Annotated in this window: 51 protein-coding genes and 1 tRNA gene (1 of these 52 cut by a window edge); 26 read left to right on the top strand and 26 right to left on the bottom strand. The window is 64.6% G+C overall.

Features of this window, described 5'->3' with window-relative positions; translation table 11 throughout:
- Window positions 1-631: porin family protein (locus tag AQZ49_RS15450; RefSeq protein WP_197411079.1), on the top strand; the 631-nt coding region annotated here is incomplete at its 5' end.
- Window positions 632-897: 266 nt separating this feature from the next.
- Window positions 898-2,103, top strand: coding sequence for a surface lipoprotein assembly modifier (locus tag AQZ49_RS15455; RefSeq protein WP_067617435.1), 1,206 nt, complete (start codon window positions 898-900; stop codon window positions 2,101-2,103).
- Here the strand turns inward: AQZ49_RS15455 and AQZ49_RS15460 are convergent.
- Window positions 2,100-3,674, bottom strand: a complete 1,575-nt coding sequence (locus tag AQZ49_RS15460; RefSeq protein ID WP_067617439.1) for an oleate hydratase — start codon at window positions 3,672-3,674, stop codon at window positions 2,100-2,102. The two genes, AQZ49_RS15455 and AQZ49_RS15460, sit on opposite strands and share 4 nt — an antisense overlap.
- 180 nt (window positions 3,675-3,854) lie before the next feature.
- On the opposite strand from AQZ49_RS15460, the gene AQZ49_RS15465 reads away from it, so the two are divergent.
- The 3 genes from AQZ49_RS15465 (at window position 3,855) to AQZ49_RS15475 (ending at window position 8,022) form a co-directional block, all read left to right on the top strand.
- Window positions 3,855-4,805 carry an aldo/keto reductase gene (locus AQZ49_RS15465; RefSeq protein WP_067617441.1) on the top strand — a complete coding sequence of 317 codons (951 nt, stop codon included), beginning with the start codon at window positions 3,855-3,857 and terminating at the stop codon, window positions 4,803-4,805.
- A 6-nt stretch (window positions 4,806-4,811) separates the two neighbouring features.
- Entirely contained in the window at window positions 4,812-6,251 is a 1,440-nt protein-coding gene (locus AQZ49_RS15470) for a hypothetical protein (RefSeq protein WP_067617444.1), read from the top strand.
- Window positions 6,252-6,330: 79 nt separating this feature from the next.
- Complete coding sequence (locus AQZ49_RS15475; protein ID WP_067617447.1) at window positions 6,331-8,022, top strand: hypothetical protein; 1,692 nt, start codon at window positions 6,331-6,333, stop codon at window positions 8,020-8,022.
- Between the two features lie 3 nt (window positions 8,023-8,025).
- Here AQZ49_RS15475 and AQZ49_RS15480 read toward each other — a convergent pair whose 3' ends face one another.
- The 5 genes from AQZ49_RS15480 to AQZ49_RS15500 form a co-directional block, all read right to left on the bottom strand.
- The gene (locus AQZ49_RS15480; RefSeq protein ID WP_067617450.1) at window positions 8,026-8,577 is read right to left on the bottom strand and encodes an SOS response-associated peptidase family protein; all 552 of its coding nucleotides are present in this window, start codon (window positions 8,575-8,577) and stop codon (window positions 8,026-8,028) included.
- A gap of 5 nt (window positions 8,578-8,582) precedes the next feature.
- The gene (locus tag AQZ49_RS15485; RefSeq protein WP_067617455.1) at window positions 8,583-9,266 is read right to left on the bottom strand and encodes a pentapeptide repeat-containing protein; all 684 of its coding nucleotides are present in this window, start codon (window positions 9,264-9,266) and stop codon (window positions 8,583-8,585) included.
- Window positions 9,263-10,711 (bottom strand): hypothetical protein, encoded by a 1,449-nt coding sequence (locus tag AQZ49_RS15490; RefSeq protein WP_067617458.1) that lies wholly within the window; start codon window positions 10,709-10,711, stop codon window positions 9,263-9,265. Before AQZ49_RS15490 ends, AQZ49_RS15485 begins: the two co-directional genes overlap by 4 nt.
- The gene (locus AQZ49_RS15495; RefSeq protein ID WP_067617461.1) at window positions 10,708-11,442 is read right to left on the bottom strand and encodes an ABC transporter ATP-binding protein; all 735 of its coding nucleotides are present in this window, start codon (window positions 11,440-11,442) and stop codon (window positions 10,708-10,710) included. The genes AQZ49_RS15490 and AQZ49_RS15495 overlap by 4 nt, the downstream gene beginning before the upstream one ends.
- 84 nt (window positions 11,443-11,526) lie before the next feature.
- The gene (locus AQZ49_RS15500; protein WP_197411080.1) at window positions 11,527-12,165 is read right to left on the bottom strand and encodes an energy transducer TonB; all 639 of its coding nucleotides are present in this window, start codon (window positions 12,163-12,165) and stop codon (window positions 11,527-11,529) included.
- A 186-nt stretch (window positions 12,166-12,351) separates the two neighbouring features.
- Between AQZ49_RS15500 and AQZ49_RS15505 the strand changes: the two genes are divergently transcribed.
- Entirely contained in the window at window positions 12,352-13,800 is a 1,449-nt protein-coding gene (locus AQZ49_RS15505) for an AMP nucleosidase (protein ID WP_067617467.1), read from the top strand.
- Between the two features lie 114 nt (window positions 13,801-13,914).
- Window positions 13,915-15,345 carry a hypothetical protein gene (locus tag AQZ49_RS15510; protein ID WP_067617470.1) on the top strand — a complete coding sequence of 477 codons (1,431 nt, stop codon included), beginning with the start codon at window positions 13,915-13,917 and terminating at the stop codon, window positions 15,343-15,345.
- 78 nt (window positions 15,346-15,423) lie between these two features.
- On the opposite strand, the gene AQZ49_RS15515 is transcribed toward AQZ49_RS15510, so the two are convergent.
- The 3 genes from AQZ49_RS15515 to AQZ49_RS15525 form a co-directional block, all read right to left on the bottom strand.
- Complete coding sequence (locus AQZ49_RS15515; protein ID WP_067617473.1) at window positions 15,424-15,951, bottom strand: YbjN domain-containing protein; 528 nt, start codon at window positions 15,949-15,951, stop codon at window positions 15,424-15,426.
- Between the two features lie 105 nt (window positions 15,952-16,056).
- The gene (locus tag AQZ49_RS15520; RefSeq protein WP_067617476.1) at window positions 16,057-16,803 is read right to left on the bottom strand and encodes an alpha/beta fold hydrolase; all 747 of its coding nucleotides are present in this window, start codon (window positions 16,801-16,803) and stop codon (window positions 16,057-16,059) included.
- A gap of 18 nt (window positions 16,804-16,821) precedes the next feature.
- Window positions 16,822-17,601 (bottom strand): sulfite exporter TauE/SafE family protein, encoded by a 780-nt coding sequence (locus AQZ49_RS15525; RefSeq protein WP_067617479.1) that lies wholly within the window; start codon window positions 17,599-17,601, stop codon window positions 16,822-16,824.
- 226 nt (window positions 17,602-17,827) lie between these two features.
- Between AQZ49_RS15525 and AQZ49_RS15530 the strand changes: the two genes are divergently transcribed.
- The 9 genes from AQZ49_RS15530 (at window position 17,828) to AQZ49_RS15570 (ending at window position 27,032) form a co-directional block, all read left to right on the top strand.
- Window positions 17,828-18,403: a DUF4402 domain-containing protein gene (locus AQZ49_RS15530; protein WP_067617482.1), complete on the top strand. Its 576-nt coding sequence runs from the start codon at window positions 17,828-17,830 to the stop codon at window positions 18,401-18,403.
- On the top strand, window positions 18,400-18,945 hold the full coding sequence (locus tag AQZ49_RS15535; RefSeq protein WP_067617484.1) for a DUF4402 domain-containing protein: 546 nt from the start codon (window positions 18,400-18,402) through the stop codon (window positions 18,943-18,945). Before AQZ49_RS15530 ends, AQZ49_RS15535 begins: the two co-directional genes overlap by 4 nt.
- A gap of 491 nt (window positions 18,946-19,436) precedes the next feature.
- The gene (locus tag AQZ49_RS15540; RefSeq protein ID WP_082701824.1) at window positions 19,437-19,934 is read left to right on the top strand and encodes a DUF4402 domain-containing protein; all 498 of its coding nucleotides are present in this window, start codon (window positions 19,437-19,439) and stop codon (window positions 19,932-19,934) included.
- A gap of 99 nt (window positions 19,935-20,033) precedes the next feature.
- Window positions 20,034-20,552: a DUF4402 domain-containing protein gene (locus AQZ49_RS15545; protein WP_067617497.1), complete on the top strand. Its 519-nt coding sequence runs from the start codon at window positions 20,034-20,036 to the stop codon at window positions 20,550-20,552.
- A 389-nt stretch (window positions 20,553-20,941) separates the two neighbouring features.
- Window positions 20,942-21,451, top strand: a complete 510-nt coding sequence (locus AQZ49_RS15550; protein ID WP_082701825.1) for a DUF4402 domain-containing protein — start codon at window positions 20,942-20,944, stop codon at window positions 21,449-21,451.
- Between the two features lie 57 nt (window positions 21,452-21,508).
- A complete protein-coding gene (locus AQZ49_RS15555; RefSeq protein ID WP_067617500.1) occupies window positions 21,509-22,042 on the top strand; it encodes a DUF4402 domain-containing protein in 534 nt (177 codons plus the stop codon).
- 54 nt (window positions 22,043-22,096) lie between these two features.
- Window positions 22,097-23,083, top strand: a complete 987-nt coding sequence (locus tag AQZ49_RS15560; protein ID WP_231739265.1) for a fimbrial biogenesis chaperone — start codon at window positions 22,097-22,099, stop codon at window positions 23,081-23,083.
- 29 nt (window positions 23,084-23,112) lie between these two features.
- On the top strand, window positions 23,113-25,908 hold the full coding sequence (locus tag AQZ49_RS15565; RefSeq protein WP_231739266.1) for a hypothetical protein: 2,796 nt from the start codon (window positions 23,113-23,115) through the stop codon (window positions 25,906-25,908).
- Window positions 25,909-26,021: 113 nt separating this feature from the next.
- Complete coding sequence (locus tag AQZ49_RS15570; RefSeq protein ID WP_067617503.1) at window positions 26,022-27,032, top strand: LacI family DNA-binding transcriptional regulator; 1,011 nt, start codon at window positions 26,022-26,024, stop codon at window positions 27,030-27,032.
- A gap of 106 nt (window positions 27,033-27,138) precedes the next feature.
- Here AQZ49_RS15570 and AQZ49_RS15575 read toward each other — a convergent pair whose 3' ends face one another.
- Window positions 27,139-29,526 (bottom strand): TonB-dependent receptor, encoded by a 2,388-nt coding sequence (locus AQZ49_RS15575; RefSeq protein WP_067617506.1) that lies wholly within the window; start codon window positions 29,524-29,526, stop codon window positions 27,139-27,141.
- Between the two features lie 165 nt (window positions 29,527-29,691).
- Here AQZ49_RS15575 and AQZ49_RS15580 point away from each other — a divergent pair, with 165 nt between their 5' ends.
- The gene (locus AQZ49_RS15580; protein WP_067617509.1) at window positions 29,692-30,741 is read left to right on the top strand and encodes an AraC family transcriptional regulator; all 1,050 of its coding nucleotides are present in this window, start codon (window positions 29,692-29,694) and stop codon (window positions 30,739-30,741) included.
- Here AQZ49_RS15580 and AQZ49_RS15585 read toward each other — a convergent pair.
- From AQZ49_RS15585 to wrbA, 6 genes are all read right to left on the bottom strand, one after another.
- The gene (locus AQZ49_RS15585; protein WP_067617512.1) at window positions 30,726-31,190 is read right to left on the bottom strand and encodes a low molecular weight protein-tyrosine-phosphatase; all 465 of its coding nucleotides are present in this window, start codon (window positions 31,188-31,190) and stop codon (window positions 30,726-30,728) included. The genes AQZ49_RS15580 and AQZ49_RS15585 overlap by 16 nt on opposite strands.
- Before the next feature lie 127 nt (window positions 31,191-31,317).
- Window positions 31,318-32,445 carry a glycerophosphodiester phosphodiesterase gene (locus tag AQZ49_RS15590; RefSeq protein ID WP_067617515.1) on the bottom strand — a complete coding sequence of 376 codons (1,128 nt, stop codon included), beginning with the start codon at window positions 32,443-32,445 and terminating at the stop codon, window positions 31,318-31,320.
- Window positions 32,446-32,456: 11 nt separating this feature from the next.
- Complete coding sequence (locus AQZ49_RS15595) at window positions 32,457-33,377, bottom strand: carbon-nitrogen hydrolase family protein (protein WP_067617518.1); 921 nt, start codon at window positions 33,375-33,377, stop codon at window positions 32,457-32,459.
- Window positions 33,371-33,958 carry a GNAT family N-acetyltransferase gene (locus AQZ49_RS15600; RefSeq protein ID WP_197411081.1) on the bottom strand — a complete coding sequence of 196 codons (588 nt, stop codon included), beginning with the start codon at window positions 33,956-33,958 and terminating at the stop codon, window positions 33,371-33,373. Before AQZ49_RS15600 ends, AQZ49_RS15595 begins: the two co-directional genes overlap by 7 nt.
- Window positions 33,955-34,362: a ketosteroid isomerase-related protein gene (locus AQZ49_RS15605; RefSeq protein ID WP_067617521.1), complete on the bottom strand. Its 408-nt coding sequence runs from the start codon at window positions 34,360-34,362 to the stop codon at window positions 33,955-33,957. Before AQZ49_RS15605 ends, AQZ49_RS15600 begins: the two co-directional genes overlap by 4 nt.
- Window positions 34,363-34,494: 132 nt before the next feature.
- Window positions 34,495-35,094, bottom strand: a complete 600-nt coding sequence (gene wrbA / locus AQZ49_RS15610; protein ID WP_067617524.1) for an NAD(P)H:quinone oxidoreductase — start codon at window positions 35,092-35,094, stop codon at window positions 34,495-34,497.
- Between the two features lie 326 nt (window positions 35,095-35,420).
- Here wrbA and purC point away from each other — a divergent pair, with 326 nt between their 5' ends.
- Together purC and AQZ49_RS15620 are read left to right on the top strand one after the other, a co-directional pair.
- Window positions 35,421-36,206, top strand: a complete 786-nt coding sequence (purC, locus tag AQZ49_RS15615; RefSeq protein WP_067617528.1) for a phosphoribosylaminoimidazolesuccinocarboxamide synthase — start codon at window positions 35,421-35,423, stop codon at window positions 36,204-36,206.
- Between the two features lie 83 nt (window positions 36,207-36,289).
- The gene (locus tag AQZ49_RS15620) at window positions 36,290-38,104 is read left to right on the top strand and encodes a hypothetical protein (RefSeq protein ID WP_067617531.1); all 1,815 of its coding nucleotides are present in this window, start codon (window positions 36,290-36,292) and stop codon (window positions 38,102-38,104) included.
- Between the two features lie 14 nt (window positions 38,105-38,118).
- On the opposite strand, the gene AQZ49_RS15625 is transcribed toward AQZ49_RS15620, so the two are convergent.
- Window positions 38,119-40,119: a hypothetical protein gene (locus AQZ49_RS15625; protein WP_067617534.1), complete on the bottom strand. Its 2,001-nt coding sequence runs from the start codon at window positions 40,117-40,119 to the stop codon at window positions 38,119-38,121.
- 47 nt (window positions 40,120-40,166) lie between these two features.
- Here AQZ49_RS15625 and AQZ49_RS15630 point away from each other — a divergent pair, with 47 nt between their 5' ends.
- The 5 genes from AQZ49_RS15630 to purQ are packed head-to-tail and all read left to right on the top strand — an operon-like array spanning window position 40,167 to window position 45,858.
- On the top strand, window positions 40,167-40,655 hold the full coding sequence (locus AQZ49_RS15630; RefSeq protein ID WP_156428340.1) for a hypothetical protein: 489 nt from the start codon (window positions 40,167-40,169) through the stop codon (window positions 40,653-40,655).
- Between the two features lie 3 nt (window positions 40,656-40,658).
- Window positions 40,659-43,493: a M16 family metallopeptidase gene (locus AQZ49_RS15635; RefSeq protein WP_067617540.1), complete on the top strand. Its 2,835-nt coding sequence runs from the start codon at window positions 40,659-40,661 to the stop codon at window positions 43,491-43,493.
- A gap of 7 nt (window positions 43,494-43,500) precedes the next feature.
- Window positions 43,501-44,910 (top strand): amidase, encoded by a 1,410-nt coding sequence (locus AQZ49_RS15640; protein ID WP_067617543.1) that lies wholly within the window; start codon window positions 43,501-43,503, stop codon window positions 44,908-44,910.
- Window positions 44,911-44,943: 33 nt separating this feature from the next.
- Window positions 44,944-45,174 carry a phosphoribosylformylglycinamidine synthase subunit PurS gene (gene purS, locus AQZ49_RS15645; protein WP_067617546.1) on the top strand — a complete coding sequence of 77 codons (231 nt, stop codon included), beginning with the start codon at window positions 44,944-44,946 and terminating at the stop codon, window positions 45,172-45,174.
- A gap of 3 nt (window positions 45,175-45,177) precedes the next feature.
- Window positions 45,178-45,858, top strand: a complete 681-nt coding sequence (gene purQ, locus AQZ49_RS15650; RefSeq protein ID WP_067617549.1) for a phosphoribosylformylglycinamidine synthase subunit PurQ — start codon at window positions 45,178-45,180, stop codon at window positions 45,856-45,858.
- Window positions 45,859-45,874: 16 nt separating this feature from the next.
- Here purQ and AQZ49_RS15655 read toward each other — a convergent pair whose 3' ends face one another.
- The 6 genes from AQZ49_RS15655 to glmU form a co-directional block, all read right to left on the bottom strand.
- A complete protein-coding gene (locus AQZ49_RS15655) occupies window positions 45,875-48,283 on the bottom strand; it encodes a putative bifunctional diguanylate cyclase/phosphodiesterase (protein ID WP_067617552.1) in 2,409 nt (802 codons plus the stop codon).
- A gap of 104 nt (window positions 48,284-48,387) precedes the next feature.
- Window positions 48,388-50,211 carry a glutamine--fructose-6-phosphate transaminase (isomerizing) gene (gene glmS / locus AQZ49_RS15660; RefSeq protein ID WP_067617555.1) on the bottom strand — a complete coding sequence of 608 codons (1,824 nt, stop codon included), beginning with the start codon at window positions 50,209-50,211 and terminating at the stop codon, window positions 48,388-48,390.
- Between the two features lie 25 nt (window positions 50,212-50,236).
- Complete coding sequence (locus AQZ49_RS15665; protein WP_067617558.1) at window positions 50,237-50,605, bottom strand: PIN domain-containing protein; 369 nt, start codon at window positions 50,603-50,605, stop codon at window positions 50,237-50,239.
- The gene (locus AQZ49_RS15670) at window positions 50,602-50,802 is read right to left on the bottom strand and encodes a ribbon-helix-helix domain-containing protein (protein WP_067617562.1); all 201 of its coding nucleotides are present in this window, start codon (window positions 50,800-50,802) and stop codon (window positions 50,602-50,604) included. The genes AQZ49_RS15665 and AQZ49_RS15670 overlap by 4 nt, the downstream gene beginning before the upstream one ends.
- 48 nt (window positions 50,803-50,850) lie before the next feature.
- A complete protein-coding gene (locus AQZ49_RS15675; protein WP_067617565.1) occupies window positions 50,851-51,291 on the bottom strand; it encodes a DUF3291 domain-containing protein in 441 nt (146 codons plus the stop codon).
- Window positions 51,291-52,697, bottom strand: coding sequence for a bifunctional UDP-N-acetylglucosamine diphosphorylase/glucosamine-1-phosphate N-acetyltransferase GlmU (gene glmU / locus AQZ49_RS15680; RefSeq protein WP_067617568.1), 1,407 nt, complete (start codon window positions 52,695-52,697; stop codon window positions 51,291-51,293). Before glmU ends, AQZ49_RS15675 begins: the two co-directional genes overlap by 1 nt.
- 41 nt (window positions 52,698-52,738) lie before the next feature.
- Between glmU and AQZ49_RS15685 the strand changes: the two genes are divergently transcribed.
- Window positions 52,739-53,422 (top strand): HAD family hydrolase, encoded by a 684-nt coding sequence (locus AQZ49_RS15685; protein WP_067617571.1) that lies wholly within the window; start codon window positions 52,739-52,741, stop codon window positions 53,420-53,422.
- Between the two features lie 59 nt (window positions 53,423-53,481).
- Window positions 53,482-53,556: transfer RNA gene (locus tag AQZ49_RS15690), tRNA-Gln, on the top strand.
- A gap of 1,097 nt (window positions 53,557-54,653) precedes the next feature.
- Here the strand turns inward: AQZ49_RS15690 and AQZ49_RS15695 are convergent.
- From AQZ49_RS15695 to AQZ49_RS21915, 3 genes are all read right to left on the bottom strand, one after another.
- Window positions 54,654-55,592 (bottom strand): DUF4238 domain-containing protein, encoded by a 939-nt coding sequence (locus AQZ49_RS15695; RefSeq protein WP_067617574.1) that lies wholly within the window; start codon window positions 55,590-55,592, stop codon window positions 54,654-54,656.
- 158 nt (window positions 55,593-55,750) lie between these two features.
- Window positions 55,751-56,065, bottom strand: a complete 315-nt coding sequence (locus AQZ49_RS15700) for a hypothetical protein (RefSeq protein WP_067617577.1) — start codon at window positions 56,063-56,065, stop codon at window positions 55,751-55,753.
- A gap of 97 nt (window positions 56,066-56,162) precedes the next feature.
- Window positions 56,163-57,038, bottom strand: partial view of a DUF4238 domain-containing protein gene (locus tag AQZ49_RS21915; protein WP_082701826.1) — the 3' portion only. The gene runs 72 nt beyond the window's last position; the window shows 876 of its 948 coding nt (coding positions 73-948); its start codon lies beyond the right edge, outside the window — the gene reads right to left on this strand; the stop codon is at window positions 56,163-56,165.

A 57,038-nucleotide genomic window follows, 5' to 3' on the forward strand; every position in this document is an offset into this window, starting at 1 on the left:
GGTCAATCCGCTGCTCGGGCCGACCAGCCTGACGCAGCCTTATCAATCGACCACCAACAGCATCAACACCAATCCCATCTCGGGCGCAAACCTGATCGATCCGGCCAACACCGTATACGGCATCGTCACCGACAACTCGGCGATAATGGTCGCTGCGAAATATACCCTCGACAATGTCCGGTTCTATGCCGGCTTCGAACATATTCTGTACAAAAATCCGGCCCACCCGCTGGGCATCGGCGCCACCGCGCAGGGCGGCTATATCCTCAGCGGGGTGGAGGACAACAACCTTGATTCCGACAAGAACGTCGCGGTGTTCTGGACCGGCGTGAAATACACATACGCCAAAAAGACCGATTTCACCCTGTCGTACTATCACGAATACCAGTACGATTTCCGGATTCCGCAAACCTGCACCCCCAGCTCGATGCGCGCGTCATGCGCCGGCGCGCTGGATGAAGTGTCGTTCTATGCCGACCATCGTTTCAACCGGCGTTTCGACACCTTTGCCGGGATTACCTATTCGGCCGTGACCGGTGGGCTGGCCATCGCCATTCCGCATGGGCCGGGCGTTCCCTATTATCACAACAACAACACCGCCCCGGTCGTCGGCGCGCGTTACGCGTTCTGACCCATCGCACCGCCCGTCGTGCACACACCGCGACGGGCGGAACCGGACGTCACTTGGAGCCATATTCGCGATAAAATCCAATATGATCGGCTTGCCCTGTGCAAAGCCTCGTGTCAGTCAGGCGGCGGGGTGATTCTGGGGGACATGGTCTGACACGCAGAAATCTGGTCGGCGCGTGCCAGGCAATTGTTCTGACATCGGCTGTCGTTACCCCCGCCGTCGCGCAAACCGCGCCGACCCAATACAAGGCGGCAGACTTGTTCGCGATGGCGGAGCGCGCGCTGGTTGCGGGCGACAGCAAAACCGCGATCACCATTTTCAGCGCGCTGGAACACGATCCTTCGGTCGATATCCGGTGCGAGGCGCGGTTTCGCCATGCGCAAGTGCTCGAACGGTCGAAATCCTGGACGCAGGCGGCGCTGTTGCTGCGCGCGATCCTCGATGAAAAGCCCATGGCACAGCCCGCACGGCTGGAACTGGCCAAAGTGCTGGCCGCGATGGGCCACGAGGGCGAGGCCCGGCGTCAATTGCGCGCCGCGCAGGCAGGTGGCTTGCCGCCGCAAGTGGCCCGCGCGGTCAACCAGTTTGCCGCCGCGCTGCACGCCGCCAAACCGTTTGGCGGCTCGTTCGAACTGGGCCTGTCGCCCAGCAACAATATCAACCGCGCCACATCGTCGCCCACGCTCAATTCGGTGCTCGGCCCGCTCGACCTGTCGCACGACGCCCAGGCGCAATCGGGACTGGGGTTGAACATCGGCGGGCAAGGCTATGTGCAGGTTCCCGTCTCGACCAAAGTCGCCCTGACCGCGCGGCTGTCGACGCAGAACCTGCTCTACCGCGACAGCGAATTCAACGATTCCACTTTTGCGGGCGATGCCGGAACCGTGCTGATCCTGGGCAAATCGCGCATCCGGCTAAGCGTCGGCCCTTCCTACCGGCTCTACGGCGCGCATCCCTATACTATTGCCATCAACACCACCGCCGACTGGCAGCACCCGCTGGGCAAACGCGCGCAGATCGACCTGGAAAGCGATTTCAGCAAAGTCACCTACAAGACCAACGCGCTGCAAGATGGCGATGTGTTTGGCGAAACGCTGTCGATCGAACGCGCGTTCAGCGCGCGCAACGGCGCCAGGCTGTCGCTGTTCGGGCAGCGCACCACCGCCGCCGATCCTGGCTATGCGCTGATCAACGGCGGCACCGGCCTGCTCGCCTGGCAGGAACTGGGCAAGACCACGGTCTATGCCACCGCCGGCATCAGCCATCTGGAATCCGACGCGCGGCTGTTTCTCTATACCGACCGCCGTATCGAATGGCTGACCCGTGCGGGCCTGGGCGCGACATTCCGGCAGATCCAGATCAAGGGCTTTTCCCCCCTGGTGCGCATCAACTACGAACACAATGCCTCGACCGTGGGTATCTATGCCTACCACCGCTTCGGCGCGGACATCGCGATCACCCGCGCCTTCTAGGCAAAGGCCTTGAACAGGCTGCGCCCCAGCACGCGCGGGTCGTGATCGTGGCGGGTGACCGGGGGGATCGGGCGGCTGACACCCGTCAAGGCATAGACCGCAGTTTGGGCGGCGCGCACCGAATATTCGACGGTGAACACGACATCATCGGGGATTTCGACAAACTGGCTGATGAAGCCGAGGTTGGTCGATCCTTTGGGCACCGGCAGCGGGCGGTCGCCGGGTTTGCGCGGCATGAACATCGCGGTGATATAGGGCAATCGGCACGGCACGCAGGTGGCCTCTTCGAACACCGCGGAATCGAAATTCAGATGGCCGCACAGTTCGCGCAGGATCTCCGCGCCGCCGCATTCGCTCATCGGTTTGGCCACGAAATCGCCCACCCGGTCAGGATGCAGCGCATAGCCCCAGAACACCTGCACGCCTTCGGGCTGATCGGGAAAATGCGGTTGATGATACAGCACCACCGACATCAGCCAGCGCGAATCCTTGAACGTCACCAGCCCGCCGGTGCCCGCCGCGTTGCCGCTGAACGCCTGCATCGCGTCAAAAAAGCGCGGATTGCGGCATGTCACGGTAAAGCTTTCCCACAGGCTTTCGGGAATCGAGCGGTTGAACGCCGCCGGATTGCCGAATTCGGGGCGCCCTTGCGCGATCTTTTCCCACAGCGCCCAGCCCTGGCTGTCGGCCCGGGTCAGCTTTGGCGGCGGGGTCTCGTGCGTGCCCAGACTGGTGGCGTCGGTCATCGATCCGTTCTGATAGAACACCAGCGTGTCGTGCCGCGTGTCGATACACTGTTGCTGCCCGTCGCGCTCGATGGTCAGGCTGGTGACGGTGTGGCGGCGTTCGCCCGACTCGCTATCGGTTTCGATGCTGATATCGGTGACCAGGGTGTTGCCTTCAAAGCGGACACCCTGCGCAGTCAGCCAGCGTTCGAGCGGCAGCACGATCGAATCATACTGGTTGAATTCGGTCCGCTTGACCCCGCCCAGCGTTTCGATGCGCGGAAATTCGTTCATGAACCGGTGCAGATAGCGCTTCAATTCGACCGCGCTGTGCCACACCTGAAAGGCAAAGGTGGTCTGCCACATCAACCAGAACGGCGTTTCGAAAAATGGCGCCGACAACCAGTCGGTGATCGCGCTGTCACCCAGCCGGTCCTCGCTCGCTTCGAGCAGGCGCACCAGTTCCAGCCGGTCGTGCATCGACAACCCCATATGGCGCACTTCAAGCTTGTGCCGGTGGCGATCGACCAGCCGCGCGCGCGAATGGGCGACATGGTCGGTGTTGAAGGCCACCGTGCGCGCACGCACCGACTCGCCCGATGGATCGAGCGCGGGAATGCTGTCGAGCAAGTCCCAGGTGCATTCGTAATGTTCGGTGGTCAGCATCCGCCCACCGCGCAGGCTATAGGCGCCATCGGCCAGCCGCGATCCATCGAGCGCACCGCCAAACACGTGAGGGTGCTTTTCGAAAATGGTGATGTCCCGTCCGTTCATCCCGGCATCGCGAACGAGAAAGGCCGCGCCTGCCAGGGCGCCAATGCCGCTGCCGATGAAATAGGCCTTCATGGGAAATCTCCGGGTTCGAACTGTCACCTGCCGCACCCGGCGATGCGCCACCGGCGCCACGCGATCCTTGATGCAGCGCAAACACATTCGGGGCGGCGCAAAACTCATTTCAGTCAGTCCGGCTTTGCGGCTATCTGCATGGTGTTGAATCGGGACAGCATGTCCCGGCGGGAGAGACCCATGACCCAGCTTCGTGCCATCGGAAAATCCGATCTGACCACCGTGCCGCTGATCCTGGGCGGCAACGTGTTTGGCTGGACCGCCGATGAGGCCACCAGTTTTGCTGTGCTCGATGCCTTCGTGGCCGGTGGCGGCAGCGTGATCGACACCGCAGACGTCTATTCGGCATGGATACCCGGCCATCAGGGCGGCGAATCCGAAACGGTGATCGGCGCATGGTTGCGGCACCGGGGGCGGCGCGACGACGTGGTGATCACCACCAAGGTCGGCATGTTGCCGATCGGCGAGGGCAAAGGGCTGCAACCCGCGCATATCGCCACCGCCGTCGAAGCCTCGTTGCAACGCCTCGGCACCGACTACATCGATCTCTACCTCGCCCATCAGGATGACGACACGCAGGATCAGGGCGCCGTTGCCGAAGCGTTCGGTGCGCTGGTGCGCGCGGGCAAAGTGCGGGTGATCGGTGCGTCGAATTTCAGCGCCCAGCGGCTGGATAGCGCGATGGCCGCGCAGACCACGCGCGGGCTGGCGCGCTATCAGGCGTTGCAGAACGAATACAACTTGCTCGAACGCACCGGGTACGAAGGCGCGGTGCAGGATTACTGCGTGGCGCACAGCATTGGCATGACACCGTTTTTCGGGCTGGCCTGCGGATATCTGACCGGCAAGTATCGCACGCCTGCCGACGTGACCGGCGCGCGCGCCTATCGCGTGGGCAAATATGTCGAAGGCCATGGCCCGCAAGTGCTGGCCGCGCTCGACACCGTGGCCGCCGCGCATGGCGCCAGCCTGGCGCAGGTCGCGCTGGCGTGGATCGCCGCACAACCGGGTATTGCCGCGCCGATCGCCAGCGCGACCAGCGTGGCCCAAGTCGAGGATTTGCTGGGGTCGATCCATCTTGCGCTGACGGCCGAGGATCTCGCCTTGCTCGATCAGGCCAGCCGCGTCTGAGTGTCAATGCCTGACCGGCGTTTCAGCGGGCTACCCGCAGGCGGGATTGTCGCACTGCTGTTCTGGCTGGTGCCGGTGGCGATCGCCTGGGCGATATGCCGCAACACGATCTCGCTGGCCGATCTGGGCTGGCAGTTGCAGCTTGGCCGGCTGATGATGGCGCAGGGCCCGTTCCTGCGCGAACCGTTCGTCGCCACGCATCTTGGCGAGGCGCTGGTGCCCAATGCGTGGCTGGCACAGATCGGCTATGCGCACGTGCTCGACGCGATCGGCTGGAAGGGGTTGCGCGCGCTCGATGCGGTGATCTGGCTGGCGGGGCCGATCGTGGCGATCATGCCCGCGCTGCGACGGGCGACCCGCCCCTTGTCGTTGCTGGTGGCGCTGGCGATCGGCCTGGCGGTGGCCCTTCCGTCGGCGACCATCCGGCCGCAGAGCTTTGCCTCGCTCGGGTTCGGGCTGACGCTGGTAGTGTTGTACCAGGTGCGGTCATGGCGCACGGCGCTGGCTGTGGGTCTGCCGCTGTTTGTGCTGTGGCAAAACCTGCACCCTTCGGTGCCGATCGCGGCACTGACCATCGGCGCGGTTGCCGCATTGCGCTGGGTCCGCCACGGCCTTGGCCAGGGCGATCGTCCCCTGGCGCTGACGATGCTGGCGCTGGTGGCCGCCGTGGCCGTACTTGCCACGCCGGCGGGCTTTGCGATCATCGCCTTTGCGCGCACCAATGCGATGGCCAGCCATACCTTTGGCGCGACTGAATGGCTACCGCTGTGGGACCCTTATCAGCGCTATGCCCTGTGCACGGTGCTGGCGTCGGGGCTGGTCGTGCTGGCGGTCGCGATCAGGCACCGGCACACGGTCACCGATGGCGAAGTGGTGCCGGTGCTGGTCACTTTTGCCATGGCTATTAGCGCCGAACGCTTCATGCTGTTCTATGCCATCGCCATCATCCCGCTGCTGGCACGGATGACCATCGGCAGCGCGCCGCCGCGCACGCACAGCCTGCGTCGGATCGGCATCGGCCTTGCGACATGCGCCGCACTGGTCGTCGCGGTGTCGCTATGGCTGCCGGTCAGGCCCGAACGCGCCAATGGCCGGGCGGTGTTCGCCGCGCTCGCCCACACCGCGCCCCGCGGCGTGGTGTTCACCGATCCGGTGCTGGGCGGAGCGGTGATCGATGGCGGCTATCCGGGCTGGACGGTGGCGTTCGATGGCCGGTACTATCTCTATCGCAGCGACGAAGCGGCCCTGTCGAACCGCACCAATTCCGACCCCCGCACGCTCGACACCATCGAGCACAGATACCACCCCTGTGCCTATGCGCTGATACAGGCGAGCAGCCCGGCGCTGGTCCGCGCGCTCGCCGCGCAACCGGCGATCTGGCACAGGGCCTATGACAATGGCACATCGGTGCTGTTTGTGCGCACAGACCGGCCCTTTCACGGTTAAGCCCCCCTTGCGAAGGACCTGATGCGCTGTCACAACGCGCCCGCCCAACCGGCGCCGGGGCGTAACCGCAGGAGTGGCCGTGAGCTACGAATACAGCAGCAGCAGTCAGAACTTCACCTTTCCCAACCCGCTGCGCGAACACAATCTGTTTGTCGCAGGCGCTGCGATGGTGTCCGGACTGACCGGGCTGGTCCTGCTGTTCCAGGCGCGCGCGGCGCTGCACACCGGCGCGCATGTCGAGGCGCTGGTGGCGGCGGCGGTGGCGTTCCTGCTGGTTTCGATGGGCGGATACCTGCTGTTTCAGGTGTTCAGCCAGTTGCGGTTCTTTTTCGGGCGCGGCCGCCCGCAAGGGCTGGCCCCGCAATTGCAGCCCGACCAGACCGGCACCAGCAAAGCGGCCGAAACCGCGATCAAGGAAACACTGCGCCAGCAGGCGCTGGAATATCCCGAACCGTCCGATCCGCTGTCGGGACTGCTTTATTATCTGGTGCCCGATCTGATCTATGCCCCGCGCCCGGTGCGCACCTTTGCCGAACGGCAGTTTCAGGCGGGCATGCTGACCGTGGCGCTGCTGATCGGGCTGGTGGTCTCGGCCATTCTGGGCGGCGGTGATGGCGGCGGGCGCGTGTCGGGGTGGGTGGCGATCATCCTGTTCGTGATTTCGGCGCCCAGCCTGCTCAATCCCAGGGCCGGTGCGCGCGCGGAAGTGGGCATCAACGTGCTGTCGGTGCCCAAGATGACCGCGCTGATCGCGTTTTCAGTGCTGGGCCCGGTCGCCATCGCGCTGGTCGGCAATGCCCTGCCCCCATCACCGTTCGGCATCGGCGCAACGACGCTGCTGTTGCTGCTGGTGCTGGCGGGCGTGCTGCACGGCCTGTTCTTTGCCGCGGTGATGCGCCACCGCATGGCCGCGCCCTCGACCAACGTGTCGATGATCCAGGACACCTGGAACATTTCGGTCAATCCCGCGCTGGTTTCAGCCGAATTCATGCGCGCGATGCAGGATGCGTGGTGGGAAAAAATCCCCAATCGCCGCTATTGCCGCGTCGATCCGGTGGTCAATCTGGACCAGCGATCGGGCCAGTTTCAGGGCAGCATCGTCGAGGAAACCCAGCCGGTGCCGTTTGTGATCGACGGCGCCGATGGCGATCGCCCGTTTGCCTCGGGCAATCCGGCGATCATCACGCTGATCAACGGCTATGCGCTGGTGCTGACGGTGCTGGCCTGCGTTGCCAGTTACATGCTGGTCGGTGCGCTGACAGGCGGCGGCGCGGGCATCGGCTCATTGGCGGCGTGCACGCTGTTTGTGTGGGCGCTGGCCAAGGCGGCGTTCGATGTGGCGCGGTTCCTGACGCTGCGGTTCGATTTCCGGTCAAAGCTGATCTGGATGGACATGAACGGCACGTATGCCGCCGCCGAAGTCGGGCAAGGCAACCGCTATACCTCCAACCTCCATTCCAGCAGCCAGGTCGTGCAGATCGAAGGCATGACCTTCCGGCTGTGGATGGCCGAAGTCCATTCGGTGGCGTTCGGCAAGGACGGCCAGCGCCATATCCTGTCGATGCTGGGCAAACCCGACGAAGCCGCCAGTCTGGCCAAGCGGCTGAAGGATTTCATCACCAGCCAGGCGGTGATGGTCTCGGTCGGCAGCAGCGGCGATCAGGAACGCGCCGCCCGTGCGGGGATGATGAACGCGCAACTGGGGCTGGGCAACGCGCCGATGCCGTTCGACCGCATTCCGGGGCGGCCTGAGACCGATCGCGACCGCTGACCGTCACCCCGTCGCGGGCACCAGGTCGAGCGGCGAATGGCCCAACGCCACCAGCCGTTGCGCGCGTTTCCAGTCGGCTGACAGCCATTCCTGCCAATGGTCGGGCGGCAGGATCAGCGGCAGGCTGACGATCCCGCCCAGCGATCCCTCGGTGGTGACGATCGCATAGCTGGGTATTTCGCTGTCGCGCCAGATCCCGGCAAACGCGATCACCGGGCAGTCCGGCACGGCCAGCCATTGCGCGCGCCCGCCGCGCGTGGCGCAAAAAGCGGTGGCCGGGACCAGACAGCGAAATTCGGTGTGGCGCAAAGTGCCGATCCAGAACGGGCTTTCCAGATTGCGCACGTGGGTGACCGCATGCGTCCCGCGCGGCGGCGGTGGCACACCCCACAGGCGCGGGATCAGATAACGGCTGCCAGTCTTGCCGCGCACCACCACCGGGGCAAAACCGCCGGGGATCACGCTGCCGCGCTGCCACACGTCCCTGCCGGCATCGGCATCGAACGTCGCCGCAATCTGCGCCGCCGGGGCATCGAGGCGATAGGGATGAACCACCGCAGCTAGCCCAGACGCAGACCCAGTTGCGCCAGCAATTGCGCAGCCTGATCGCGCGACACCGTGGCGCCCTTGAACAGCGTGGCATCGAACAGCCGCAATCCGCCCAGATCGCACCCGCGCAAATCAGCCTTGTCAAACCGCGCGCCCGCCAGATTGGCATCGCGCAGGCTGCACGCCTCGAACACCACATCGCGGAAATCGCATTTGCGCAGATCGGCCTGTTCCAGATCGACGCGGCGCAAGGTCTGTTTGCGGAACGACTGCCCAGGCAATTTGGCGCCGATCAGCAGGCATTCCTCGAACCGCGCGTCGATCAGCGCGGCATCGGACAAGTCCGCCCCGGTCAGCTTGCACCCGGTAAAACCCGCCCCGGTCAGCCGCGCATTACGCAGCGCGGCGTTGTTGATGTCGCAGGCGTTGAACACCGCATCGGTCAGATCGGTGCCTATCATCGCCGCAAACGGCGCGCGCACCGATTGCCAGCGGCTTGCCTCCAGCCGCGCGCCCGACAGCGCGATGCGCCGCATGTCGCAGCGATCGAACTGCCACCCGGTCAGATCGAGGCCCGCCAGATCGGCCTCGGCCAGATCGCACTGGACCAGACGCCAGGGCCCGTCTTGCGCGATCAGCGCGGCGCAATCGGCGCGGGTCAACGTGCGATCGGTCAGCGTACGGCCGTGGGTCATGCGGTCAGCCAGAATGACAGCCCCGCCGCCGCCCCGCCCAGCGCCAGCGCCACCACCATCACCAGCATGTTGGCCAGGATCGACGCGCCCTGGGTACGGCGGCCAAACGCCTTGCGCGGGGTCGGGCGTTCGAGCCGCAACTGGATACCCGCCGCCGTGGCCGTGCCAAGCAGGCCAAGCGGCACCAGCGCCACCACCATGATCGGCGCACGGCTGGCCAGACCGAGCGCGATCAGCGCCAGCAGCGGCGCGGCCATCAGCATCGTCACCACCAGCTTGGCCCGCCGCAGCGTCGCGCGGGCGACCGGCGCGACGGTCAGCAGATCGGGAGTGTCTTCGCCCGAAATCACCAGCCAGGCCAGATCGCCCGACAGTTGCGTGGTGACGAACACGCCCGCAAACACCAGCGCGGGCAGCAGCACGAACTGGTGTTGCTGCAACAGCAACAGCATCATCGGCACCAGATAGACCAGCCGCAGCAGCATCGTTGCCAACACTTGCGGGTTGCGCCACACCAGCGCGATTTCCTTGGTCAGGATCGCGCGCACCAGCGAAGGGGTAAACCGCGCGCGCAGCCCAGACCGCGCCGCGCCGCGATGCAGCAACGGCACCCCGCGCTGCCCCGCCTGTTGGAACGCCCTGGCAAAATTGCGCTCGAACAGCCAGCCGGTGATCGCGAACAGCATCAGTGCCCCTGCCACCACCACCAGACCGGCCAAAGGATTGCCGAACCCCGCGCGCGCCGGCAGGCTGCCCAGCCCGGCCTGGCCAAACCGGTGCGCACGCGCCCAGCCATAGACCAGCGCAAACCCGTTGTGCCGACCGGCATGCCCGCCAAAGCGGATGGCCTGGCTGGCGATTGCCATTGCCCCGCCAAACAGCGCGATCGTCACTTGCGCCACGCTGCGCGCCGCGCGCGGGCCGGCCAGCCGCACGATCACCAGCATGACGCCCAGCCCGCAACACGTTGCCACCAGCACCAGCGCGACCAGCAGAAGCAACGCACCCGCCAGCGCCGGGTGCCCCAGCACGATCACCGGCACCAGCGGCGGCAGCACAAAGAACGCTTCGGATATCAGCACGGTGCCCGCGATACCGACCAGTTTCGACCACAGCACGACGCGCGGCGCGATCGGCGCGCTGAACAACAGATCGAGATCGTCGCTGCCATAGATCGCCGCTTCGGCACGCGACAGCGCCTGGCTGATCCCGAACGTGAACATCACCAGCGCGGCCAGCGTCATCACCGTCAACGCCGCCGGGCTGGGCCCGATCGGCACGTTGCGCAGCGTCAGCGCGATGCCGATGCCCGCCGCGACAAACACCGCTAACAGCACGCCAACCACGATCTTGCGCCGCAAGCCGCCTTTCGCATTCGACCGCCAGCCGATGCGCAGATTGTGCGCGATCAGGCCGGGCAGGCTGGCAGGCGCAAACCGCGTCATCGCGCGGTCAGGCGGATGAACGTGTCTTCCAGCGTGGCCTCGTCCGGCCCTGCCAGCGCGCGCAAATCGTCGAGCGTGCCTTCGGCCAGCAACCGGCCATCGGCGATGATGCCGATGCGATCGGCCATCCTCTCGGCCACTTCGAGAATATGCGTGGTGATGATCACCGTCGCGCCCGCATCGACTTGCGCGCGCAAGGCATCCTTCACCGCGCGCGCCATCGTGGCATCAAGCCCGGTCAGCGGTTCGTCGAGGATCAGCAGGCGCGGCTGGTGGATCAGCGCACCGGCCAGCGCGACTTTCTGCTTCATCCCGCGCGAAAACCCTTCGCAACGGGTATCGCGCTGATCCCACAAGTCGAGCCAGCGCAACAGCCGTTCGGCCTCTGTCGCGGCCAGACGCGGGTCCATGCGCCACAGCCCGGCGACAAACGCCAGATATTCCGCCGGGGTCAGCTTGTCATACAGCATCGGCTCGTCGGGCAGCCAGGCGGTCACCGCCTTGGCCGCCAGCGGTTCGCGGGCGATGTCATGGCCGAAAATGCTGACTTGCCCCGCATCGGCGTCGAGCAGGCCGGTGACAATGCGCAGCGTGGTGGTCTTGCCCGCGCCATTGGGGCCAAGCAGCGCATAGAGCTGCCCCGGCGGGATGGTCAGCGACAGATCGCGGATCACCGGTTTGTCAAAGGACTTGCGCAAATGCTCGATACGCAACGCCGCCACTTCGCCCACGCACCACCGCCTTGCCCAAATTTGCGTATGCAATCTGTGGCGCGGATCGGCGGTACGCGCAATCCCCGTGACAATCAGGATCCGTTAATCGTGCCTTGGTGGTTGCTGCAAATGCAGACTGGCGATGACATAGCGAACTGCGACAGCCGGAACCAAATCACCCACTGCCCTGGGTGCAGCCAACGCAAGCTGGCGCGTTGCATAAGCACACACCGCTTGATCAGCGCTGGCATCGCCGCTGGAATCGCTGACATCGCAAGCAATGACGCGCCCTGTTTCGCCAAACAGCACGGTTGCCTTTACCGGTCCGCGATAGCTGGCGGGAAGTTGATTGACGTTAAGGTCAAGCTTGACATTGGTGGTCGGAAAGGTCGCGCCAACGCCCCACGATGTGGCGGCGTGAAAGTCGCCGCTGACCGGCGCCCCATGGGCATCCCGGGCAGGGTCGAATCGCGCACGCCTCAACATCAGCTGGCAAGTCGTCTTGTCGAGCACCTCGTACCCGCTTGTTTCAGTGATTGCGCAAGACGTTGCATTTCCTTCGGAAGAGACCCGCAACGCCACGGAAACAACCCCGGCGGCGCCCTCACGCAGTGCCGCATCGGGATAGTCCTCGTATGACAGCACTTTGGCGGCATTTCGCAACTTCGGCGGTTGAATGATGTCGGTTTGGACAATGCCGGGGGTATCTGCGGCAGCAACCAGAAACAGCACTGCAAGCATGATCGAGCACCCCACAGTCACACAGCCGAGTCGCTTGCCCAAGTTCTGAAAAATCCGCGCAACTAAGCATCGGTTACCATTGCCAGGGTGCGCCAGCAAGCAAGCGCAGGTTTGGACGCCGACCTGTCCCGATCCGGCAACAAGGCGCCTTCCCAGCGTCATCATTCGGGGATAGGCCTGCAAGGCATGAGCCATATCGAAGAAACCGTTGCCGCCGCGCTGACCGAACTCAACCGGCTTTATGATCGCGCCGTCGCCACCTTGCGCGCCGATATCGCCGCGTTTGCCGCCGATGGCACGCTGCCCCCCGCCAGCCGCCGCGACGACGGGTCCTATGCCTATCCCGAATTGCGCATCGATCTGCCGCGCGATCCCGACAATGTGTCGACCGGACGCGCGTTCGGGCGGCTGACCCAGCGCGGTACTTATACCACCACAGTCACGCGCCCGGCGCTGTTCGCCGACTATCTGCGCGAACAGCTTGCGCTGATTCTCGAGGATTACGACGTTACGCTGACGGTGCACCCGTCGCGACAGGAAATCCCCTTTCCCTATGTGCTCGACGGGGCATTCGGTGCGGAAATCGGCGTTGTGCGGCCGGCCGATCTGGCGCGGCATTTTCCCACCACGGAACTGGCGGCGATCGGCGATGAAATTGCCGATGCCGAATATGTGGTGGGTGACGGGCCGTTGCCGCTGTCGCTGTTCGACGGGTTGCGCACCGATTTCAGCCTGGCCCGGCTGGCGCATTACACCGGCACGCGGACCGAGGATTTTCAACGCTATATCCTGTTCACCAATTACCACCGCTATGTCGATGAATTCGTCGACTGGGCCGGGCGGCAACTCGATGGCACGCGCTTTGTCGCGCTGACCGGGGCGGGCGGGCTGGCCATCGACAGCGCCACCGACGATGCGCGCGCGCGGCTGTCCGACACCGCCTGGCGGCGCCACCAGATGCCCGCCTATCACCTGGTCGCGCCCGATGGCACCGGCATCACGCTGGTCAACATCGGCGTTGGCCCGTCGAATGCCAAGACGATCTGCGACCACCTGGCCGTGCTGCGACCCGAGGCCTGGCTGATGATCGGCCATTGCGGCGGCCTGCGCCCCACCCAGCAGATCGGCGACTATGTGCTGGCCCATGCCTATCTGCGCGACGATCACGTGCTGGATCCGGTGCTGCCGCCCGAAATCCCCATCCCCGCGATTGCCGAAGTGCAAGTCGCGCTGCAGACCGCTGCCGAACACGTCAGCGGGATCGGCGGCACCGATCTGAAACGGCGGATGCGCACGGGCACCGTGGTGACCACCGACGATCGCAACTGGGAACTGCGCTTTTCGCATTCGGCACGGCGGCTGAGCCTGTCGCGCGCGGTTGGCATCGACATGGAGTCAGCCACCATCGCTGCGCAGGGCTATCGCTTTCGCGTGCCCTACGGCACCTTGTTGTGCGTGTCGGACAAGCCGCTGCATGGCGAGATCAAGCTGCCGGGTCAGGCCAACCGCTTTTACGAGGAAGCGATTGCCGCGCACCTGGCGATCGGCACCACCGCCTGCGAACTGCTGCGCCAGCAAGGCGGCCGCCTGCATTCACGCAAGCTGCGCGCGTTCAATGAACCGCCGTTTCGGTAAAATCCGTTGCGAAATCGCCGCGCGAGCTAATAGCCAAATTGAACCGATTTGTGGATAACGCCCTGCCCCTGGCGTGATAGTATGTCAGCCTTGCTATTGGCGGCGGGGGGAAGAGTGAAGGACGAACAGGCCATTGCACAGCAAGCCGACGAGATTTTGCTGCACGACCTGAAGGATCGCGTGTTCACCCGGCAACTGGCCGAAGTCTATCTGCTGATCGACAATGTTTCTTCGGTAAGCAGCAAGCAAATGCCGAAGGCCCCGTTGAGCAACGAACTGTTTACAAGTGCATTTGCCAATCCCAACGCCTGGTTGAGCGAAATCTGTGCGATCCCGTGGCCGCCGCACATCAAGCGCGCCGATCGCGACCATCAGGCCGCCAAAGTTGTCTGCGCCCGTGATCTATTGAACGAAGCGGCAGCACCGGCCAACGGTGCGACGATTGCCTTTACGCAACTGGTGCTGAACCGGGTGCCCATACTCAACGGACCGGGATGGCTATGGCGTCTGTTTCATGCAAAACCAAAACCCGCAACGGCGGAACAGGGCGAACAGCAGACGCAAACACCCTCGCCCATGCTGGCCACCGCGATCAGTTTTGATCCGGGCGAAATGGCGAGCCTGGCCTATCCCGGCATGGTCTCTGCCGCATTCACGTTCCGGATCCTGACGTTTGTGCTGATTGGCGTGCTGATTTTCTGGACCGCCATGACCTTCAGCCTGTCGTGGACGGTTGCCGCAGGTAACACCATGCTTGCCGATTTCCGGCAGGCCGCCAGCGAGGTAACCAGCGCACGCCAGCACATCCTCATCGCCCAGCAACCCGCTGGCGCCAACGGTGCGGCGCAAGCGTCGGCCATTCCCCAGCCAGCCGTACCTTCGGCCAACGAAGCGCAGCATGACGCCGCCAGCGAAACGCTCGACCGCCAGACCGGCGTGCCCGGCCTGACCCCCGACGCTTTTTGCGGTGACGCGGACAAATCCACCACCAATCCCTTGCTGCAATCACTGGCCCATCACAAATTGTGCGAGGATCTGTTGGCGGCCGATACCCATCTGAACGATGCCCAGGCTGATTTGGCGCAGTGGAGCCATCAAGAACGCCGGTGGTTCGAATTGGCATGGCTGGCGGCTGTCCGCCCCGGTCGTGATCCGCTGAACCCGGGCGAGGCTGGCCGGATCAATGCCGAATGGATTTCGGCCTGGTTGCAGGTCATGGGCAATGTCATCCTGCCCATTTTCTATGGCGTGATTGGCGCGGGCGCAGCGGTTGCGCGCAATTTGGCCGGCAAAGTGCGCGACACCTTGCTGACGCCCCGGGACGGAATTCTGGCGTGGATCAACATCGGCCTCGGCGGCATCATCGGCGGGTGCATCGGGCTGTTCATCACCCCCGATGCAACCGGCCAGACCACTGCGCTTGGCCACTTGTCCACCTCTGCCCTGTGTTTTCTGGCCGGGTTCAGCGTCGAAGGGGTCTTTCAGATGCTCGAACGCTTGGCCTCAACCGCGTTCAGCACACAAAACCCCGCCAAAAAAACCTGATGTCACGCATCGTGCGCGCTTTGCAGCGCACGCCCGATTTGCCGGCCCCGAATTTCCAGCTATCTGGGTGTTCCGGTGTTACCGTGACGCGCTGGCCAGGCGCGGACGATTGGCCGGGCTGAACACTTCGGTGCCGATGGTGTCGAGCGCCAGGCGATAGCTTTTGACCACCAGCGCAAACACCGAAGGGTCGATGCCCCGCCCGGTGATCACGTCCCAGGTCACATTGACCGAGCGGTCGGGGCCAACGGTGACCGCGCCAAACCGGTTGTCGCGCACAAAGGCGGCGGCATCGGCGGCGTCGAACGGTTTTTCGGGCTTGAAGCTGGCGCTGAATTGCAACGACTGGCACGAGGCATGGGTAATCTCGTTGCAGTCATAGAACACTACCTGGGTGGCCCAGCCGCCGATGCTGGCCTTGATCAGCGGATCGCCGCTGTCATCCCGGCCCAGCACAGCATCATGCCCGGCGGCCTTGAGCGCGGCGACCACGCTGGCCGGTTCCGCAGCCGCTACCCCGTCAGGGGCAGCGGCCATCGCGGGGACCCCTGCGCAAAGCGCCAGTGCAGTCAGACCAGAGGCAAGTGTGGCGTAGAGCCGGTTCATGGGCAGACATCCTCGGACGAATTTTTTTATATGCCCGGAACGTCTCACAAACCGCACTGGGCGGCAAGCGGTGATTTTGCGCCCTTTTCGGTACGCCTGGATCGGCTATTCGGCGGTCAGAAACGCCACCAGCGCCTGACCCAGATCGGGAAACGTGACGCTGCTCATGTGTGTGCCCGGGATCGTCACGCGCTGCGCATCGGGCAAGGCCTGCGCCAGCCGGTCGGCGGAACCGTTGTCGTTGTCCTTGTCGCCGCACAACACCAGCGTGGGCATGGTCACACCCGCCAGCGCCGCCGGGGGTGTATCCTCCATCGTGCCCAGCAACAGCCGCACGGCCTGCCGGTCGGTCGCCGATGTCTTGAGGAACTGCTGCGCCATATAGGCCGGATCGCCGGGGCGGATCGTGCCGAACCGGTCGATCACGTCGCGAAAGAAATCCTGCCGCCGCGCCCAGCCCGCCAGCCCTTCCAGCCCCATCCCCGCCAGCACCACCCGACGCGGACGCAGACCGCCGATCACCGCGCGCGCCGCCGTGCGCGAACCGAGGGAAAAGCCGACCAGATCAAAGGTGTCGAGCCCCAGATGCGCCACCAGCGCAGCCGCGTCGCGCGCCAGCACATCGGGCGGATAGGCCGCCGGGTCATGCGGCGCGGCGCTGGCCCCATGGGCGCGCAGATCGGGCATCAGGCAGGCAAAGCCCGCCTGCGCCAATTGCGCCGCAGTGCCATAGCGCACCCAGTTGACCTCTGCCGAGGAAAACAGCCCATGCAGCAGGATCACCGGGCGGCCAGTGCCCATGCGCGTCAGCGCCAGCGGCGCGCCATCGAATCCCGGAAACGTTTCGCTCATCTACGGGGCAATAGCCGGTTATCCCAGCAGCTTGTACCCCGAAATCAGCAGCACCACCGCCAGCACCGGGCGCAACACGTGATCGGGCGAGCGAGTCGAAAGCAGGCTGCCGATAGCGACGCCGGGCAACGATCCGATCAGCAGGTTGACCAGCAACACCCCATTCACATCGCCGATCACCCAATGCCCGAACCCGGCAATCATCGTCAGCGGCACGGCATGGGCAATGTCGCTGCCGACAATGCCCGCCACGCGCAGCGCGGGATAGAGCAGCAACAGCGCCGTCACCCCGATCGCACCCGCGCCCACCGACGACAGCGTGACCGCCACCCCCAGCACGACGCCCAGCGCAATCGTCGGCAGCAGTGTCTTGCGCGGCTCGCGATGGTCGGCCTGCTTGGTCAGGTTGACCAGTTGCTTCTGGAACAGCGTGGCAAACGCGGTCAGGATCAGCATCACACCCAATGCCACCAGGATCGTGTGATTGGCCCTGGCCGGGGGATGGCCCAGGCGCGCCAGGATCACCAGGGTGATCACCGCGGCAGGCACGCTGCCGCTGGCCAGGCGCCGCACAATCACCCAGTCGACGGTTGCACGCGCGCCGTGGACCAGGGTTCCGACGATCTTGGTGGTCGAGGCAAACAGCAAGTCGGTGCCGACCGCCGTAGCCGGTGCGACCCCGAACAGCAGCACCAGCAACGGGGTCATCAACGACCCGCCGCCAACCCCGGTCAGTCCGACCAGAAAGCCCACCAACAACCCGGCACAGGCGTGAAGAACATCGAGATGGGCGAGCATGTCAAATCCTGCGCGAAGCGACGGCAATCGTCACGTGATGATGCAGCGCATAAAGGGCCGACCCGTGGGTGGGCAATGGGGTCCGGCACAAATCTCTATTTGTCGGGTTGGGATTCTTTCTATCAGCGCTTGGCGATGCAGTGCGGCACGGTCCTGTCTCGCAAACGGACACCTGCCCCAATCGGTCGCTTGCGCACCGACCCGATCAAGCGTTAGAAATCAACGCGTGGAACATTTCGGCGCGCCTTGCCTGACCCGGTTGCGGCTTCTGCTGGTTGCCTGCGGTTGCACGGCCGTGCTGGCGGCAGTCCCTGGCCACGCCGCCACACTGCTGACCCCCTCGTTCTCCGCCACGGCGGTCGAACCGTTGCAGTTCGGCACGATCGTCACATCGGGCGGCGGCACGGTCACCGTCGCCCCGAACGGTTCGATCAGCGACAACGGGGTGGTCCCGGTCAGTGGCCATCCGGGCGCCCCGGCCGAATTCATGCTGTCCTATTCAAAGGCACAGCTGGACCTGTTTGCCTACCAGTTGATCTTCCAGATCACGCTGCAGGCGACCGCGGCGGAAAGCGCGGGCCAGGTTCAGGGCACGTTGTCGGGCCTGACCACCGATTTGCCGGGTTATTCGGCGATTTCGCCCGGCCAGACGCTGACTTATACGTTGCCTTATTGTGCCAACCCGACGTGCACCGTTACGTTTCACGTCGGCGGCACCCTGAATGTGACATCGGGTGGCGGCGGCGCCGTCCTGACGTTTCCGCTGGCGGTCATGGCCAGTGTCACGGCGGTGCTCGAATGATCCGGCTGGCGCTCGCCACTGTCGCAGTCGTGCTGGCGACGGCGCCATGCGCACAGGCCGCGCCGTCAACCGCCACCGGCATTGCCACCGCGACGGTGATCCGCCCGTTGAGCGTGGCCGCCACCGCCGACATGGATTTTGGCACGATCACCCACTTGCCCGGCACCAGTGGCACGGTCACCGTCACGCCCGGCGCGTCGGGCGCGACATTTTCTGGCGGTGCGGGCGCGGTCTGTGCCGGATCGGACTGCAGCGGCGCCCATGCCGCGCGCTTTGCCGTCAGCGGCGAGCCGCAGCGCAATTATGCGATCACCCTGCCCGCCAGCGTGATCGCAACCGGGGCAGCCACCGATCCCGGTGCCGTCGCGCCGCCGCTGACGGTCAGCGGCTTGACCATCCGCACCGCGAGCGGCACCAGCACCCCGCATCTCGATGCCAGCGGCGCCGATGGTTTTGAAATCGGGGGCACGATCACCCTGCCCGCCAACTTGCCCCCGGCACGCTATCGCGCCAGCTTTGCGGTGATGGTCACGTATATCTGAAGGCCGGACGTTCGATTCGCCCCAGTCGACATCACAGGCGCGCAGGATCGGCAGACTTCGGCACACTTTTGCCCGGCGCAGCCCGCGATACACCGGATAATGATCGGCAGCCCCGCAAAATTAACCGGTGAGGCTTTTTCAAGACCCCCAAAAAGGGTGCAAATTGCGCGCCTTGCTCGTGCATCACGACAAGGGTCGCCATCGCATGATCATGAATAAACATGCTTAAGACGCGTTTATGATTGACAAAAAATCGGCAATTTCGTCCATAATTATCCAGAAAAGCCGCCCAATTCCGCAGCAATTTAGATCAATTTAAGCATTATTGCCGTGTCGCTAAGTATAAATGCTAGGTCAACCTTCAAGTCCACCGGTTAGACATTGGACATCGGCGGAAGCGGGCACTTTCAACCCCCCGCGCTTCGCCGAACATTGGGGTACATGGGTGACGGGCGCAGGGGCTGCCCGTCCCATCGATTGGGGACTTGGTCATGAAGAAGATTCTGCTTTCGACGGTTATCGCGCTGTCGGTCTGTGCACCCGCCTATGCCGCATCGGGCAACAGCTCGACCGCAACGGGTTCTGCCACCGCGCTCGTCGTGGCGCCGATCGTGTTGACGCACACGTCGACCGCATCGCTCAATTTCGGCAGCTTCACCACCGGGACCGGTGGTTCCGTGGTGGTGACCAGCGCCGGCGCGGGTTCGGTAACCGGCGATGTCGGCCTGGTTCCCGGTTCGACCAACGCCGCCGATGCCTTTACGGTGACCGGCGACAACAGCCGCAATTTCAGCATCGCCACGACGTCGGGCACGATCACCAACGGCGCCAGCTCGATGGGCTTTACCACCACGCCTTCGGCGGCGGCCGGCACGACCACCTCCAGCGGCACCGCAGCGTTCACCGTTGGCGGCACGCTGACGGTCGGCACCGGGCTGGCCACGGGCACCTACACCGGTTCCTACAGCGCCACGGTTGCCTACGACTGATCACGCACGAACGGCCCATCCGGTGCTGCGTGAACCACGGGCACGGGTGGGCCGATCCACGCGCGAGGTGTCGCCCTTTCCAAACAGGCAACCTGGCTCATGATAACAAACAGCTATTCGGCCGCAGGTCTTGCGGCCCTGGCGGGGCTTGTCTTCGCCGGCGGTGCGCAGGCCGCATCGTCGAATGCGTCGACCGCCACCGGATCGTCGACCGGAAAAGTCGTCGCGCCGATCGTGTTGACCCATACCACCGGCGCTGCGCTCAATTTCGGCAGCTTTTCCATCGGCACCACGGGCGGGAAGGTCGATGTGACCCCCGCCGGTGTCGCGACCGTTACCAAACAGGTGACGTTCGCCCCGGGTGGAACCACCCCGGCCGCCGATCAATTTGTCGTGACCGGTGAAAAGAAGACCGCATTCACCATCGCGACAACGGGCGGTTCGGTCAGCAACGGCACCAGCACGATGACTTTTACGACAACATCGTCGGTCGCCAATGCCTCCACCGGCAAGGACGGCGTCTACAGCTTTACCGTGGGGGGCAAGCTGACGGTGGCCGGGACGGAGACTGGCGGTGCCTATTCGGGCAGTTATACCGCAACCGTCGCCTACGACTGAATGCCAATGCCGTAATTCCGGCAGGATTTTGAATAACAACAAAACAAGACGACTGGTGGCGGACTGTGCGCATCTCGGTGGGATGCTGCGCGGTCCGCCTTTTGTTTTGCCAACGAGGCGGCACCGGAATTCTCTGGTCAACACCTTGAACCACCCAACCAAAATCCTCTCCGGACCGGGAAGGATCGAAAACGGCCAAAGTTGGCATTCGGAATTTCCCCTAAGAAACATCACTTACGTGTTGTTAACCATATTCGCTTAGCAACCGGTTTTGCAGCCAGTTGGTGGGCCGGGGCCATTTTTCATGACCCGCAGGCCTTCCGGCGACCTGTTTCGGGGCAACAAGCGAAGGGACATCGGGGCCTTCGCACAAGGACGAGGTTACCATCATGTTCAACACGCGTATTCTTGCAACGGCGGCGATTGTCGCGGCGGTTGCCAATATGTCTGTCGCCCATGCGGCGTCAGGCAATACCTCCACGGCCACGGGGTCTGCTTCGGCCACGATCATCGCGCCGATCGTGCTGACCCACACATCGGGTTCGTCGCTCAACTTCGGCAAGTTCACCACCGGCACCGGCGGCACGATCGTCGTCACCAGCGGTGGTACGGCCACGGCAACCGGCGATGTCGGCATTGCGCCGGGTTCGAGCGGCGCCGCCGATGCGTTCAGCCTGACCGGTGACACCAGCCGCAATTTCGGCATCTCGACAACCGGCGGCTCGATCACCAACGGCAGCAGCTCGATGGCATTTACCACCACGCCTTCGGCTGCCAGCGGCACCACCAGCTCGACCGGAACGGCTTCGTTCACGGTCGGCGGCACGCTGACCGTCGGCACCGGCCTGGTTACCGGCGCCTACACCGGCACCTACACCGCCACTGTCACCTACCAGTAAGCCGACACCAGGGCCTGGATGACACATTTGGGCTGATCCGGAGGGGGGATCGGGATCATGCACACACTCAGACAGGCCCTGGCCACGCTGATCACGCTGATCGGCGGTGGTGTCGGAAACCTCGCGCTGGCCAGTTCGGGCAACACTTCGGTGGCGTCCGGATCGGCCAGCGCGACGGTTGAAGCGCCGATCCGGCTGGTCGCCACGGGCAACCTGCAATTCGGCACATTTGCCCAACCGAAAACCGGCGGCTCGATCACCGTCTCGCCCTATAGCGCGGTGTCGACCACCGGAGAACTGGGCAGCGACATGGCGGTCGTGCAATCGACCACGGTGGCGGCGGCCAGTTTCAGCGTGACGGGCATCGCCAACATGGCATTTGGCGCCAGCGGCGTCAGCAGCGTGACGATCAGCAATGGATCGTCGACCATGACCGTCGGCAACTTCACCATCAACAGTGCGTTTTCCGGCGGGACGATCGGCCCCAACGGCACGACCACATTCAACATCGGCGCCACCCTGACCGTATCGGCAGGCCAGGCCGCAGGCACATATACCGGGACTTTTCCGATCACCGTCACCTATAACTGACATGGAAAAATCCCCCCGCATCGGCGCGGGCACCTTGACAGGAGTTCACACGACATGACCGTGCAACCGGCGGCCTGCCTCTATCGCCTGCCCCTTGCGCTGATGCTGTGCGCGACCGCGCCGGCCATCGCCATGGCCCAGGTATCGGGCCTCAACGCCGCCGACAAACCGGCCGCTGCCCCTGCCCCTGCCAGCCTGAAAAGCGATGGCCCGACCACTGCGCAGGCGCCGACCGGTGCGGTTGGCGGCATGGGCGACATCAATCTCTATCCCAAGCGCGTGGTGATCGACGATCACAACCGCGTGGCCAGTGTCGGGGTCTACAACAAGACCGCCAACAACGGCGATTACGAGATCACCATCACCGACATGATGATGACCACCGACGGGCGGCTGGTCGAACTGGCCGCGGTCAAGCCCGATGATGCGGGCCGCGCGCGGGTCAAGGCCGCGGGCGACATGGTTCGCTGGTCACCGCACCATTTCAGCCTGCCCGGCAACGAATCGCAGATGATCCGCATCATGGCGCGCGTGTCGCCCGATCTGCCGCCGGGCGAATATCGCACCCATTTTTCCGCCGTGGCGGTGCCGCCCGGCGATGACGGGCTGACCATCGACGAAGCGACCAAGGGGCAACCCGCCACTGGCGGCATCGGCGTCAAGATCACGCCGCGTTTCGGCATCTCGATCCCGGTGATCATCCGTGTCGGCGAAACCACGCTGACCGCGGGCCTGAAAGACCTGGCGGTGACCACCACGCCCCAGGGGCAAAAGCTGTTGCGCCTGACCATCACGCGCAGCGGCACGCGGTCCTCGTTCGGCGATATTTCGGTGACCGCCCCCGGCGCACCCAAACCGGTCGCGCTGATCCGTGGTGTCGGGGTCTATCCCGAAGTCGATGAACGCACGGTCACCGTGCCGGTCGATCCCGCGGTGGCGGCGCGCTTTACCGACCACGGGGCAAAGCTGACCGTCACCTATGTCGATGACGACTACGCGCCGGGCAAGACCCTGGCCAAGACGGACTTCATTGTGCCGTGATGCGGCCGGAGGCACCAGCACGGGCCTCCATGATCACCACCACATCGCCCGCCCGCAATCGCGGCGCGGGCCGCTGGTGCGCGGGCATGCTGCCCGCGTCGGCGCTGTTCGCGGTGCCGGTAACGGCGGTTGCCGCCCCTGCCCCGGCACCCGATCCGGTGCCGCCACAGACCATGTCGCCCCCCAGCACACCGCCACAGGCCGTGCCGGGGCAAGCCGCCCGCGCCGGGCAGCCGGTGGCCAACACCGCCCCGACGCTGAGCGAAGATGACGAGCTGATCCTCGAGATTCGCACCCAGCATCGCGAAATGACCGATACCATCACCGGGCACGGGTTGCGCGGCGGGGTCTATCTGCCGCTGGGCGATCTGGCGCGGTTTCTCGACTTGTCGATCAGCGTCAGCGACGATGGCCACTATGCCAGCGGCTGGTACTTGTCGCCCACGCGCACGATCTCGATCAATCTGCGCGCCGGCACGATCACCCAGGGCGGCAAGGAGGCCCCGCTGCCGCGCGCCGATTTCGTCGCGCACGACGGCGAACTGTGGATCAAGGCCGATCGGCTGGCCGATATCCTGCCGATCAAGCTGGTGACCGACTTGCGTGCGCAGACGGTGGTGGTCAAGACGCTCGAACCCTTTCCGTTCGAACAGCGCGCCGCACGCGAAGCCGCGCGCGACCGGCTGGCCAATGCCGGGCACGCGCAGGCCCCGGTCTATGAACGCCAGGACGATCCCTATCACGCGTTCGACGTGCCGATTTCCGAAGTCGAGGCCCGCGCCGCCGGTGCCACCGGCATTGCCCCGCATATCGAGGGCGACTTGCGCGCCTCGGGCGACTTTCTGTTCATGACCGGGCGGATCTATGCCAGCGTGTCATCGACCAGCGGGCTGATCGCCGCCCGCGCCGAACTGGGCCGCCGCGATCCCGATGCGCAGATGCTCGGCCCGCTGCACGCGACCGAGTTTGAAATGGGCGATATTTCCACCGAATCGATGCCGGTGGGCCTGCGCGGCGTAACCGGGCGCGGGGTGTTCCTGACCAACGAGCCACTGCAGCATGCTTCGGTGTTCGAAACGATGGATTTTCGCGGCGAACTGCCCGCCGGGTTCGAGGTTGAACTCTATCGCAACGACACGCTGATCGGTTCGACCAACCAGCCGGTCAATGGCCAGTACGAATTCCTGCACGTGCCGGTCGAATTCGGGCTCAACGTGTTCCGGCTGGTCTATTACGGCCCGCAGGGGCAGCGCCGCGAGGAAGTGCGCCGGATCAGCGTCGGCGACGGGCGGCTGGCCAAGGGCGCGTTCACCTACAACGTCTTCGCGGTGCAAAAGGACGAGACCGTTGTCCCGGTCACCCCGCCGGGGTTCCAGCCCACGCTCGATTATGGCGACTGGCGCGAAGGCTTCATGGTGCAATACGGGCTGAACAGCGCGGTCACCGTGGTCGGCAGCGGCGCGCTGTACCGGTCGGCAGGGTCAGAACGCTGGCTGGCCTCGACCGGCCTGCGCACCGGCATCGCGGGCTGGGCGGCCAAGCTCGACGCCTCGATCGGCACCGGCGGCGGCACCGCGATCGAGGAAGGCCTGGCGGGCAAGCTGCTGGGCGCCAGCGTGGTGATCGCCCATGCCGACTATGCCCGTGGCTATGTCGACGAAGTGCGCTCGCTCAGCGATTTGCCGCTTACCTCGATGACACAGTTCGACTTGTCGAAGACGCTCCATTTCGGGCTGCATGCGCTGCCGCTGGCGCTGACCTGGCAGCACCTGGCCTATGCCGACGGGCAAGTCACCGATACCGCCGCGTTCCGCCAGACATTCACGCTGGGCCGGGTGATGGCGACCAACGTGATCAACTATACCGACACTGCCACACCGGGAACGCAGGCCACCCATTCCACCACCGGCATGTTCGACTTGTCGACGTTTGCGGGCAGCCACACGCAATACCGCGCAGAGGCGGCCTATAGCCTGGGCCCGCATCCGGTGCTGACCTCGATCGGTGGCGAAGTGTCGCACGACTTCGATGCGCGCACCACTGTGCGCGCCTCGCTGACCCAGAATATCAGCGCCAACCAGACGGCCATCGGCCTGTCAGGCACGCGCAAGCTCGGTGTCTATGCGCTGTCGTTCGATTCAAACTACACCCCGCAATCAAAGGCTTATGCCTTTACCGTGCGGCTAGGTTTCAGTTTCGGGCGCAACCCCTTGAATGGCAGGATGTTTGTTGCGCGGCCAGGTCTGTCCACCAGCGGCGCGGTGGCCGTGCGCGCGTTTGCCGACGACGATGGGAGTGGCGCGTTTGCGCCGGGCGACGCAGCGGTCGGCAAAGTGACTTTCTTCACCGGCAACAGCCACGTCACCTCGGGCAGCGACGGCACGGCGGTGCTGACCGGCACCGGCGACGGCACGCGCACGGCGGTGCGCATCGACACCGCCACCCTGCCCGATATCGCGATGGCACCGGCGCGTCCCGGCGTCGAGGTGATCGCGCGGCCAGGGCGCATTCCGGTGGTCGATTTCGCGATCCAGCAATTGAGCGATGTCGAAGGCACCGCGGTCTATGCCGATGGCACCCACAAGCATGGCGTCGCCGGGCTGAAGCTCGAACTGATCGATGCCAAGGGCCATCGCGCGGGCCATGCCCGCAGCGAAAGCGACGGCTTTGTGCTGATCGAACAAGTGCGGCCCGGCGACTATACGCTGGCCATCCAGCCCGAACAGGCGCGCAATCTGAAAATCCATCTCGTCGGCGAAACGCATATCCATGTCGGTCATAAGGGCAAACTTGTTCGCCCCAAAATCGTGGTCGCGCCCAATTGATGGTCTATGCCATTTCGACTTGCGATCTGTTGCAGTATCGGCGTAGTCCTAACCAAAGATAGTGATCGAGCGCGGGCCCGGCATCAGGTCTCGTCAGGCAGGAGCAGGCCGTCATGGGTTCCGCAGTTCCGTCGGTACGCAGCATTTCCGATCTGGCGCGCATGGCGGGGGTTTCGGTATCGACCGTGTCGCGCGCCTTGACCGGCAAGGGCACGCTCAACCAGCTTACCCGCGACCGCATCCGCGCAATCGCCAGCGAACACGGGTTTCGGCTGAATGTCGCGGCGCAGAACCTGCGGCTGGGGCGGACCGGGTCAATCGGCGTGTTGCTGCCGCTGGGCCACGAGAAGGCGCAGGCGCTGTCCGATCCGTTCTTTTCTGCAATGCTGGGCCATCTGGCCAATGCGCTGACCGACCGGGGCTATGACTTGCTGCTGTCGCGCGTGTTGCCGCACGGCGACGACTGGCTGGACGATTTCGTCCGCTCGGGCCGCACCGACGGGATCATCATGATCGGCCAGTCGGACCAGAGCGACGTGCTCAACCGCGCCGCCGACCATTACCGTCCGATGGTGGTGTGGGGCGCCTATTCCCCCGACAACCGTTATACCACCGTGGGATCGGACAATTTCGCGGGCGGCGCGCTTGCCGCACGGCACTTGTTGCAACGTGGCTGTCAGCGCCTGGCATGGTTCGGCCATGCCAGGGCGCCCGAATTCGCCGCGCGCCAGGCCGGATTTCTGTCGGCGCTGCCCGATGACATCCGCAAAGGATGCGCGATCGTGCCGACCCACATCACCCCCGAAGGCAGCCGCGCCAATGCCCAGGCCTTTTTCGCCGCCGGCAACCGCCCCGACGGCGTGTTTGCCGCCAGCGACGTCGGCGCGATCAGCGTGCTCGCCGCGGCGGGCGCATGCGGCATCCGCGTGCCCCAGGACTTGGCCGTGATCGGGTTCGACGACATCGTGCTGGCCCAACTGACCCGCCCGCCGCTGACCACCGTGCGCCAGGACATCGAATCCGCATCACGCATGCTGGTCGACCTGCTGCTGCGCCGCATGGCCGGCGCAGAAACCCAATCGGTGCAATTCGCTCCGCAACTGGTGGTGCGCGAATCGGCGTAAACCTGCGGGTTGGGACTTATTCGATTGTCACGCCCCTGGCCGCCGCGACCTCATGGGACGGGCTGGCCGTGGCGGCCCGCCCGTCCCCGTCGGTCGTCCAAAGCGCTCAGAACGCGGCGTGGAACCGCACGCCGAAGGTGCGCGGGGCGCCCATATAGGCGTTTTCGGTGCCGGTCTGCAGCGGGGTTTCAAAGACCTGGGTTTCATAGATCTTGTTGGTCAGGTTCTGCACCCAGGCCTCGACCATGAAGCGATGTTCGATCTTGAAGCCGAGGTTCGCGTTGACCAGCCCGACCGGGCCCTGCACGTTATAGCCCGCCACGTTGTCGAACTGGCTGCCGGTATATTCGTACTGCACCCGCGCGATCAGATCGACCGAATCGCTCAGCGGTGCGTCGTAATTCACCCCGGCATTGGCATTCACCTTGGGCGCGAAGCGGAACCGCGAACCCGACAGATGCTGGTCGATGTTGGGATCGACGCCATATTGCGCATGCGGGATCCAGGTGGCGTCGGCGTTGAGGGTGATCGTCTTGGTCAGCGCAAAGGTGTTTTCGATTTCCGCGCCGTAATCGACCGCCGAATTGGCATTGAGCACGGTGAACCGCAAACCGACGAACTGCGCGATCTGCAGATTCTTCAGATCGTAGTAATACAACGAAATGTTGGTGCGTGCGCGGTGGTCGAGATATTGCAGCTTTGTCCCGACTTCGAACGCGTTGATCGTTTCGGGCTTGTACGAGGGATTGAGCGGCGCGGCGGGCCCGGATTGCGCGTTGTATTCGATCAGGCCCTTAAGCCCTGCTGGCAACGCGTTGAAATAGGCCGCATTGTTCAGCACCCCGCCAGCCGCGTTCTCGTCCATGTTGATCCCGCCCGCCTTGAAGCCGCGGTTGTACGTGGCATAGACCATCGCATCGGGGGTGAATTTGTAGTCCACGCCGAATGTGCCCGAAATCGCGCGATCGGTGTGGCTCTGGTCATAGGCAGGTGACGGACCGAGGTTGAGCAGGGTTGCCCACGATGTCGGATTGGGGTCGAAATAGTTATAGGCGAACGACCCGGTCTTGTGCTCGATCGAATAGCGCAGACCCGCGATCACGCTGAACCGGTCGGTCACCTTGAAATCGCCATGGGCAAACAGCGCATAGGAATCGGTGGTGCCGTGCATCGCCTCCTGATCGAGCATGCCCGGGGTCGCTTCGGGCGTGACCGGCGAACCGGTAAACACCACATCCCAGTATTCTTGCGCTTGCGTACCGTTGAACAGCGAACGGCCCGACTTGAGCTTTTCCGACGAGACGAACCCGCCCAGCACGATATCGGCATTGAGCGCGGGAATGCGCGTGTTGTAGGTCAGTTCCTGCGAGGCAAAGACGCTGTGGAAATCCTCGTCATAGGGCAGGATGTCGGCGCCCGAGAAATCCGCATCCTCGTTCAACTGCACCACGTCGAAACGGCGATAGGCCGTCACCGATTTGAGCGTGCCTGCGCCCAGCGCGGCATCGACCAGCAAAGTCACGCCGGCATCCCTGGTGTGCTGGTACCCGTCCGAATTGAGCGAAACCTGGAACGCCCCCGGATTGGTCGACGGCAGCTTCAGCCCGCCCAGCAGCGTCAGTTCATCAACCAACGGCGAAGTCGGCCCCGCCGTCACGCGTTCGGTGGCATAGCAACAATCGCCATGGCTGGACGAATAGTCACCGATCAGCCGCACGGTCACCGTCGAAGTCGGTTCCCACAACACCTGCACTTTGCCCGCGTTGGTCTGGTTGCCGTCGACCGAGCGCCCGGTGTTGACATCGGTAAAGAACCCGTCGGTGCCCGAGGTCAGTCCCGACACGCGGATCGCCAGATTGCTGGCCAGCGGGACATTGACCGACGCGCGCAGCGAATAGGTATCGTAATTGCCAAAGCTGCCGTCGATCGTGGCGCCAAGGTCGGTCGTCGATGGCTTGGTCGATGCCAGCAGCAGTGCGCCCGCCGTGGTGTTCTTGCCAAACAGCGTGCCTTGCGCGCCGCGCAGGATCTGCAGGTTGTCGATATCGAGGAAATCCTGCAGCGCGGTTGCCGCACGGGTGCGATAGACGCCGTCGATGAACACGCCGACCGAGCCTTCGAACGAGCGACTGATGCCGGCGGTGCCAAGGCCGCGAATGACCAGATCGGCGCTCGACGAGGAAATGTTGGTAACGCGGAACGTCACGCTGGGGCTGATCGCGCCGATGTTCGACACGTTTTCGACTCGCGCTTCGGCCAGCGCGGCCGAATTGGCCGCGGTGATCGAGATCGGCACGTTCTGCAGCTTTTCCGAACGGCGCTGGGCGGTGACGACGATTTCCTGAAGTCCGGCTTGCGCCGGTGCCGACGTCGCGGCCGCCTGATCGGCGGCAGGCGCATCGGCGGCCGTGGCTGCCGTAGCGGCATGCGCCGGATTGGTGAACGCAACTGCAACGAAAGCGAAAGCCGTACCGGCCCGCCAGATGCCTTTCATACTCTATCCTCTTCGGTCTGTCGCATGCTGTTTCGCACGCTATGGGCGCCCTGGGGTGGCCGTGGGGACAGCCGTGGAGGGTCGGACGCGGGCTCTGTCTGCGTCATATCACTGGTTAATTCTTGACATTTGACGACATCAACATGACGTATGACGCCTTGTCTTATGGTGTTGCCGCTTGCCCACACTGCCTCGTTGCAGCAATTCGAGCGCTATGCGCGGATCGCCGGGATCGATCTCGCGGCGATCCTGAGCGATGAACATCGCCAGGTCCTGATCGAGGCGCGCACCTGCGAGGCGGTTTCCGCCACGGCGCTTGTCGATATTTTCCAGATTGTTGCCATTGCCGCCCGCCGCGAGGATCTGGGCGTGGGGTTTGCCATGTGGTGCAACCTGCACGGCTATGGCCCGCTCAGCCTGCTGTGGGACCATTGCGCAACGGTCGAACAATTGCTGCGCCTCAGCGGCCGCTATCTGCATCTGGAGACCGAGGCGATCGGATCGACCGCCACCTACGAAGGCGACGAGGTCGCGGTGCAACAATTTCTGACTGTGCCGACACTACTGGGCGGCAGCCAATATCTCGAAACCACGTTGACTGTGCAACTGCGAACCATGCGCCTGATCCTGGGCCAGCAATGGCATCCGTCGCGCGTCGAATTCAACCACCCCGCCCCTGCGCAGACGGGTTTTCATCGCAGCGTGTTCCGCTGCCCGATGGTGTTTGGGGCCGACCGCACCGCGCTCGTGCTGCACCGCGACGATCTGGCGCGCGAAGGGCCCAACGGCAATGCGCGGATGACCGCCTATCTCGAACGGCAGCTCGAAGCCGCGCGCGCCGCACGTCGCGGCGATGTGCTGCGCCCGCTCGAACGCCTGATCACCGCCCAGCTTGGCGACGGCGGCATGACACTCGAACGCGCCAGCCATGCGCTGGGCATCGGCGCGCGCACGCTGCAACGCGCGCTCGGCGCGCACGGCATGACATTTTCCGACGTTCTGACCGATGTGCGCCGCCGCATCGCCAGCGACTATTTCGCCTACCAGCGCCGCCCCAACTTGTCGGAACTGGCGCACCGGCTCGGCTATGGCGAGGCAAGCGCGGCCAGCCGCTTTCTGCGCGAGAATTTCCGCGCGGGCATCCGCACGCTGGGCCGCCGCGCACGCGCCGCGCGTCTGCAGATCGGCGCTGCGGCGGGTCAGCGCGACAAATAGGCGACGATGTGTTTGGCCGCCAGCGCGACATCGTCCCACGCGGTGGCGAAATCGGCCGGGCCGCCATACCACGGATCGATCACCGCAGTGCCCTCGCGGCCCGGCACCATGTCCATCAGCAGCGCCACTTTGGCCAGCGGGCGGCGCGGCGCGACGGCGGACAGATCGCGCAGATTGCGCTGGTCGAGCGCAAAGATGTGGCCGAAATGCAGAAAATCCTCGGGCGTCACCTGCCGTGCGCGATGCCGCGACAGATCGACGCCATGATGCCGCGCCTCGGCAATCGCGCGCGCATCGGCACTTTCACCGACATGCAGGCCGCTGGTTCCCGCCGAATCGATCGTCAGCGCCAGACCCTGGGCCACGGCCTCTTCGCGCAAGGCGGCCTCGGCCATCGGCGACCGACAGATATTGCCCAGGCACACGAACAGAACAGCTTTTTGGCTCATCGCGGGATGCACGTCCTATGGCCGATGTGGAATCCGAACCCATCAGCAGGTGCATCCTCTCCCCATCACCGAATGAAGCTGTTACGCGACGAAATGTCCAGCGCTTTGCGCGCCCGGCAAGGTCGCGTCAGGAAGCCGCGACCCCGTCGATGGCACGGCGGCCAAGCCCGGGATCATCGGTGAAGAACCCGTCGATCCCTTCGGCGATATAGCGCCTGATCTCCGCCACGCTGCCATCGGGATTGCGCGCGTTGGCCCCGGCATCGTTGCGGAAATCGGCGGCCAGGAACTGGTTTTCGGGGCGGAAGGTATAGCATCCGACCAGCAGCCCCGAACGATGGGCATCGGCAATCATCGGGTGCGCCTCGCCCAGCTTGCCATCGGTTCCGAGCGGCATCAGCGTGCGCGTCCACGGCGCCACCCAGTCGGCATAGCGGGCAATCTCGGCCAGTCCGTCGGGGCTGATCATGTCGGCATACGTCGTCGTGCCGCCGGCCTTCACCACATCGGCCGGGTGCATCGCGCCATCGTCGATCAATTGCATCAGCTGCACATTGGGCCGATCGCCCAGCACGCCGTGCAGCAGCTTCAGATTGGCGATCTCGAACGACTGGACGATGACCGGTGCGGTGGCGAGATATTTCGATTCGTTGAGCGCCTTGATGAAGCGATCCTCCATCGGATAGCCGATGCCCGCAAAATAGGTCGAATGCTTGATTTCCGGGATAAGGCCGACCGTGCGCCCGCGCGCGGCGGATTCGGCGGCCAGGAAATCGGCGATTTCGGCAAATGTCAGCACGCGGAACATGCCGTCATACGAATGGCTTTCCACCCGCAGCCCTTCGCCCACCATGCGCTCTTTGGCGCGCAGCGTGCGCAGTTCGTCGAGCGTGAAATCCTCGGTAAACCAGCCGGTCTGCGACACCCCGTCGATCACCTTGGTGGTCTTGCGGCGGGCGAATTCGGGGTGGGCCGACACATCGGTGGTTTCGGCAATGTTGTTTTCGTGCCGCGCGACCAGCACGCCGTCCTTGGTCACCACCAGATCGGGCTCGATATAATCGGCGCCATCGGCAATCGCCTTGGCATAAGACCCCAGCGAGTGTTCGGGCCGCAGCGCACAGGCCCCGCGATGGCCGAGCAGCACCGGCCTGGCCGGGCGCGCCGCCGCGCGCGCCGTGCCGCCAAGCCCGGTCAGCAGTGCCGCCGCCACGCCGCCGGTGGCCGCCAGGAGATCACGCCGGGCAATTTTCATGGGTCATTTCCTCAGGTCAGATCGACAATCGTTACATGCGGCAAAGGCTCGGCACCGGGCTGTTCGGCCCAGTCGCGCGCGTTGAGCACGCCCCCATCGGCGCGCAACGTTGCAATTTGGAGAAGGTTGAGATCGGCATAGACCCATTGCGCCCGGCTTTCCTCACCCATCGCCAGCACGCCGTCTTCGGGCATCGCGATATCTTGCCCGGCATGGCTGTCGGGCGGGCCATAGATCCCTGCCGCGCCCCGGTTGTGGTCCATCGCGGGCGACCAGTCGACATCGCCGATGGTCGGGCTGTGCACCGCATAACATTGCCCCTCCAGCGCGCGGGCCTGGCTGCCCAGCCGCACGCGCCAGTATCCGCGCATGGTTTCGGTGCAACTGGGCACCAGCAGCACTTCGGCGCCCGCCTCGACCGCCGCACGCGCCAGCAGGGGGAATTCGCTGTCATAACAGATCAGCACCGCCAGCCGCCCGAGCGGGGTGATGAACAGGTTGATGCCCTGCCCGCCGACGATCCCCCACTCCTCGCGCTCAAAGCGGGTCATCATCAGCTTGTCCTGATACCCCGCACGGCCATCGGGCGCGAACAACCGCGCGGTGTTGACGAAACGTCCGTCACCCAGCTTGCGCGGGGCGCTGCCGGCCAGCAGCCAGATACCGTGCGCGCGCGACAGATCGGCGTGCAACGCGTCGATGCGCGGCAACAACGCCGACACGGTTTCGATCGATCCCTGCAAGTCGCCCATCGTCACGGGATCGAGACTGGCCAGTTCCATCGCCGCATATTCGGGAAACACCGCCAGCACCGCGCCGCCCGCCGCGGCTTCGGCCACCCAGCGCGACAGCTTTGCCGCATAGGCATCCCAGTCGGCCAGCGCCTCGATCGGGTATTGCGCGGCAGCCACGCGCCAGGTGGACACTACCATTGGCGCAACCAGTACTGCATGGGCTTGAGCGTCTCGTCCACGTCGCCATGGTCCTTCCAGCCGAGCTGAGCAATCAGCCCGGCCACCGGTGCATAGCCGCGTTTGGTCCAGAACGCATCATGGGGAACGTATGCGGCCGGCCGCGCGGGATGATCGTCGGGGCGGATAACCGCGGCAAAGCAGGCGGCGTTTGCGCCACAGGCCTGCGCCTGTGCCTCGCGATGGTCGAAAAACGCGTGGCCCACGCCCTGCCCCCGGTATTCGGGCAGCAGCACGCTTTCGCCAAAATAGAACAGGCGCTCGACTTCGATGCCGCGCGCGGTGAACGGATCGCGAAATTCCGCCTTTTGATGCGCCATCGGTGCCGCCGTGGCCGCGCCCACGATACGCGGACCGTCGAATGCGGCAACCAGCACGGCATCGGGCGCCCCTGCAAATTCGCGCAAGTAGTCCGCCTCGTAATCGGCATCGCCGTCATAGAGATAGGGCCAGTCGGCAAACACGCGAATGCGCAGGGCGGCCAGATCGCCCAGCGCCGCGCCCAGTTCGTCACCAGTCAGCGGGCGAACCGCGACGGTCACGCCACTTGCGCCGTCCAGTCGGCCAGATTGTAATACATCGTCAGGCGGGAGATGCGCCCGCCGTCGATCGCCAGGAACGCCCCGGCAGGCAGGACATACGTCTGCCCGGCCGCGTCGGGCAGGCCCTCGTCGGTGGCGATATAGGCGCCGTGCACCACGAATTCGGCGGCCGCGCGGCTGCCGTCTTCGTTCACCATCAGCGCGATGTCCGCCAGCCGTTCCTTGTAGCAGCGTTCCATATGCGCCAAAAACGCGGTGAACGCGGCCTTGCCCGACTGACGACTGCCCTGGTTGATATCGTGCGCCACGTCGTCCGACAGGCAATCGAGCATGGTCTGCCAGTCGCCGGCGTTGAAGGCGGCATAATAGCGTTCAAGCAGGGCAAGCGTGGCGGCGCGGCTCATAGATCGGATCCTTTTGGCGTGGGCGTTGCCTGCGCCTCATAAAAGGGCGATGCGGCCGCGCGCCACGCCAAAGTGACGCGATCAGAAAAATGCATGGCGGGGTGGCGCAAACGCAGCCCCGCCCGCACGGGATCAGCCGAACAGCTTGGTCGCGGTTTCGGCGACTCGCTTGCCCAGATAGCGCGCGCTGTCGAGTTCAACCGCGCTCGGCTGGCGGCTGCCGTCGGCGCCGGTGATGGTGGTCACGCCATAGGGCGCGCCGCCCTTCACTTCTTCGGTGCCAAGCTGCCCCTGGAAACCATAGTCGAGCCCGACAATCGTCATGCCAAAGTGCAAGAGGTTGGTCAGGATCGAAAACAGCGTGGTTTCCTGGCCGCCGTGCTGGCTGCCGGTCGAGGTGAACGCCGCGCCGACTTTGCCGTTGAGCGCGCCGCGCGCCCACAGACCACCGGCCTGATCGAGGAAAGCCGCCAGTTGCGAGGTGATCCGGCCAAACCGCGTGCCGGTGCCGACGATGATCGCATCGTAGTCTTCGAGTTCAGCCACCGTGGCGATCGGCGCCGCCTGGTCGAGCTTGAAATGCGCCGCCGTGGCGATTTCGGTCGGCACGGTTTCGGGCACGCGCTTGACATCGACATGCGCGCCGGTGGCGCGGGCGCCCTCGGCAATCGCATGGGCGAGCGTTTCAACATGGCCATAGCTGGAATAGTAGAGAACCAGGACTTTGCTCATCGGGGGGATTCCTTGGTTGGTGCGATGGGGTTGGTGTGATGGGGGCTGGATAGCCGCTCCCGGCTAGCGTGTGCAGTTGTATAAAGAGCGACATTCTGTTCGAATTAATTGAACGTTTCGGGCATATTCCCACTCCCTGCCCAACGCGATTGCGCTCCTGCCCATTTTCGCCTATGCGCCCACCCTCGCGAACGCCCCGGCAGGGCATCAGGCGTGCCTGCCCTTTGCCGGCCGCACCCGTTTTGCCGGGGTTTTTTGATCAGCCCCGTTTTGATTGGTGCGAAAAGGCGATACCGTCTGCACTCGCTGCCACAGGAAGATTGCCCATGTCCCGTCGCCGCCAGATCTATGAAGGCAAGGCCAAGATCCTTTACGAAGGGCCCGAGCCTGGCACGCTGATCCAGTATTTCAAGGATGATGCCACCGCGTTCAACGCGCAAAAGCGCGGCACGATCAACGGCAAGGGCGTGATCAACAACCGTATCAGCGAATATGTGTTCACCCGGCTGGCGCATATCGGCATCCCGACTCACTTCATCCGCCGGCTGAACATGCGCGAACAGCTTGTGCGCCAGGTGGAGATCATCCCCATCGAGGTCGTGGTGCGCAATGTCGCCGCCGGATCGATTTCCAAGCGGCTGGGCATTCCCGAAGGCGAACCGTTGCCGCACACGCTGATCGAATATTACTACAAGGACGATGCGCTGGGCGACCCGATGGTGGCCGAAGAGCACATCGCCTGCTTCGGCTGGGCCAACAACGAGGAAATGCACGACATTTCGTCGATGGCGATCCGCGTCAACGATTTCCTGAGCGGCATGTTTGCCGCGATCGGCATCCGCCTGGTCGATTTCAAGCTCGAATTCGGGCGCATCTGGGATGGCGACTATGCGCGCGTGATCCTGGCCGATGAAATCAGCCCCGACGGCTGCCGCCTGTGGGACATCGCCACCGGTGAAAAGCTCGACAAGGATCGGTTCCGCCGCGATCTGGGGGGCGAGGAAGAAGCCTATCAGGAAGTCGCGCGGCGCCTTGGCCTGCTCGACAACGAAGGCGGCCCGTCCGAAGTGCTCGACCTGGGCGCCCACCGGAAACTGCGCACCAAGAAGTAAGAGGTCTGATCCGGTTCGATTACCGGATTGACTGAACCCGCCTGCTTGATACCCCTGCTGCTGACGCGGCGGGGGTATTTTGCATGGAGCGGGCAGAACAAGCGCAGGCTGGCCTGTTCACCGGCTGGCGCGGCGTGTTGCTGGCGATTTTCTGCCTGACCATGGTGGCAACCGGTTGCGCCGAAATGGTCGCGATGGCGGGGCGCTATGGCCTATTTGGCGATGCACAGGCCGGGCGCCTTGGCATCGGCTATCACACTCCACCGCAATCGCTGGGCTGGGTGGTGATCGACCGGGTCGATCCCGGCGGCGGCGCGGCGCGGGCCGCCATTGCCGTGGGCGACAGGGTGCATTGTGCCGATTCTCTGGTGCTGTCGAGCAATCCGCCACCGGGCACGATTGCCGTGCTGACCGTGCGCCATGCCGGTCGAAACCGGGTTGCCCGCGTTCAATATCAAGCACTTGCCCCGGCAGGCCCGCAATTCTGGCAAGCATTGGAACGCACCGAGATCGGTGGCAGCCTGTTTGCGCTGGCACTGGGGGCGCTGGTGCTGTGGCGCGGGTGGGGCAGTCTGCCGGCATTGCTGCTCGGGCTGGGGCTGATCGGCAGTGCCGGCAGCGATACCTTGCCATGGTGGATGCTGGGGTCACCGCTGACCGGGCCGGGGCTGGTCCTGATCGTCGTGCGCAACATGGCCATGATTGGCCTGCCGCTGTTTCCGATCGTGCTCTACCACGCGCAAGTGCGTGCCCTGCCGCGCGGTTGGTGGATCGCGACCGGTGTTGTCGGGGTTATGGCCGCGCTGGCGCAGATTTCGCTGGTGCTGGAGCCGTGGCTGGCCTGGCTCGCCCCGCGTCCGCTGCGCAATGCCGAACTGGCCATTACGCTGATCATCGTGGCGATTGCCTGCTGGTGGAGCTGGCGCGGTACGCGCGACGGCATCGCCAGCGAACGTCGCCGCTTTGGCATCTTGTTGCTGGCAGGCGGCCTGCTGCTGGCGGGCAATGCGTTCTGGATGATCAATTCCGATGGCCTCGATCTGTTGGGACCGACGGCGCGCCCATGGCTGGCGACGATCAACCTGCTGCTCGTGCAGATCGCATTCCCGCTGACGCTGACGTATGCGATGCTGCGCCATCGCGTGGTCGATCTGGGCTTTGTGCTCAACCGTACGGTGGTGTTCGCGACATTCAGCGCAATCCTGCTTGGCAGTTTTGGCCTGATCGAATGGGGCGTGGAACACCTGCTGCCCGAACAATGGGTAAGGGCCAGCGTGTGGATCGATGCGGGCGCGGCGGTCCTGGTCTATCTGGCGTTTCACCGCGTGCACGGTGCGGTAGAGCGGCGGGTCGAACACGTGTTTTTTCGCCACTGGATGGCGAACGAGAACGTCTTGCGCCGGTTTGTCGCCTCTGCCGCGCATTTTGAGGATACCCGCTCACTGGCACGCGCCTTCGCCGATGAACTGTCACGGTTTGGCGGGGATGCACGGGTGGCGATCTATCGCCGCAACGAAGGCGTGCTCGACCGGGTGGGCGGCACCTGGGATAGCGCGCCGCGCCATTTTCGCGACGACGATCCCGCGTTTGCGCTGATGCGCGCCGAACGCGCGCCGCTCGATCTGGGCGAAACACAGACCGACCTGCCCGGCATGCTGGCACTGCCGATGCTCGATCATGGCGTGCTGGCGGGGCTGGTGCTGCTGGACCTAAAGGGCAACGGCGCGCTGTGGCGCCCTGATGAAGTTGCGCTGCTGGGCTGGGCCACGCACGAAGTGGGGCTGGCGCTGGCGGCGCTGCACGCCGGGCTGATCGACACCGAAAACCGCCTGTTGAAGGCGCAACTTGCCCGCCTGACCGGGATCATCGGCGATCGGCTGGATCGCGTCGGCGCCTGAACGCCCGGTCAAGCTCAATGGTTTGACGGGATGTGGAAATTGATCGTTTCGGCCCTGGCCGAACAGGCCAGCTTGCCCGACGGGCGGAAACTGGCGTCATAGCGGAAATCGCGCGCCATCGCCGTGGCCCCGTCGACGAACACGAACGGCGGATAGGCGATGATGGTGCGCGGAGCGACCGGGTGGCCGTTGGCGGCAATGTCGAATTCTTCGCGCACCCAGCCTTCGAAACCCATCCGCAGCGCATCCACCGGATAATCGTTGTCGGACCCGCCATAACGCAGGCGCGGGATATCCCCGACCAGCGCGCATTGCTCCTCGGCCAGTCCGGTGCGCCCAAACAACGCCTGTGCTTCATCAAGATGGCCGTCTGACGCCGCCAGACCGGCAAGCCGCAGCAACGCCACCTGGCGCAACGGCGATGCCCCGTCCAGCCGCGCATCATCGGCAATCTGGTGCAACACGGCAATTTCGCGCGGTGAATACCGGTGGCGCCAATGGTCGCGCAGAGCCTCCAGCCGCACGGTGCCTTGCGCAAGCGCATCGCCCGCGATGGCAGGCGTGTCCGCGGCATCGAGCAGTGACACTTCGCGCCCGTCACTCTGGCCCCGCAGCCCGGCAAGATGATCGAGAATCATCGCGCGCATGGCCGCCGCCGACGCGCGGCGGGGCATGTCGGCATCGGCCAGCAGGGCGATGGCATGGTCGATATCGGTCTGTTGCCCCGGTCGTATGACCGGGTCTACCGTCAGCGCGGCCAGCAGAACGGTACCCGCGCCGATCCGGTCGCCCGCAGATTCCAGCGCCCCGGCACGTTGGCGCAACGCGTCGGCGGCGCCGAGGGCGGTCATCCCCGGTTGCCGTGCGTTGTCCGTCAGCGGGGCCGCCCACTGCCTGATCCTTTTGAAAAACGGCGTCGCAACGCCGGGCAGACCGCCGCCCGATCGCGTGCAGTGCAACTCGACGCGGATCAGCGCGCGATAGAACGGGGGCAACCGGGCGACGCTTTCAGGTTGCCAGACCCAGCCGCGCACTGCCTGCGCAAAGGCGCGGGCGATCGCATAGTTGCCGCGTGTGAATACGGTCTGCGCATTGCCCACGCTGCCGTCGTCGCGAATGGTGAATTCCACCACCGCGCTGTCGTCCGGGCGCAACCCGATCTCTTCATCGCAATCAGGCACGCGCATCACGCGGGCGCTGGCGAATGGCGATTCGGCAATACGGCCCGCCCCGGTAAAGGCCAGCAATTCGCGCGCACGATCGCGCCGCCCGGCCAACAGGGCGGCCTGCGCCGCATCCGACCGCAGGCTGACATCGTTCAGCGTTACCCGGGTGGTCAGGCCCCCCGACAGCGTCAGCGCCTTTTCCGCCTCTTTCGCAGCGTCGTCATAGCGCCCCATGTTCATCAGGATGCGCGCGCGCACCGTGCGCACCCCCGCCTCGCTGCGGGTGCGCGCATGCCCGTTCGGCACGGCATCGACGATCGCCTGGGCCCGGTCGGTCAGCGCCAGCGCGGCGCCGTCGCCATCAAACCCGGTCACCATCGCCAGACCGGTCAACGCATCGACGCGATCGCCTTGTCCCGGCAGGGCCAGCACATGCCGGTACGCCGCCGCCGCGTCATCATGATCGTAACGGCTCATCTCCAGCCGGGCCAGCGCCAGCCAGCCCAGGGCGGCATCGGGGGCCATTGTCGGCCCGGCCGCTTCGACCACGGGCAGCCCAGCGCGAACCCATGCCTCGCCTTGCGCCACGTCGCCGGTCGCGATGCGACACAGCCCCCGGCGCAGCGTGATCATCGCCGCGGGCAGCGACCCCGGCTTTACCCGCGGATCGGCTGCCAGCCGGGCAAAGATCGGTTCCGCCTCGGTACAATGCCCCTGATCGACCGCCGCGCTGGCCGCATCGAAATCGGCCTGCAGCGTGGGTGCTGCCGGCGGCGTGGTTTCGGCCATGGCAGGGCTGGCGATCAGGACAAGACAGGGCGGTATCAGATCGCAAAGGCGTGCGCGCATGTCCAAAATCCTTGCCGTGGGCAGACAGGCCCTGCACTCTGGCGAACATGGTGCAGACTGCAACCTCAATTCGGACCTGTCTGGCACGATCTCTGGCCGCACTCGTGCTGCTGTGCCCGCATGCGCTGTTGGCCGATCCGGTCGCCGCGCCGCCGCCCAACGCGCTGATTCTGTTCGGGGCACACTGGTGCGCGCCGTGCACTGGCGAATTGCGCGATCTCGGCACCATTTTCGTCCGGCTGGGCCTGCTGACGGGCGACCCCAAACCGCAACTCGTGCTGGCATGGATCGACCGGCCCGTAGCGCCATCGACGGTGGCCCGTGCGCTGGCCACCGCCCATGATCCGCCCCGCGTGGTGATCGCCGCGCCCGCCGCGGCATCGGCCTGGGCAGAGGCGCAGATGGCGGACGCACACGGATTGCCGTTTGCCGCCATGACCGACCGCACCGGCACGATCTGCGCGGTGCGCGCAGGCGCCGTACAAGCCGCCACAATCGCCGACTTGTGGGCAAACTGCCACCGCCAACCCGAGTAATCCATGACCCGACCGTTTCCGCTGCGCCCCCTGCTGGTGCTGTTCATCCTGCTGTTGACCGCCAATGCACCCGCCCCCACGCTCGACCAGGTGCTGGCGCACAGCGATGTCACGCCCGATCCGGCATTCCGCATCGGCACGCTGGCCAATGGCATGCACACGATCATCCGCCACAATGCGACCCCCGCGGGCACGGCGATGGTGCGCCTGGTGGTGCAGACCGGGTCGCTCGACGAACGCGAGGATCAGCGCGGGCTGGCGCACTTTGTCGAACACATGGCGTTCGAAGGCAGCACCCATGTGCGCGAAGGCGAAATGATCAAGCTGTTGCAGCGCGATGGCCTGGCGTTTGGCGCCGATACCAATGCCTTTACCACATTCGAGCGCACGACCTATCAACTCGATCTGCCGCGCGCCGATCCGGCACTGCTCGACACCGCGCTGATGCTGATGCGCGAAACCGCCAGCGAACTGGCCTTTGCGCCCGGCGCGGTGGCACGCGAACGCGGGGTGGTGCTGTCGGAAATGCGCGAAGGCCATGGCGTCGCGCTGACCGACTGGCAGGACATGGCGCAATTTCTCTATCCGCAGGCGACCTATGTGAACCGCCGACCGATCGGCACAGAGCCGGTCGTGGCGAGTGCCGATGCCGCCACGCTGGCCGCATTCTGGCGCGCGCATTACCGGCCCGAACGCACCACGCTGGTGATTGTCGGCGATTTCCCGGTGGCGGCGATGGAGGCCGCGGTGGCGGCACACTTTGCCGACTGGCAAGCCGATGCGGCGCCAGCGCCGTCGCGCCCCGATCCCGGCACGGTCGATCCCGACCGCGCCGATCACGTCGACATCCACCTCGACCCGGCGCTGAGCGAGCGCGTCACCGTGTCGCGCCATGGCGCCTGGCTGGACGAGCCCGATACGATCGCCATCCGCCGCCGCGCGCTGTTGCGGCTGATCGGGTATCGCGTGATCAACCGCCGGTTCCAGAGCCTGGCGCGGCGCATCGATCCGCCGTTCCGCGCCGCCGCGTTCGGCACCGGCACGGTGTTCCATATTGGCCGCACCACCAATCTGGTCATCGACAGCCGCGATGGCGCGTGGCGCAAGGGGCTGGTGGCCGCCGCCGCCACGTTGCGCCAGGCGCTGGCGCAAGGATTTACCCACGCCGAAATCGACGAACAGCTTGCCACTCTGCGCACCGGGTTCGAAAACGCGGCGGCAGAGGCCGACACGCGATCGAACGGCGCGCTGGTGGCGGCGGCGCTGGCGCTGGTCAATGAGGACAAAGTTCCGGCTTCGCCTGCCGATGCGCTGGCGCGGTTCAACGCCTTTGCGCCGACAATCACCCCGGCAATCGTGCTGGCGGCGTTGACCGAAGACGCCGTGCCGTTGACCGCGCCGCTGATCCGGTTTCAGGGGCGGCGCGCGCCAGCGGGCGGCGATGCCGCCTTGCGCGCAGCCTGGGCCGAAGGGCAGACCGCGCCCGCGCAGGCGTTTGCACAAGTGGCAGGCGCATTCGGCTATGATGCGTTCGGTATGCCCGGGACAGTGGCAAGCGACCGGCGCGATCCGGCGCTGGGCATCCGCGAAGTACGGTTTGCCAATGGCGTGCGGCTCAATCTGCGCCACACCGATCTCGATCGGGATCGCGTGCGGATCAGCCTGGCCGTGGCGGGGGGCGAGGCGATGGCCACGCGCGCGCATCCGCTGGCGGTGGCGATGGTGCCGATGCTGGCGCAAGGCGGGCTGGGCAAATACAGCGCGGACGATCTGCAAACGCTGCTGGCGGGCCATTCGGTTGGCGGCTCGCTGGCGGTCGACGGCGATGCTTTTGTCGGCGGGGCAACCACCACGCCGCGCGATCTGGCGCTTGAATGCCGTTATCTCGCCGCACTGATCACCGATCCGGGCTATCGTCCCGAAGCCGAACGCAGCTATCACGAATCGGTCGCCAATCTGCTGATCCAGCGCGATGCCACCCCGCAGGGCGCGCTTGGCGCCGAACTGGGCGGGATCGTCACCGACCATGACCCGCGCTTTTCGCTGGCCCGGCCGGCGGCCTATCAGGCGCTGACGTTCGCGCAATTGCGCCAGACGATTGCCGACCGGCTGGCACATGGCGCAATCGAGATCGGCATGGTCGGCGATCTGGACGAGACCGCCGCGATTGCCGCCGTCGCCCGCACGTTCGGCGCACTGCCCGCGCGAGAGGCGGAATTCCGCGTCGATCCCGTCGCGCTCGATCGCCGCTTTACCGCGTGGCGCGGCACATTGGCGGTGTGGCACAAGGGCCCGGCGGATCAGGCGATTGTGCGGCTGGAATGGCCCACCACCGACGATTATGACGAACGCCAGACTCTGACGCTCGACCTGTTGCAGGATATCGTCACGATCGCGGTGCAGGACACCCTGCGCGAGACGATGGGCAAGACCTATTCGCCCGGCGCATCGTCGAACCAGTCGGATTTCTGGCCCGGCTGGGGCACCTTCGCGATCGAGGCGGCGGTTGCCCCGGCCGACATCGCCGCCACGCGTGCCGCCATCCGCAAGACCGTTGCCACGCTGATCGCGGCGCCCGCCGATCCTGATCTGATCCGGCGCGCCCGCGCGCCGCTGGTGCAACGCTATGACAACGGGTTGAAAGGCAATGGCGGCTGGCTGTCGCTGGTGGCCCGCGCACAAGGTCGGCCCGAACGGATTGCCCGCTTTCTGGCAGCGCGCGATATGATACAGACGATCACGGCGGGCGAAATCCAGGCCGCTGCCGCCCGGTTTGTGCCACCCGATCGCGCGGTCGAAGTGCTGGTGGTGCCCGCTGGCGACCAACAGGCGAAATAGGACCCCGATGACCGACTGTGCCGATATTCCCGCCACCGCGCTGGCTCCGGCCTTTGCCAGCGGCGCGCTGTCGCCGGTCGAGGTGATCACGGCGGTGCTGGACCGCGCGGCGGCGTGGGACGGCGATCTGGCGGCGACTTATGCGCTCGATCGCGAAGGCGCGCTGGCGGCGGCGCACGCGGCCGAAGCGCGCTGGCGCAGCGGCACCGCACTCGGCCCGCTCGACGGCGTGCCGGTCACCGTCAAGGAAATGATCGCCACCAGGGGCGTGCCCACGCCGATGGGCACGGCGGCCAGCGACCTGACCCCGGCCCCCGACGATGCCCCCACCCCGGCGCGCCTGCGCGAGGCGGGCGCGGTGATCTTTGCCAAGACCACGGCGCCCGATTTCGGCATGCTGTCATCGGGCCTGTCGAGCTTTCACCCGCTGACCCGCAATCCCTGGAACCTGGCGCGCACGCCCGGCGGGTCGAGCAGCGGCGCGGGCGCGGCGGCGGCGGCCGGTTATGGCCCGCTGCACGTGGGCACCGATATTGGCGGGTCGATCCGCCTGCCGGCCGGATGGTGCGGCATATTCGGGCTGAAACCGTCGAACGGGCGCGTGCCGATCGATCCGCCCTATCTGGGCAGGGTGGCCGGGCCGATGACCCGCACCGTGGCCGATGCCGCGCTGATGATGACCGCGATCACGCGGCCCGACGCGCGCGATTTCACCAGCCTGCCCTGGGCAGACCTGCCGTGGATGGATCTGGACCGCGATGTGACGGGCCTGCGCATCGGCGTGATGACCGACGCCGGGGCGGGCACGCCCACCCAACCGGCAGTGCGTGCCGCGATCGAGACCGCCGCGCGCGTGTTCGAGGCAGGCGGTGCCATGGTCGAACCGGTGGCACCGTGGCTGACCCCGGCGATGTTCGACGGGTTCGACACCTTTTTCCGCACCCGGTTCTGGGCGGTGACGCGCGATCTGCCGCCCGAACGCTATGACCGCATCCTGCCCTACATCCGCGCCTGGGTCGAAGGCGGGGCCACCGCCAGCGGGCTCGATCTCTACAACGGCTATCAGCAGTTGATGGCGATCCGCGAAACCGGGGTGCGTTTCAGCCAGCGGTTCGACTATGTGCTGTCGCCGGTCGCGCCGATGCCCGCCTTTGCCGCCGAACTGCCCGGCCCCAACAACGATCCGGCGCGCCCGTTCGACCATATCGCCTTTACCATGCCCTACAACATGACCGAGCAACCCGCCGCCTCGATCGATTGCGGACAGACCGCCGATGGCCTGCCGATCGGCTTGCAGATCATCGGGCGACGGTTCGACGATCTTGGCGTGCTGCGCCTGTCACACTGGTTCGAATGCGCACGCGGGCCCTGGCGAGCGTGGCCACGGCCTTGCCCTTCGGCGCGGGTGGAGGCATAGGGCGCGCGACTCCTTGATGAAAGAGTGCGAACGATGAAAGTGCGTGTCCATGTCAGCCTGAAGAACGGCGTGCTCGATCCGCAGGGCCGCGCCATCCACCACGCGCTCGAAGGCATGGGCTTTGCCGGCATCAACGATGTGCGCGCGGGGCGGCTGATCGAACTGGACGTGGCCGACACCGTCACCGACGCCGCGCTCGACGACATGTGCCGCAAACTGCTCGCCAACCAGGTGATCGAAAACTACCGTATCGAAAAGGCCTGAACGATGGGATTTACCGCCGCCGTCATCACCTTTCCCGGATCGAACTGCGACCGCGACATGGCCGTGGCGGTCGAAACGATCACCGGCGGCACGGTCCACCGCGTATGGCACGGCGATGCCGCGTTGCCCGACGGGCTTGATTTCATCGCGCTGCCGGGCGGATTTTCCTATGGCGACTATCTGCGTTCGGGCGCGATGGCGGCGCGTTCGCCGATCATGCAGGCGGTGATCGAACAGGCCGCGCGCGGCGTGGCGGTGCTGGGCGTGTGCAACGGATTTCAGGTGCTGACCGAGGCCGGACTGTTGCCCGGCGCCCTGCTGCGCAACGCGGGCCAGCGGTTTGTCTGCCGCGAAGTCGCGCTGACCGTGGGTACCAGCCAGTCGCTGTTCACCAGCGGCTATTTCAAGGATCAGCGCATCACCGTGCCGGTGGCGCACCACGACGGCAACTATTTTGCCGATGAAGCCACGCTCGACCGTCTCGAGGCCGAAGACCGCGTGGCGTTCCGCTATGCCGAACCGGTCAACGGATCGCAGCGCCAGATCGCCGGTGTGCTGAACACTGCGGGCAATGTGCTGGGCATGATGCCCCACCCCGAACGCATGATCGAACCCGCCCAGGGCGGCAGCGATGGCCGGGTGCTGTTCGAAAGCGTGCTGCGCGCGGTAGGCGTTACCGCCTGATCGTAAACTTTGCTGCCTAAGCCAACGCACCGCGTGCGGATCGGGCTTTCGCGCCGACCGGCTTTGCCGCCACCAGGTCATAGGCCTGCGCGGCGGGCATCGGACGGCCGAACAGATAGCCCTGGATCTTGCGGCAGCCGAGCTGGCGCACCATCGCCAGTTCTTCCTCGGTTTCGACCCCTTCGGCGGTGGTCGACATTTCCAGGCTGTCGGCCATCGCCACCACCGCGCGCACGATGGCCAGGCTTTCGGCGTTGAAGCGCGCCGCCCCCTGGACAAAGCTGCGGTCGACCTTGATCGTCGAAAAGCGGATCTTGCGCAAATAGCCGAGCGAGGAATAGCCGGTTCCGAAATCGTCGAGCGCCACCCCGCAGCCCAGCGCGATGATGCGGTTGAGCGTTTCCAGCGCCACCGTGCCGTCGCGCAGAAACACGCTTTCGGTTACTTCGATTTCCAGCCGGTGCGGCGGCAATCCGCTGGCCGCGAGCGCCGACACCACGGTGTCGGCAAAGCCCGCTTCGAGCAGTTGTTCGCCCGAAACATTGACCGCGATCTTGATCGGATCGGGCCAGCGTGCCGCTTCGAGGCAAGCCGTGCGCAGTGCCCATTCACCGATCGGCACGATCAGCCGCGCATCTTCGGCCACCGGGATGAACCGCGCCGGGCTGACATGGCCATGGTCGGCACTGTGCCACCGCGCCAGCGCTTCGAAACTGAGCACCTGGCCCGAGGTCGCATCGACCACCGGCTGATAGACCAGCGTGAATTCCTTGCGTTCAAGCGCGTGGCGCAGCGCGAATTCAAGCTGGCGACGCTGTTCGGCATCGGTGTGGAGCGAGGGTTCATAGCAGAAATGCGTGCCCCCGCCTTCGTCCTTGGCGCGATAGAGCGCCAGATCGGCGTTGCGCATCAGCGTTTCGACCGTGGCACCATCGCGCGGCCCGATCGCCGAACCGACACTGGCACCGATGTACAAAGTGTGATGGTCGACCAGATAGGGCTGTGACAGGCCCGCGATGATGCGCTGGGCGACGGCATGGATCGTTTCGCTGTCGGCGCCCTGACCCAGCACCACGCCGAATTCATCGCCGCCCAGCCGTCCGCACAGCCCGGCATCGCCGACATAGCTGCCCAACCGTTCGGCCACGCGTTCAAGCAATTTGTCGCCGATCAGGTGGCCAAGCGTATCGTTGACCGCCTTGAACCGGTCGAGATCGATCATCAGGAACGCACAACGGCTGCGGAATTGATCGGCACGGCGCATCGCGGTGTCGAGCGCTTCGGTCAGTTGCAGGCGATTGGGCAGCCCGGTCAGGGTGTCGAACCGGGCGAGATAGGCAATCTGTTCCTCGCTTTCGCGGCGCTCTGTGACATCGGAGCCGACCCCGCGAAAACCCACAAAAGCGCCGTTTTCATCAACCCGCGGGCTGGCCGACAGTTCCCACCAGCGGTGCTGCCCCTTCAGCGTGACCCGCACCATCAGGTTCGAGAAACTTTCGCGCCGCTTCATCCGTTCGGCCAGATCGTGCAGCGAGGAATGGAAAAATCCGGTCTCCCAGCTTTCGCCCGCAACCAGTTGGATCAGCGGTTTGGCCTCGACATCATCGGGTTCCTCCCCCAGCGCAAAGGCAAAGCGCGGTGACACATTGCGCACGCGGCGCGTGGCATCGACTTGCCACAACCAGTCTGCCTCACCCTCTTCGAATTCGCGAAGCAACAGCGAAACCACTTCGCCTTTGTCGAGCAAACTGGCCTCGGCCAGCTTGCCATCGAGGAAATTGCGTGCCGTCTCGAACGCGCCGACCGCGACGAATACCTGAAAACACGCCGCAACTGCTGCGGCGATCGCCTCGCCATGGGCCATGAAGGCGCCGATCCCGGCCAGGCCGAGAATCGCCACAAACGCCTGCGCGCCCAGCGGGACGGCGGCAAAGGCAAAGCCCATGCCCGCCATCTGCATCGCCATGATCGCCCAGATCACCCCGGTTTCGGTCTTGCCGAGCCAGGGCACGAATACCACGATCGGCAGGGCCCAGACCAGGGCCAGCCCCGCCGAACCCAGTGCCTGCAGGCGGATCTGTCGCAAACCGACGCGGCGCTGGTCGATCGGGCACAATTTGCGATCGAACAGCAGCGTGGCGATCACCGCCATCACCAGCAAGACCAGCCAGCCGATGGCAAGCATCGCCCCGACCGAATCGCGCAACACCTGCACCATCAGCATCGCGCCCAGCGCATGGGCCAGCACACGCGGCACGATCAGCCGCGACAGGCCCGCGAATTGCAGGCTGCGCAGCCGCCCCCAGTCGCCTTCAGCGGGATCGGTCAGCCCCAGCACCGCGCTCCACGCCAACCGCGCCGGCAACGCCGGTTTGGCATGGTCGGCAAGATAGGCGACGGAGCGGGTGCGCGGTAAGCTGTTCACCCGCGCAGTCTAGCCGGGAAAGCTTGCCCAATCGTAAGAGTCTGACTCGAAACGCGCAAAAAAGCGCGTTTCAAAGTCGGCACCGGCCGGTTCTCCGGACCGGATCATTCCACGGTGACCGATTTGGCCAGGTTGCGCGGCTGATCGACATCGGTGCCTTTGGCCACCGCGACGTGATAGGCCAGCAACTGCACCGGCACGGCATAGACCAGTGGCGCGATCAGCGGGTGCACTTTGGGCATCTCGATCGTGGCAAGGCAGCCCTCGCCCGCTTCGGCCAGGCCTTCGGCATCCGAAATCAGCACGATCTTGCCGCCACGCGCACGCACTTCCTGCATGTTCGACACGGTCTTTTCAAACAACGGCCCCGACGGCGCCAGCACGATCACCGGCACTTTTTCGTCGATCAGCGCGATCGGCCCGTGCTTCATTTCGCCGCTGGCATAGCCTTCGGCATGGATATAGCTGATTTCCTTCAATTTCAGCGCGCCTTCAAGCGCCAGCGGATAGTCCGGCCCACGCCCGAGATAGAGCACGTCGCGCGCCGGGGCGATCAGCGGGGCGATCGCCGCGATCTCTTCGTCGTGCGCCAGCGCGGCGTTCAGCGCGGCGGGCGTCTCGTCAAGCTGGCCGACGATCTCGGCCTCTTCGGCGTGGCTGATCAGCCCGCGCTTGACCGCCAGATGCACCGCCAGCGCGGCCAGCACGGCCAACTGGCAGGTAAACGCCTTGGTCGAGGCAACACCGATTTCGGGCCCGGCATGGGTCGGCAGCAGCAAGTCGGCCTCGCGCGCCATCGTGCTGGTGGGCACGTTGACGACCACCGCGATGGTCTGCCCGGCGGCCTTGCAATGACGCAGCGCGGCCAGCGTGTCGGCGGTTTCGCCCGATTGCGAGATAAAGATGGCCAGGCCGCCCGGTTCGAGCACGGGGTCGCGATAGCGGAATTCGCTGGCGACATCGATATCGACCGGCAGGCGGGCAAAGCGTTCGAACCAGTATTTGGCGACCATCCCGGCATAATAGCTGGTGCCACAGGCGACGATGGTCACCCGGCGAATGCTGGTCAGATCAAAATCGATCTGCGGCAACGACACGACTTGTTCATAGCGGCGCAGATAGGACCGCAGCGTCTGGGCCACCACGATCGGCTGTTCGTAGATTTCCTTCTGCATGAAATGGCGGAAATTGCCCTTTTCAATCGCTGCCGCCGTGGCGCCCGAGGCGACGATCGCGCGCGTCACCGGGGTGTTGGTGGCATCAAAGACATCCGCCCCGTCGCGGGTGATCACCACCCAGTCGCCTTCTTCAAGATACGTCACCCGCTGGGTCAGCGGTGCCAGCGCCAGCGCGTCAGAGCCCAGGAACGTTTCGCCATCGCCATAGCCGACCACCAGCGGCGATCCCAGTCGCGCGCCGATCAGCATGTCGGGATGGCTGCGAAATGCGATCGCCAGCGCAAACGCACCGCGCAGGCGCGGCAGCACCGCCTTGACCGCGTCTTGCGGCGACAGGCCCGCCTCGACTTGTTCGGAGACCAGATGGGCGACCACTTCGGTGTCGGTTTCGCTTTCAAAACTGCGTCCGCGCGCGATCAGTTCTTCGCGCAGCGCGCGAAAATTTTCGATGATGCCGTTGTGCACCAGCGCCACTTCGTCGGTGGCATGGGGGTGGGCGTTGTTGGTGGTGGGGGCGCCATGGGTGGCCCAGCGGGTGTGGGCGATGCCGATCGTGCCCGGCGCGGGATTGCGCGCCAGTTCAACCACCAGATTGTTGAGCTTGCCCTCGGCGCGGCGGCGGATCAGGTGCCCGTCTTCGACGGTGCAGACCCCGGCGCTGTCATAGCCGCGATATTCCATCCGGCGCAGGCCGTCGACCAACCGGTCGGCCACCTGATCCTTGCCCACAATACCGATAATTCCGCACATTTTTCAATGCCTTCTCAAGAGAAAACTACAATGTATAGGGCACCCGGATGCCCGGCATGGTGGCCGGAAAGGCCCTGGTGTTGCGCGTGACCAGAATGCGCCCCGAAGTCTGGGCAGAGGCCAGCACGACCGCTTCGGCGAGATCGAGCCCCCGCCACGATCCGCGCAACATCGCGGCCCGCCGGGCGATCTCTTCGCTGAGGTCGATCACGCTGAAACAGGCGAGAAACCCTTCGATCCGCGCGGTATCATCGGGCGCGGCGGCGGTGATCAGATCGATCCACGTCAACCGGCTGATGAAGCGCCGTGCCACGCGCAGCAATTCGCCCTCTGCCCCGGCAATCCCGCGCAGCGCGTCGATCAGGATATCGCGATCGAACACCGCCTCGCTCATGGTTCGCCCGATCCGAAGGGTACCGGACGATCCTTCCAGATGCCGAAATAGCGCTCGATCCCGCTGGCGCGCGCCGCCTCGCGATAGCCGGCCACTGCCTCGCGCAGCAGCGCGGCGCGCGACGCACCGCGTTCGGCCGCGCGCCCGTCGAGCCAGTGCAGATCGTCATCGGGCAAGTCGGCAAGAATGCGAGTCATGATGATATCGCGATATCATATACTGATATCATGTCAAGCGGACCGCTATCACTTGTTGGCTTTGTACCAGGCGAACGTGAACGCCGTCTGTCCGGGCCCGTGCGCCGCCAGATGCGCCAGCCGGTCCATCCCTTCACCTACCGAGGGCACCACCCCCGCCACGACCGGCCACAGCACCATCGACGGTGCCAGCGGCACAAACCAGTCGGCGCGTCGCGCCAGCACTGCGCGATGGTCAGCCTGGCGATAGACAAACCGTTCCAGCGCAGGAACATCGCGCCACACGGTCAGGTTGATCACCAGATCGGGATCGTTGCGCGCCAGGTCGGCGGCGGTGCGGTCGTCGGCGTCGTTGACCAGCCGCCACACAAAGCCGTCCGCCGCCTCGGCCATGGCGTTGACTTTGCCGATCGCGGCAAAGAACGCGGCGTTTGCGGCATCGCCGTGCGGCCGCGCAAACCGCGCAATGTTGAATTGCGCGATCGGCATCACCCCTGGCTTTTCTTGTCGGCTTTTTTCTTCTTCATCGCGTCGTGAAACCGGTCGGCCCAGCCGGGCTTGACCAGTTGTTCGGCGCGCACCAGCCGCAGTTCGCCATCGGACACATCGCGGCTGACCGCGCTGCCGGCCGCCACGATCGCATCGGCACCGATCCGCACCGGGGCGATCAGCGCCGAATTCGACCCGATGAAGGCGCGTTCGCCGATCACCGTGCGGTATTTGAAATAGCCGTCATAATTGCAGGTGATCGTGCCCGCGCCGATATTGGCCTGCGCGCCGATGTCGGCATCGCCCAGATAGGACAAGTGGTTGGCCTTGGCCCCTTCGCCCAGGCGCGCGTTCTTGACCTCGACGAAATTGCCGACGCGGCTGCCTTTGCCCAGATCGGCGCCGGGCCGCAGGCGGGCAAACGGGCCGACCGAGGCGCCGCCGGCGACATGCGCGCCTTCGATATGGCAAAAGGCATGGATCACCGCATGATCGTCGATCACCGCGCCGGGGCCGAACACCACGTTCTGTTCGATCGTCACATCGCGGCCGACCACGGTATCCCAGGCAAACCACACTGTTTCGGGCGCCACCAGCGACGCGCCATCGGCCATCGCGACCAGTCTGCGGCGTGCCTGCCAGCGCGCCTCGGCAGCGGCGAGTTCGGCGCGGCTGTTGATCCCGGCCACTTCATGATCGTCATCGGTCACCACCACCGCCGCGCGGCGGCCATCGGCCAGCGCAATATTGACGATGTCGGGCAAGTAATATTCGCCTTGCGCATTGTCATTGCCGACCCGCGCCAGCAGCGCAAACAGGTCTTCGGCGCGCGCCGCCAGCAGGCCCGAATTGCACAGCCGACACGCGCGCTCGGCCGCAGTCGCATCCTTGAATTCGACCATCTTGCGCACCAGACCATCCTCGGCAATCACGCGCCCATAGGCCAGCGCATCGTCGGGTTCGAAGCCGAGCACGACCACCGCCGGGCTATCGTCGGCATGCAGGCGGTCGAGCATCGCACGCATCGTCTCGGCGCGCACAAACGGCACATCGCCATAGAGCACCAGCACATCGCCCGAAAACCCGTCGAGCGCGCCCTGCGCCTGTTGCACCGCGTGCCCGGTGCCATGCTGCGGGTCCTGCACCGCGATCGTTGCCTTATCACCGACCGCGCGTTCCAACTGGTCGCGGCCACTGCCAACCACCACCACCTGGCGTTCGGGCGCGAGCGTGGCGGCGCTGTCCATCAGGTGCAGCAGCATCGGGCGCCCGGCAATCGGGTGCAACACTTTGTGAAGATCGCTTTTCATGCGTGTGCCCTTGCCCGCGGCAAGGATAACGATGGCAAGTGGGGCGGCGTCGGTTGCGGAAACAGGCTGGGTCATGGCCGCAGTCCTTGCCAGCATTTTCTTGCAGTTTCCAGAACGCTCGGGCAGTCGTGGCGACGATGGATGATTTTCCCTATGACGTGGTCGGGTTCGATCTCGACGGCACCCTGCTTGATACGATGCAGGACCTTGGCCATGCGCTCAACCACACGCTGTCGCTGATCGGCCGCCCGGCGATCCCGATCCCCGAAGTGCGCGGCCTGATCGGCGGCGGCACCGGCCAGATGCTGCGCGCGGGCCTGGCACGCACCGGCGGCATTGACGAAGCCAGCCTGCCCGACCTGACCGCCAGGCTGATTGCATTCTATGCCGACAACATCGCGCGCCACACCGCGCTCTATCCCGGTGGAGAGGCGATGCTGGCCGGGCTGGAGGCACGCGGCGTGCGCATCGCGGTGGCCACCAACAAGCGCGAGGATCTGGCCCGGCGGGTGTTCGACGAACTGGGCCTGACCCACCGCCTGGCCACGATCATCGGCGGCGACACCCTGGGCGAAGGCCGCGCCAAGCCCAAACCCGACATGCTGATCGAAATGGTCCGCCGCACCGGCGCCCGCCGCGCAGCATTCGTCGGCGACACCACCTACGACATCGGTGCCGCGCGCGCCGCCGGGCTGCCGGTGGTTGCGGTCAGTTTCGGGTTCAACGACATGCCCCCGCACGAACTGGGCGCCGACGCGGTAATCGACCATTTCGACGCGCTGATCCCCACGCTGCAACGCCTTGGCCAGGCAGCCGCCTGACGGTTACCCACAATCCCCCTTTTCATCCGCGCCGCGCCCGCTATATGCGCGCATTCCGTTGGGGCGTCGCCAAGTGGTAAGGCACCGGTTTTTGGTACCGGCATTCGCAGGTTCGAATCCTGCCGCCCCAGCCAGCAAGCCATGAATGTGTCGGAATGCGTGAGGTCTGACACGAGCTGGCATTGGCTGCTGCCGCGTCGGCAAAGCTGCCACCCAGCACAATTCGCCACTTGGCCAAGACTTTAGTCGCCCTGATCGCCCACACTCAGGCGGTATAGGTGATGTAAAAGGCCGAACTCCATTTATGACGGGACCGGCCATCAGGAATGACCGGCAGGGGGGACGAACCGGAACGGCAGGTTCCGAAACCCACTGGGCCATAAGCTGCTGTTCCCTCGGTTGGCGCCACAGGCGGCTCCCGACCAGACTCAGTCGTTCATTAGTTGGCCCGTGAATGTCTGGTCTCGCTGAAACCGACCATTCAGATGCAATGGGGCAGTTGCGTATGTGTGTGAGCCGCGGAACTGCTCGTCAGTCGCTTCGCGTTTAAGCCTCGAGCTGTGCCCTGAGAGTCCAGTTGAACCCCCGCGATCGTCGCGTACAGGGTAGGGATGGCAAAATTTCGGGTATGCGCTCTTGTGTAATGGCTCGGCATATACCATTTTCTACGCAAATACCGGCGTTTTGCTGGTCTATACGAGCTTGAAGAGGAAAACCGGACAAGGGTGGCGCACTGCCATCATCGCGTGGATCGCGCCAATTGGACTGATCACCGGAACCATCGTGTTCAACGCCAGCATTCACGTTCATCTGAGTGCCCCAGCAACGGAGATTACCATGGTAGCACACGTAGATTCAAAGGTGCACGGTGAAGCGAGCGCGAGCGGTGGTCCTGGTTGGCGCTGATCCACGCAAATGATGGGGTAACCCACTCACGGTTTTTCTAATCAAGGTATCGCGCGGCGGGTTCAATTCCTGCCACCACCGCCAGCTTTCGGGAGCCCGCCTGACTAGCGGGCTCCCTTTATATTACCTGGAGCAGATGTTTCCGACCAACTTACGATGTTTCGATCCGGCTCCGGACTGTCAGCTCAAACCGGAACAGGTCAGTAGGAGACTTGACCACTGGCAGTCGGCTCCGAGCCAATTTCGTCCTCCGGATGGTGATTGTTGCTGCTTCAAAGCGGATGGCGCGACCTAACGTTCAAAGGCTTGGCAGGCTGATTTTCAGTTATCCCAAAAGGCTCGCATTAGCGGGAGGCAGATCGTCAACATATTGAGCCGCGAAGAGTTTGGTTACGGACTCCCCTGGCTCCCTGCCGAAGCGGTTTTTGATGAAGCGCTCTTGGGATGTGTCACGGGCGCCTACAAAGTATCTCGCCCTACCAACAACCTTCTGATTCACCTTGCGGACCAACTCCTTTTGAAGCGCACAAATTTGGTTGTAGGTCTGCTTGTTGTTCGTTGCGACGAATAGCTTTGTTGGGCTGATCGGCATGGCAATGTGTCCGTCAGGTTTGCCTATGCCGTTGGAGATGATAACCGGCTCGTCTGATATGAGGAACGCCCCGCTGTAGATCTCTAGCACGCTCCAGTTCATTTCGATGATATGCTGGCCGATCTCCTCATTCTGGATTGCGGCAGGGAGCATGTGAAATGCGGCCTTTTCTGGCAGCGTGGGATCATTGATAGCTATCCATTCCTCGTAGGTCGGTGGATCTTCCGGCTGTTTCATCTCATCGTATTTCGCCTGAGCCTGGACGTTCGGTCCAAGGCGGTTGTAGGTGGCGCTGAACCCAGCCTTATAAGCAGCTAGGTTGTCTGGGGTGCGTATGGTGAGAGATTGGATGAGGACTATCCACGCGCTACGCTGATCGGAATCCAGTTGGTGGAATTGGTCCCTATCGAGCAACATTTTGTGGGCGATGGAGGCGCGATCATCAATCGTCTTCATCAGCGTTTGCTCGATCACTTGAGCGTTTTCAGGCGGGAGCATTGGCATCTCATATAGGCGCCGTTGGAACCCCACTGCGCTGGGTGGCCTAAAGTCAGACACGACTTTGCCGATAACGGGCTGGGTATAGCGATACAGTTTGCCGCCTACGGTCCACTGCTCGAGAAGGAACTGTGGGATGTAGTGGTGGTCTATCGGAGGGTTATTTGAGGTCATGCCCACTCTTTACCACGAGGCATTAGAAAGCAAAAAGTCCTCAGTCTTTAAGGCCGCAGGCTGCTACGATCGGGCGTTCCGCCATCCGGCGGCACCCGACCAAATTATGACGCCGTCCGCTTCAGCCATAGCGTCCATTTTTGGTGGAAAGTGGGCATTCAGTTAACTCGCTTGAGGCTAAAGCCATCGGGCGTTTCGCTCTGGACCGATGCTTCCTCAGCCACGCTCGAGGCAATGTTGCGCGTCATCTGGACGCCTATCACCTCTATCTCAGCCCATGCTGGATGATGCTCAAACACATTCCAAAGGATGTTTAGGGGATCGGAACCGGGATTGAACACAGCACTATTCTGATCGATGCGGGCCGAATGTTGTTCGAACCAGATGCGGTTATCGACAGTATCGATAATCCAAACTGCATCCGACACACCGCCCGTGTAGGAAGGCTCAAAGACAACCAAGACTTTCATCATCCCCTTCTATCGCGCGGACGAATTGCCGCAAGTGGGGCGCGATCGGACAGTCGAATTTGTCCACGTGACCTAGCACGCGACATGATGGGGTTGACCGTCATTCAGGGCAATTTGGTTGTCCCTTGCCCACTGGACCCGGTGCGGGCGGTTGTTTCTTTTTGCGCAGGTGGTTCTCGACGAAGCGCAATTGTGCGTCATTGTTGCCGATCACGATGTCGACCGCCCGCGCCACAACGTCACGGTTTACCCGGCGCACAAGCTCCTCGTGTTGCATTTGCAAAACGGTCTGTGCCTGCTGTTCAACGTTTGTTGCGAGGAACAACTTCGTGGGGGATATTGGAACGGTGAGAATGCACTTTGCATCCTTTAAACCGGATGAGGTCAAGAACGGGCGGTCGCAAGTCAAGAGCGTATGCCGGGCTTTTATGACTTCGACCACGTGCCAGCGCATATTTATTATATGTGAGCCAATGCCCTCATGGTCGATTAATCCCGGGAGAATTGTTTTGTGAAAATTATCAAGGATATGTGGCTCATGCCGCTGCATATACTGATAAAGCGTGCTTGGATCCTCCGCCTTGCGAAAGGCATCATACTCAGCGTCGGGCCTGCTTAGCAGGTTTTGGAGCGTGTTGTTCGCAAGCGCCGAGACTTCGCGGAGGCCAAATGGGCAGCGCAGATGCATAGACATAACGAAGCGAGCCCAAGCGATACGATGTTTTTCCCCTAAGGACGCACCGTCGCCATTAAGGAGTAGATCGCGTGCCAAGGATGCAGACGTGTCAACTGGCTTGAAGAACTGATCTTCTATATAGTCAGATATATCGTCCGGAACTCCGTAATGGGTATATAAATCTTCTTCATAGCCGATAGCCTGAGGGTGATACCGTTTAGCCACGACCTTGTCATACGGCCTTGTGTAGGCGGTTACCCGTCCATCGCATTCATCGACCCATGCGCTCGTATAAAATGA

Origin of the sequence: Novosphingobium sp. FSW06-99 (assembly GCF_001519065.1) — a bacterium.
Classification (GTDB): Bacteria; Pseudomonadota; Alphaproteobacteria; order Sphingomonadales; family Sphingomonadaceae; genus Novosphingobium.

Excerpts from the sequence above, each read along its gene's own strand:
- AQZ49_RS15455 (WP_067617435.1), top strand. The coding sequence starts at position 898 with ATGGCGGAGCGCGCGCTGGTTGCGGGCGACAGCAAAACCGCGATCACC.
- AQZ49_RS15460 (WP_067617439.1), bottom strand. The coding sequence starts at position 3,674 with ATGAAGGCCTATTTCATCGGCAGCGGCATTGGCGCCCTGGCAGGCGCG.
- AQZ49_RS15465 (WP_067617441.1), top strand. The coding sequence starts at position 3,855 with ATGACCCAGCTTCGTGCCATCGGAAAATCCGATCTGACCACCGTGCCG.
- AQZ49_RS15470 (WP_067617444.1), top strand. The coding sequence starts at position 4,812 with ATGCCTGACCGGCGTTTCAGCGGGCTACCCGCAGGCGGGATTGTCGCA.
- AQZ49_RS15485 (WP_067617455.1), bottom strand. The coding sequence starts at position 9,266 with ATGACCCACGGCCGTACGCTGACCGATCGCACGTTGACCCGCGCCGAT.
- AQZ49_RS15490 (WP_067617458.1), bottom strand. The coding sequence starts at position 10,711 with ATGACGCGGTTTGCGCCTGCCAGCCTGCCCGGCCTGATCGCGCACAAT.
- AQZ49_RS15500 (WP_197411080.1), bottom strand. The coding sequence starts at position 12,165 with ATGCTTGCAGTGCTGTTTCTGGTTGCTGCCGCAGATACCCCCGGCATT.
- AQZ49_RS15505 (WP_067617467.1), top strand. The coding sequence starts at position 12,352 with ATGAGCCATATCGAAGAAACCGTTGCCGCCGCGCTGACCGAACTCAAC.
- AQZ49_RS15515 (WP_067617473.1), bottom strand. The coding sequence starts at position 15,951 with ATGAACCGGCTCTACGCCACACTTGCCTCTGGTCTGACTGCACTGGCG.
- AQZ49_RS15520 (WP_067617476.1), bottom strand. The coding sequence starts at position 16,803 with ATGAGCGAAACGTTTCCGGGATTCGATGGCGCGCCGCTGGCGCTGACG.
- AQZ49_RS15525 (WP_067617479.1), bottom strand. The coding sequence starts at position 17,601 with ATGCTCGCCCATCTCGATGTTCTTCACGCCTGTGCCGGGTTGTTGGTG.
- AQZ49_RS15535 (WP_067617484.1), top strand. The coding sequence starts at position 18,400 with ATGATCCGGCTGGCGCTCGCCACTGTCGCAGTCGTGCTGGCGACGGCG.
- AQZ49_RS15540 (WP_082701824.1), top strand. The coding sequence starts at position 19,437 with ATGAAGAAGATTCTGCTTTCGACGGTTATCGCGCTGTCGGTCTGTGCA.
- AQZ49_RS15545 (WP_067617497.1), top strand. The coding sequence starts at position 20,034 with ATGATAACAAACAGCTATTCGGCCGCAGGTCTTGCGGCCCTGGCGGGG.
- AQZ49_RS15550 (WP_082701825.1), top strand. The coding sequence starts at position 20,942 with ATGTTCAACACGCGTATTCTTGCAACGGCGGCGATTGTCGCGGCGGTT.
- AQZ49_RS15555 (WP_067617500.1), top strand. The coding sequence starts at position 21,509 with ATGCACACACTCAGACAGGCCCTGGCCACGCTGATCACGCTGATCGGC.
- AQZ49_RS15560 (WP_231739265.1), top strand. The coding sequence starts at position 22,097 with ATGACCGTGCAACCGGCGGCCTGCCTCTATCGCCTGCCCCTTGCGCTG.
- AQZ49_RS15565 (WP_231739266.1), top strand. The coding sequence starts at position 23,113 with ATGATCACCACCACATCGCCCGCCCGCAATCGCGGCGCGGGCCGCTGG.
- AQZ49_RS15570 (WP_067617503.1), top strand. The coding sequence starts at position 26,022 with ATGGGTTCCGCAGTTCCGTCGGTACGCAGCATTTCCGATCTGGCGCGC.
- AQZ49_RS15575 (WP_067617506.1), bottom strand. The coding sequence starts at position 29,526 with ATGAAAGGCATCTGGCGGGCCGGTACGGCTTTCGCTTTCGTTGCAGTT.
- AQZ49_RS15580 (WP_067617509.1), top strand. The coding sequence starts at position 29,692 with ATGGTGTTGCCGCTTGCCCACACTGCCTCGTTGCAGCAATTCGAGCGC.
- AQZ49_RS15585 (WP_067617512.1), bottom strand. The coding sequence starts at position 31,190 with ATGAGCCAAAAAGCTGTTCTGTTCGTGTGCCTGGGCAATATCTGTCGG.
- AQZ49_RS15590 (WP_067617515.1), bottom strand. The coding sequence starts at position 32,445 with ATGAAAATTGCCCGGCGTGATCTCCTGGCGGCCACCGGCGGCGTGGCG.
- AQZ49_RS15595 (WP_067617518.1), bottom strand. The coding sequence starts at position 33,377 with ATGGTAGTGTCCACCTGGCGCGTGGCTGCCGCGCAATACCCGATCGAG.
- AQZ49_RS15605 (WP_067617521.1), bottom strand. The coding sequence starts at position 34,362 with ATGAGCCGCGCCGCCACGCTTGCCCTGCTTGAACGCTATTATGCCGCC.
- wrbA (WP_067617524.1), bottom strand. The coding sequence starts at position 35,094 with ATGAGCAAAGTCCTGGTTCTCTACTATTCCAGCTATGGCCATGTTGAA.
- purC (WP_067617528.1), top strand. The coding sequence starts at position 35,421 with ATGTCCCGTCGCCGCCAGATCTATGAAGGCAAGGCCAAGATCCTTTAC.
- AQZ49_RS15620 (WP_067617531.1), top strand. The coding sequence starts at position 36,290 with ATGGAGCGGGCAGAACAAGCGCAGGCTGGCCTGTTCACCGGCTGGCGC.
- AQZ49_RS15625 (WP_067617534.1), bottom strand. The coding sequence starts at position 40,119 with ATGCGCGCACGCCTTTGCGATCTGATACCGCCCTGTCTTGTCCTGATC.
- AQZ49_RS15630 (WP_156428340.1), top strand. The coding sequence starts at position 40,167 with ATGGTGCAGACTGCAACCTCAATTCGGACCTGTCTGGCACGATCTCTG.
- AQZ49_RS15635 (WP_067617540.1), top strand. The coding sequence starts at position 40,659 with ATGACCCGACCGTTTCCGCTGCGCCCCCTGCTGGTGCTGTTCATCCTG.
- AQZ49_RS15640 (WP_067617543.1), top strand. The coding sequence starts at position 43,501 with ATGACCGACTGTGCCGATATTCCCGCCACCGCGCTGGCTCCGGCCTTT.
- purS (WP_067617546.1), top strand. The coding sequence starts at position 44,944 with ATGAAAGTGCGTGTCCATGTCAGCCTGAAGAACGGCGTGCTCGATCCG.
- purQ (WP_067617549.1), top strand. The coding sequence starts at position 45,178 with ATGGGATTTACCGCCGCCGTCATCACCTTTCCCGGATCGAACTGCGAC.
- glmS (WP_067617555.1), bottom strand. The coding sequence starts at position 50,211 with ATGTGCGGAATTATCGGTATTGTGGGCAAGGATCAGGTGGCCGACCGG.
- AQZ49_RS15665 (WP_067617558.1), bottom strand. The coding sequence starts at position 50,605 with ATGAGCGAGGCGGTGTTCGATCGCGATATCCTGATCGACGCGCTGCGC.
- AQZ49_RS15670 (WP_067617562.1), bottom strand. The coding sequence starts at position 50,802 with ATGACTCGCATTCTTGCCGACTTGCCCGATGACGATCTGCACTGGCTC.
- AQZ49_RS15675 (WP_067617565.1), bottom strand. The coding sequence starts at position 51,291 with ATGCCGATCGCGCAATTCAACATTGCGCGGTTTGCGCGGCCGCACGGC.
- glmU (WP_067617568.1), bottom strand. The coding sequence starts at position 52,697 with ATGCTGGCAAGGACTGCGGCCATGACCCAGCCTGTTTCCGCAACCGAC.
- AQZ49_RS15685 (WP_067617571.1), top strand. The coding sequence starts at position 52,739 with ATGGATGATTTTCCCTATGACGTGGTCGGGTTCGATCTCGACGGCACC.
- AQZ49_RS15695 (WP_067617574.1), bottom strand. The coding sequence starts at position 55,592 with ATGACCTCAAATAACCCTCCGATAGACCACCACTACATCCCACAGTTC.
- AQZ49_RS15700 (WP_067617577.1), bottom strand. The coding sequence starts at position 56,065 with ATGATGAAAGTCTTGGTTGTCTTTGAGCCTTCCTACACGGGCGGTGTG.